This window comes from Holdemania massiliensis (assembly GCF_022440805.1).
Taxonomy (GTDB): Bacteria; Bacillota_I; Bacilli_A; order Erysipelotrichales; family Erysipelotrichaceae; genus Holdemania; species Holdemania massiliensis_A.
On sequence record NZ_JAKNTK010000001.1, the window covers coordinates 1,900,437 to 1,956,792 of the forward strand.

The following is a 56,356-nucleotide window of genomic DNA, read 5'->3' on the forward strand; positions in this document are numbered from 1 at the left end:
GCATGGATTATCAAGATAAATGTGAATTTAGTTCACATTTGATTTCTGAAATCTTCGCAGCGGTTGACACGCAGAATTCGCTGAGCTATAGTTAAGCTCAGAAAAGAGGGATAGTATGCCGCGATCTACCCGTTACAGCACGACGCACCAGCAGCTGAAAGACCAGGCGCTGGCGCTGTTTTTGGAAAAAGGCTACGAACAGACAGGAATTCAGGAAATAACGGAACGAGCTGGTGTGGCTGTCGGTTCCTTTTACCGTCATTTTTCGTGCAAGGAGGAAATCTTTGTCGAGATCTGGGATGAATACGCGGCCAATAATATTCGCCAGACTTTAGAAAAAGTTTCGCATATAGATAATCTGAAAGCTTTTCTGGATATCTTAATGAGCGAAAATGAGAAGTTTGCCCAGGATCCGATTACCACGGCGTTATACGCCACACAGACTTCACTGATCAGCTCAAATCGAGTGGAAAGCTTTCCGCAGATTGCCGCATGGTCGATGCGCTATCGGATTGAGATTCAGCGGCAGATTCAGCGCCATCTCCCTTCGCAAAGTGAGCAGGAAGCCGTAACTCAAGCCAATATTGTCCACTGTCTGCTCAACAGCTATGCCATGCGCTATGCGGATCGGCTGCAGCGGTTTACGTACCATGCCCGGCCATTTCGTCAGATTTTATATGCGATGCTGCAGCTGGACGAGGATTCAGAAATCTAGTTTTTAAACAGAATGGATCTAAGAATTGGGAAATTTGAATGAATTTTCCTTTTTTAATCCTTTTTTCGCGTTTTTCCTGCATTCGCTGGTTGAAAACGCAAGGGGAATGTGATAATCTAAACGTGCTTGTGAATCATCACAGCTAGAGGTGCGGAGATTAAGAGTACGCAGACTGAGGCCGAAAGCCATGGACGTCTGTCGGAAAGGATGATCCGCCGAAGTCGTTTTGTCGCAGAAACGGCTGGGGGCCTATCAAACAGGTAGGTCACTGTCTTTGTAAAGAATGCCATTTTACAAAGGAGCACTATCTTAAGGCATATAGGGATGAATGATGATTTCCATTGATCTTTACATGTTTTAGGATGTAAAGATTTTTTTTATTCAAGGAGGAAATTGTATGCGCAGAAAAACTGCCAAATCATTCAAAATGCCCCATACCTACGTTATTATCTTCGGCATGGTGCTGCTTACAGCGCTGTTGGCCAACATCGTTCCTGCAGGAGAATTTACCCGCGTGCTGGATGAAGCCAGCGGAAAAATGGTCGTCGCTGCCGATTCTTTTCATTATCTGCCAAAGACTGGCTGCAGCTTATTTGAAATTTTCACTTCGATTCAGTTAGGTTTTATTGATGGAGCTCAGATTATTTTCTTCATCGTCTTTGCCTACGCTTTTGTTTATATGATGCTGAAAAACGGAACCTTTGACGCCGTGGTCGGTGCGGTGCTGCGTAAGATCGGGACACGCGTGCATCTTCTGATTCCGATCTGCATGATCGCGTTTGGCGTTTTGGGTTCAACGATCGGTCTGTTTGAAGAAACCTACGGACTGCTTCCAATTTTCATTTCCATCGCGATTGCATTGGGCTTTGACGCCATCGTCGGCGGTTCGATTGTCTACATTGCGGTGGCCGTCGGGTTTGCGGCGGCGACGATCAATCCGTTTACGATCGGCATTGCGCAGGAAGTTTCCCAGGTTCCGCTGTTTTCCGGCTTAGGTTATCGGGTACTCTGCTTTCTTGTTTTCATGGGAATCTCAATTCTTTATGTCTGGCGGTATGCGGAAAAAGTCAGAAAGCATCCGGAAAAATCGATTTTAGCGGGCGAGCAGCTGAACTTCCGCGAAGTGGGTACAAAGGAAGAACTGATGAAGCGCGACTTCACAATGACGCAGAAAATATCCTGCGCGTGCTTTATCTTTACCGTCGTGATGTTGTTGATCGGTACAATCCAGCTGGGATGGTATATCAATGAGATTGCCGCGCTGTTTATTATCATGATGATCGTAATTGGTTTAATCTCCCGCTTTACGCCAAGTCAGATTGCGCAGTATTTTATTGAAGCGGCGAAGGACATGATGTTTGGTGCGCTGATCGTGGGCTTAAGCCGGGCAATACCGGTCATCATGGACAATGCGCATATCATCGACACAATTGTCTACTGGCTTTCAACGGGACTGGCGCAGTTTCAGGGCATTGCCAGCGCATTAGGCATGTTGTTTGTACAGAATATCATTAATTTCTTTATTCCCTCCGGCGGCGGACAGGCCGTGGTCACGATGCCGATTTTGGCGCCGGTATCCGAAATGGTTGGGTTAAGCCGTCAGATTGCCGTGCTGGCTTTCCAGTTCGGCGATGGCTTCTCGAATATTTTCTGGCCGACTTCGGTATTCATGATGTGCGGTATTATGGGACTGCCGGTCAACAAGTGGTATAAGTTTGTAACGCCGCTGTTCGGTTTATTATTTGCCGCAGAAATTGTTCTGCTGATCGGCGCTGTTCTGATCGGCTATTAACAACAGGAGGTGCACTCAATGGAAATGAATTTAGATGTTCTGCGCGAAGCGCTTTACGCTAAGGAAAACGAGATGGCTGCCCAGTTTGAAGCTGTGCGGGAAGCAATCTACGCCCATCCGGAATTGGGATGTGAAGAAGTCTGGTCGGCTGATTATCTGTGTGAGCTGATGCGCGGCTATGGCTTTGCGGTTACGCGGCCGTATGGCGGGCTGGATACTGCATTTCGGGCTGAACTGAACTGTGGGGAAGGGCCGAAGATCGCTTTTCTGGCAGAATATGACGCGCTGCCGGGCTATGGTCCTGACCATGATCAGAAGGCGCATGCCTGCGGGCATAACTGGATCGCGGCCTCGACGCTGGGCGCCGCGGTGCTGTTAGCGCAGTTGAAGGAGCAGTTCAGCGGGTCAATCGTGCTGATCGGAACCCCTGCCGAGGAAACGCTGGGCGGGAAATGTGATCTGGTAAAAGCCGGCTGCTTTGATGATATTGATGCGGCTTTCCAGATGCATTTGGGGGCTGAAAATAATATACATGTCGTCTCGCTGGCCATGGATTCGCTGCAGTTTGATTTTGTCGGCAAGGCCGCACATGCGGCAGCGTATCCGCATTTGGGCATCAATGCGCTGGATGCCGTGCAGCTGACTTTTGCGGGCATCAATGCCCTGCGTCAGCACATGCCCAACGATGCGCGGGTGCATGGGATTGTGACCAACGGCGGAGCGGCCGCCAACATCGTACCCGAAACGGCGTCCTGTCAGTTTTATATTCGGGCCAAGACCCGCGAAACGCTGGAAACTTTAACTGAGCGGATCATCAACTGTGCCAAGGGCGCGGCGCTGATGACAGGAGCGACCCTGAATTATCACAATTTTGAAAATTCTTATGATGATCTGGTTTACAGCGAACCACTGCGGAAGTTGTTAAAAGAAAATCTTGAAGCGTTAGGGGTAACGAACTTTGTTCCTGAATCTAACGAAGCTTCCGGCTCAACCGATATCGGCAACGTTTCCCATGTCTGTCCAACGGTTTACTGTGAAATCGAAACAGGTGCCTGTCCGCCGGTCTATGCTCACAATGAAGATTTTCTGGCTTATGTGCATGGCGTTAATGCAGATCATTCACTCCATACGGCGATCAAAGCGATGGCGTACAGTGCTCTGCAGGTGTATCGCCAGCCGCAGCTGCTGAAAGAAACGGCTTCACTGCGTTAGACCGCGCGAACCTTAAAAAAAAGACTGTCTTGATTTTGCATCAGGGCAGTTTTCTTATCTTGATGATGGGCAAGTCAAACTCTTTCGGCCATGGAGAATGAACTCTTTCCATACCTCCTTTTGATTCCTCATCCATCTTCAGCAACAATAAAAAGTAGCAGATTGGGCAGGCAGAAGCTTGTGTTTGCGCGGCCGCATGTTTATAATCTCTTTAGAGTCGTCAGACTTCAAGGAGGACGAGAAATATGCAGCGAATAGTAACAATCCAGGATATATCCTGCGTCGGGAAGTGCTCGCTGACGGTGGCGCTGCCGATCATTTCCGCGATGGGCGTGGAAACGGCGATCATTCCGACAGCGGTGCTGTCAACCCATACGATGTTTCAGAACTATACATTTCATGACCTAACAGATGAGATTCAGCCGATTGCTCAGCATTGGAAACAGGAAAAACTGGATTTTGCGGCGATTTATACCGGATATCTGGGATCGAAACGCCAAATCGAGCTGATTTCTGATTTTTTTGATCAGTTTAAAACGGAAGAGAATCTGATTTTTGTCGATCCGGTGATGGCGGACAATGGCAGGCTGTATCCGTTGTTTGATCTGGACTTTGCCCATCAGATGGCCCGACTGTGTGCCAAGGCGGATATCATTGTTCCAAATTTAACCGAGGCCTGTTTTCTGACCGGAACGGAATATCGGGAAGATTATGATGAAGCTTATATTGAGGCTTTGCTTAACAAGCTGGCGGCGTTGGGAACCCAACGGGCGGTGGTGTTAACGGGCGTCGCTTTCCAGCCGGGAAAAACCGGCGTTGTTGGACTGGACATTCAAATCGGGGAAAGAATTGCGTATGTTCATGACCGCATTCCGGTCAGCTACCATGGTACCGGTGATATTTTCTCCAGCACGACTGTCGGTGCCTTGGCCTTGGGAAAAAGTCTGCAGGAAGCGCTTGAAATTGCGGCGGATTACACCGTATCCTGTATACGCGAAACGATGGAGCATGATCAGCAGAAAAAGTATGGCGTTAATTTTGAATTGATGCTGCCGCAGTTAATCCATCGGCTGGGTCATTAAGTCCAATTCCTTGAACGTCTGTCCCGGAAGGCGGGGCTGAAAGGTCAGTAAACAGTAAAAAACCTTGAAAATCAGCGGTTGGATTGGTAAAATTACATTGACTGGAAATGGCCGCTGTGCTATTATTATCACGTTGTATGCCCCTCTGATGGCTGCAACCGCTCATAACAGGGCTTTAAGACAAAAGATTGTCCCCTGCGTTGGCGAGTCTCTTTCAGAAATACATGAATAAATGAACGGAGGTGCAAGTCATGTACGCAGTAATTGAAACAGGCGGAAAGCAGCTGCGCGTTGAAGTCGGTCAGTCTATTTTCGTAGAAAAGCTGGACGTTCAGCCGGGTGAAGAAGTTGTCTTCAACACCGTTGTGCTTTATGCCAACAGAACAACAAAAATCGGTACGCCGTATGTCAAAGGTGCTAAGGTAACCTGCAAAGTTGAGAAACAGGGTAAGGAAAAGAAGATCACGGTCTTCAAGTACAAAGCCAAGGACGGTTCTTCTCACCGCAAACAGGGTCACAGACAGCCGTATACAAAGCTGACCGTTGAAGCCATCGAAGCTTAAGACTTTATGATTCGGATCAAGATGACTGAACGTCAGGGAAAGGTGGAAACCTTGCTGGCGGAGGGTCATGCGGGCTATGCCGAAATGGGACAAGATCTTGTCTGTGCCGGTGTCAGCTGCATTACGATCGGAACCAATAATGCTCTGGATGAATTGGCTCCCGGTACGTTTCAAACGGAAACACGGGAGGGGTTTTTGAAAATCCGGATTTTAAATCCGGAGGATCCGAAGGCTCAGCTGATTCTCCGAACAGCCTGGATACAGCTGCAGACCATTGCAGAGAGTTATCCGGAATTTATAAAACTAAAAAAACAGGAGGTGTAAGCCATGAAGTTAGTATTGAACATTCAGTTGTTCGCTTCCAAAAAGGGTGTCGGTTCTACAAAGAACGGCCGTGATTCTCAATCGAAAAGACTGGGAGCTAAGAAAGCGGACGGACAGTTTGCGACAGCGGGTTCAATCTTATACCGTCAGCGCGGCACAAAGATTCATCCGGGTGTGAATGTCGGACGCGGCGGCGATGATACCTTATTCGCAAAAGTCGACGGAACTGTAAAATTTGAACGCGTAGGCAAGGATAAGAAGAGAGTTTCTGTTTATCCTGCAGCGTAAGTCAACAAAATCCCCGGTTGGGGATTTTTGTTTGAGGCATAACGATCAAGGTTATCATAAGAAGAAAGGAGGCGTTTTCCATGTTTATAGATCGTGTTAAGATGAAATTGAAAGCCGGCAATGGCGGCAATGGCTTAGTTGCTTTCCGGCGTGAGAAATATGTTCCGTTAGGAGGGCCAGCTGGCGGAGACGGCGGAGATGGCGGCGATATTATTTTTGAAGCTGACAGCAACAAATCAACATTGCTGGATCTGCGCTATTCCAAACAGCTCGTAGCCGGCAACGGCGGAGTGGGAAAACCCAAGAAGATGCATGGCGCGGATGGCGACGATGTGATCGTCAAGGTGCCGTTAGGAACGTTGGTCAAGGATCTGGCAACAGGCGGACTGATCGCCGATTTAACCAAACCCGGACAACAGGCAGTTATTGCCAAAGGCGGCAAAGGCGGCCGGGGCAACTGGCATTTTGCTTCCGCCCGCAATTCGGCGCCGGAGTATTGTGAGCAGGGAGAAAATGGCGAAGCCAAAGAAATTCAGGTCGAATTGAAATTGTTGGCCGATGTAGGACTGGTGGGTTTTCCTTCTGTAGGGAAATCAACTTTGTTGTCGGTCGTATCCAAAGCCCGCCCGGAAATTGCGGATTATCCGTTTACGACGATTACGCCGAATCTGGGAATGGTTCAGGTCCCTGACGGCCGTTCGTTTGTCATGGCCGATCTGCCGGGTCTGATCGAGGGCGCCAGCGAAGGCAAGGGACTGGGACATCAGTTTCTGCGGCATATAGAACGCTGCCGGGTCATCGTTCACGTCGTGGACATGGGCGCCAACGACGGCCGTGATCCGCTGGAGGATTACCGGATCATCAACAAGGAATTAGAACAATATGAGCTGCGGTTAATGGAACGGCCGCAGATTGTATTGGCGAATAAGATGGATCTGGAGGGTGCGGAAGACAATCTGAAACGATTTAAGGAAGCCTATCCTCAAGTGCCTGTCTATCCGGTCATTACTTTGATCGCAGAGGGTCTGGATGAAGTGCTTTACAAAGTCGCTGATTTGCTGGAAACAACACCGGAATTCCCAATGACGGGAGAAACGGAAACCGAAGAGGGCGTCTTGTATAAATTCGTACCGAAGGCTCCGGATTTCACCGTTACGAATCTGGGCAACCATCAGTGGCGTTTGGAAGGCCCGAAGGTCGAAAAGCTGTTCAAGATGACGGACTTTGAAGTGGAATCTCAGGTGTACCGCTTTGCCCAGTCGCTGCGCAAGCTGGGGGTCGATGAAGCCCTGCGGCAGAAAGGGGCAGAAGACGGCGATCTGGTATTTATTCAGGATTACCAATTTGCTTTTGTTGAATAATTAATCAGAGGTGCATTGCGCCTCTTTTCCTTTGATCAGAGAGGAGCTGAGTTCATGACGATTTTACGGCTGGCACAGAAAACAGATCTGCAGGCGTTATTAACTTTGTATACATATTTAGGCGACAATCCAATCCCTCAGGACCTGGATAAGCTGGAGCGTTGTTGGCAAACGCTTCTCAGCGATGAGCGAACCTCGATCATCCTCGCTCAAACGGCAGATCAGGTGGTTTCGACATGCACGCTGACCGTGATTTTGAATTTGACGCATGATCTGCGTCCTTATGGATTAATTGAAAACGTTGTCACCTTGCCGGCATATCGCAAACAGGGGCTGGCAGGGCAATGTTTGGCGGAAGCCATGCGGATAGCTCAGGTTCAGAATTGTTATAAAGTACTGTTGACGACTGGTTCAAAAAGGCCTGAAACGTTGAATTTTTATCGGAACGCTGGATTTAATGATTCGGATAAGACCGCTTTTGTTCGCTGGCTGTAAAACGTTCTGAGTTTTTGATTACGTCCGGTTTCCAATTCACGTAAAGAAGAAGGCTTTCCGGCATTCTTCCAGGACGTTTTTAATGGAAAAGCTTGGCGGCCGGAAACTTGATCGCCAGCTTGATCTTAGCTTTGAATTGCTGCTTGAGTGCGTAGGATCTAAAAAGGCAGAATAAGGACAACGGGGGAATTGCAATGCCGATGGATAAACGTATGGTGTGCGGCATGAAATTATGGTAAAATAAACGGCAGGTGATAACATGATAGCAATGATTAAGGGAACGGTGTTTGCCGTGGGTTTGGATTGGATCATCATCGAAAACCAGGGCATCGGATATAAAGTGTTCTTTTCCCGACCGGAAACGGTAAGATTAAACCAGGAAGTCCGCGTTTTTACATATCAGCACGTCCGTGAAGATGAATTCAGCCTGTTTGGATTTTTATCCATGGATGAACAGGATCTTTTCGTTAAGTTGATCTCAGTAAAGGGATTGGGGCCAAAAACGGCGATGAATATGCTGGCGGCGGCAACCTATCAGCAGATGGTGCAGATGATTGAACAGGGCGATGTCGCGGCGTTGAAGAAAATGCCGGGGATTGGGGCAAAAACAGCCTCACAGATCATCCTCGATCTCAAAGGCAAGCTTGTCCGCGAAGAGACAAATGAAGGGACTGCCAGCCAGGCGATCGAAGATGCTTTAGAAGCACTCAAAGCCCTGGGATACAAACAGAGCGAATTAAACGGCTTGTCTAAAATCATGCGCGAGCATCCGGACAAGACGACCGACGAATATGTAAAGCTGGGTCTGCAGCATCTGCTGCAGCGGAAAAGAGGAGGATAACGGATGGATGAGGAACGGCTGCTTTCCGCCTTGCCGGAAGCTGGGGAAGATGAATCATCACTGCGCCCGCAGCGGCTGGCAGACTATATCGGCCAGACCGGTTTAAAAGAGAATTTAAAAGTCTTTATCCAGGCCGCCCTGCAGCGCAATGAAACGTTGGATCATGTTCTGCTGTACGGGCCTCCGGGATTAGGCAAAACGACATTGGCCTATATTCTGGCTAATGAAATGGGCGGCAAGGTGCGTACGGCCAGTGGTCCAAGTATTGAACGCAGCGGCGATCTGGCTGCGATTTTATCGACGCTGGAACCGGGCGACGTCCTGTTTATTGATGAAATTCACCGATTGCCGAAAATGGTGGAAGAAGTCCTGTATCCCGCGATGGAAGATTTCTGTATTGATATCGTAGTCGGCAAGGATTCCGGCGTGCGTTCCATCCGTTTGGATTTGCCGCCATTCACCTTAGTCGGGGCTACGACACGAGCCGGAGATCTGACCGCTCCGCTGCGCGATCGGTTTGGAATCGTCAACAAGCTGGAATATTATGATGAAGATCAGCTTTCCCAGATTGTATCGCGGACTTCCCGTGTGCTCAATGTGGAAGCGGCGCCGGAAGCAGTGCGGGAGATTGCCAAGCGTTCGCGCGGGACACCGCGAATTGCCAACCGGCTGCTCAGACGGGTACGCGATTTTGCGCAGGTTCTCAATCATGGCGTGATCTCGCTGGAGGTTGCCCAAACCGCTCTGGATCGGCTGCGCGTCGATTCTTTGGGACTGGATGATGTGGATATTCGCTATCTGCGGGGCATTATCGAACGTTTCCGCGGCGGACCGGTCGGTCTGGAAGCGCTGGCTTCCAGCATTTCAGAAGAGCCGATGACGCTGGAAGACGTGTATGAGCCGTATTTGATTCAAATCGGGTTTATCAATCGGACTTCCCGGGGTCGGGTTGCCACGCCGAAAGCCTATGAACATTTAAAAATCGCTTATCATGATCAGCTGTTTGATCTGTAAGCGAACAAATTAGAATTAAGCGGCAAGCGAAAAAGAAAATGAACAGGGTGCTGATCTATTGAAATCAGCACCCATTTTCATTTTGTGGATGGAAGTCCGCTTTGCGCAGACATCCTTTGTTCCTTTATTTCTTCAGCTTGTTGGCTTATCCAGTCGGACTGACCTGCAGCTTGCTGACGCAGCGCAGACGATCTTCACCCCGGCAATAGCGCAGGGCATTTTCCTCGCTTAAAATTACCGGCATGCGGTCGTGAATGGATTCCAGTTCAGGCAAAGCAGGGCGGGTCATAATGACAAAATGTGGACCATCCGCTTCTTCATGATAGAAACCAGCCATGCACAGCAGAGTCTGGTCCGGCATCGTAAACAACATTTTCCTGCGGCTGGGCTTTTCCCATTCATAGTAGCCGCTGGCACAGATGACACAGCGGCGATGGCGCAGACTTTCGCCGAACATCCGCGAGCGCGGCGCTGTTTCAGAGCGGGCGTTGATCACCAGCCTTTTTTGCGTCGGATGGGAAAACCCCCAGCGCATCGGGGTCGGCGTCAGTTCATCTGCCTGTTCTGACAGAAAGCAGACCGGCGTCAGCTGAGAGGGAAAAACCTCGCCCAAGCTCAGTTCTGAAAGCTGTTCTTCGCCGAGCTGCATCTCAAGCAGCGCCAGCAGCGAACGAATCCGCGCATTGTTCTGATCAAAAAATAAATAACGTCCGCACATGATTTCATCCTCATTTCTCAATAAACCAGCGATTTTCGCAAAAGTACAGGTACCGCCGCTGCCCCTGGGAAAACAGACAGGTGTAGCGCAGGCCGGCGCCGCCGCTTTTCAGGGAAGCCGCAGGACAACGCTGAACGATCTTCTCTATCTTATATTTTAACCCATTTTCCCAAAGAATAAACAACGGGATAAAGCTGCCGTCCTCTTCCCAGTTCCCATTGACTCGTACATACTGCTTTTCCATGAAAATATCGCTCCTCTCTGTTTCTTATTTTACTTGAAAACTATTCAATTTCAAGACTTACATGAACAAATTTAAAGGATAAACCTGGAATACTTGAAAAAAGTTCCGATAAGCCGTTGAAAAAACAGGAAGATTCCGTTACAATGAATCCAAGGTGGTGATTCCGATGTATTTTAAGGAAAATCTGAGATATCTCAGAAAAAAGTATCATATTACACAGAATGACCTGGCAGAAAAATTCGGCTATAAATCATTTACAACCATTCAGAAATGGGAAGACGGCACTTCGATGCCGAAGATGAGCATCCTGCAGCAGCTGGCGGATTTCTTCAATCTGACGATTGAGCGGCTGATCAATCAGGATCTGACGCGCGATGAAATGTCCGGCGTGCGGGTGCCGGTTTTGGGCAGTGTCAAAGCGGGATATGATCACTTTGCGGAACAGATCGTTGAAGATTACGAATGGGTCAGTCCGGATGAAGCAAGAGGCGGCGAGTATTTTTATCTGGACGTCGTCGGGGATTCGATGAAGAATGCCCGGATTGAGGAAGGCGACCGCGTTTATATCCATCGGCAGAATTCTGTCGATAATGGTCAGATCGCGGTGGTGCTGCTGGAAAATGATGAAGTGACGCTGAAGCGGGTCTTTTATAAAGATGGGGATATGATTCTGCAGCCGGAAAATGACGCGTATGAACCGATTGTCGTACCGTTAAAGGACGTCATGGACCGCAGAGTACAGATTTTGGGCCGGCTGGTGCACAATAAAATCCGCTATTGAGGAATTAGAAAAGCCAAGAAGACAAACATGAAGATCGTTCGGTTCTGGATGAACTGGGCGGTCTTTTCAATTGAGCTTGTGTTGCAATGACAGCGGTTTCAAGGTAAACTTATACAAGAAACGAAGGTGGAAAGAATGGAAAAATATATTCTGGCGATCGACCAGGGAACGACCAGCACCCGGGCGATTTTATTTGATCATGCGTGTCAGATCCGTGCTCAGGCGCAGAAAGAATTCACGCAGTATTTTCCCAAACCCGGCTGGGTTGAACATGATGCGACAGAAATCTGGCTGAGTGTTCTGGCGGTGATGGCCGAGGTCGTCATGGCCAGCGGCATTGATCCGGCGCAGGTAGAAGGGATCGGCATTACCAATCAGCGTGAAACAACGGTCGTCTGGGATAAACAGACCGGTCTGCCGATTTATCATGCGATCGTATGGCAGTCGCGCCAGACGGATAAAATCTGTGATCAGCTGAAAGCGGAAGGCTTAGAAGAGTGGATCCGAGCGAAGACCGGGCTGGTAATCGATCCGTATTTTTCAGCGACAAAAGTGAAGTGGATTCTTGATCATGTGCCGGGGGCACGTCAGCGAGCGGAAAACGGTGAACTGCTGATGGGCACGATTGACACCTGGCTGGTTTGGAAATTAAGCGAGGGCCGTTGTCACAGTACGGATTATTCCAACGCTTCGCGAACGATGATGTACAATATTTTCGATCTGAAATGGGATGCGGAAATTCTGGCAAAATTAGATATTCCAGCCAAAATGCTGCCGCAGGTGCAGCCTTCCAGTCAAATCGTCGCGATGACAGCACCCGTGCATTTTTTCAACCGGGAAATCCCGGTGGCGGGTGTTGCTGGGGATCAGCAGGCAGCGCTGTTCGGACAGGGCTGTTTTGAGGAAGGCATGGCCAAAAATACATATGGAACTGGCTGCTTCTTGTTGATGAACACCGGTGAACAGCCGGTGGTTTCCCGCCATGGTTTAGTCACGACGCTGGCCTGGGGTGTGGATGGAAAGGTCAGCTATGCTTTGGAAGGCAGTATCTTTGTTGCCGGCAGCGCGATTCAGTGGCTGCGCGACGGCTTGAAAATGATCCGGACCGCCGCGGAAAGCGAAGTCCTGGCTACCTCGGTAGACAGCAGCGAGGGCGTCATTGTCGTTCCGGCCTTTGTCGGTTTGGGCGCACCGTATTGGGATGACAAAGCGCGCGGGGCGATCTTCGGGCTGACCCGCGGCACAACCCAGGCGCATTTGGCACGGGCAACACTGGAATCGCTGGCCTTTCAGACCCGGGATGTGATCGAAGCGATGCAGAAAGATTCCGGCATTCGCTTAAAGACGCTCAAAGTCGACGGCGGGGCCGTCCGCAACAATTATCTGATGCAGTTTCAAAGTGATCTGCTTCAGACCCCTGTGGAGCGCGGCAAGATCAACGAAACAACAGCGCTGGGTGCGGCATTGTTAGCCGGTTTGGCTGTGGGATTCTGGAAGAATCGGCAGGAAGCGCTGGCAGGACTGCAGCTGGATCACCGCTTTGAGCCGCAGACCAGCGCGTCGCAGGCAGATCAGGATTACCGCCGCTGGCAGCAGGCTGTGGCGTGCTGCTGTCACTACCATCCAGAAGGATAATCACTCAGAAAAAGGAGCGTATAAAATATTTATGGTGCTGAATCAGGAAGGCTTCAATCAATGGGCGGCGAATTATGATCAAAGTGTCGCACAGTCCCAACAGGAACAAAGCTATCCGTTTGCCGGCTATGATGAGGTTCTTGCGAGGATTGAAAAGCGGATTGCGGCGCATCCCGGAGCCTTGGTCTTGGACGCGGGTTTTGGTACCGGCGTTCTGACCGAACGTTTGGCTAGAGCCGGCGCTGTGCTCAGCGGATTTGATTTTGCTTCAGCCATGGTCGATTCAGTTAAGAAAAAACTGCCGCAGGCTCAGTTGTTTATTCATGATTTCAACGATGGCTGGCCGGCCATTCTGGCCGAAAATCAGTTTGATTTCATTGTGTCTACTTACGCGCTGCACCATTGCGGCATGGCGGATCAGATCGCCTGGATTCAGGCAATGACTGCGCATCTGAAACCGCAGGGACAGGTTCTGATTGGCGATATTGCCTTTGAGAATGAGGAAGCGTACAAGCTTTGCCGCAGGCAGGCGGCCTCGCAGTGGGATGCGGAGGAAACGTATCTGACGCGTGAGCAGCTTCAGTCTGTTTTCGGCGGACAGTTTACATGGGAGCGCTGTTCTTTCTGCGCTGCGTTGATGATCTTCAAAGCTCGTTAAGCGTTTAATTGAAATCGGAAATAGCTAAGAAAAAGGGGGTAAGGTTATGCAGGCATTCATCTTTGATATGGACGGGGTTATTATCGACAGTGAAAAGGTGTATGAACAGGCCGATCAGAAGTGGTTTGCGGAAAATGGCATCCAAACCGACCGCATTGCGCTGCGGCGGTGTTTGGGATGTACGGATGACGTCAACTGGGGCATGATCGCGAAGTGGAATCCGGATCGGGATATCCCTGAAATTTATCGGCAATATCGTGAATTCTGCAAGGAGATCCGGGTGAATTACCGTCAAATTTACCGGCAGTATGTACAGACGCTGATTGATCAATGTCATCAATATGGAATCCAAACAGCATTGGCTTCCAGTTCGCCGATGGACAACATTCTGACGGTTATCCGCGACTGCGGCCTAGAGAATCAGTTTGATTTGATCGTCAGCGGCTGTGATCTGCCGCAAAGCAAACCCGATCCGGCGATCTTTCTGCAATGTGCCAAGCAGCTGGGCATCGTTCCGGCAGCATGCGTGGTGATTGAAGATTCGTATAACGGCGTTACAGCCGGCAAACGTGCCGGCATGACGGTCATCGGTTTAGATGATCCGTATTTTGGTCAGGATCTGAGCGAAGCGGATGTCCGAGTTGAGGTTTTGGAACAAATCGAAATCACAGCGCAGGGTTTCAGCATCAAGGCCAGGGCTGCGTTATGAAATTATTGTTCGTGCGCCATGGTCATCCGGATTATTCTGAGCCCAAAGCGCTGGGATATCCGGGCTTCGGCAATGATCTGGCGCCTTTGGATGCATTAGGCCGGATACAGGCTGAACAGGCAGCACAGGATCCGCGGCTGAGACAGGGACAGCTGATCGTCGCTTCCCCATTTACCCGTGCCCTTCAAACGGCAGCGATTCTTTCCCGCCGATTGGATCTGGATCTGCGCGTAGAAGTGGGACTGCATGAATGGCTGCCGGATCTAACCTATACGTATACGCAGATTGAAACGGTCGAGCAGGCCAGAGCGGAATTTGACGCCATGAACGGCATTGCCGAGGCAGAAAGAAAAGGACAATGGGAAACGTGGGAACAGATGCGTTTCCGTGCGGAACGGGCACTGGCGCGCTATGTTGGTTATGAATGCCTGATCGTGGTCTGTCACGGACTTTTGATGCAGTGCTTTGTGGAGGAAAAAAAGATTCCCAACGGCGGGGTTTTTGAGGTACAATGGATGCCTGAACACACGCGTTGAGGGGAGGCGCAAAGCATGGAACGAATTTGTATTATCGGCTGTCCCGGCAGCGGCAAGAGTACGCTGGCATCCCGATTAGCCGCCGCCACAAACATCCCGACGATTCATTTGGATCAGCTGTTCTGGAAAGAGAACTGGGTTCAGCGTACCGACGAAGAATTCGATGAGCTGTTGGCAGAAGCTTTAAAACAGCCTCGCTGGATCATGGACGGCAACTTCGCCCGTACCCTGCCGCTGCGGTTGGGCTTTGCGGATACGCTGATCGTTTACGATCTGCCCAAATGGCGCAGTGTCGCCGGCTATTTTCAACGGCTGCGGCGCTATCGCGGAAGCACCCGTCCTGACATGACGGAGGGCTGTGCGGAAAAGCTCGATTGGGAATTTGTGGGCTACATCTTAAAATTTAAAAGACCGGATCTGACGGCTTTACAGCGGGAATTTCCGCAGCTGACGATACTTCGGCTGCGTTCGCACCGCCAGGCAGAAAGCTGGCTGACGCAGCTGGAAAAACGGATTGAATCGTGATTGCGGCAGCTGCGGCCAAGGATTTTGACAGTTTGTCAGAAGGAAAGAAAGAAGGGAAATACAATGCTTGAACTACGTTCCTTGACAACCGCAGACGGCGAAGCGGCCTATATGTTTCTGCAGGCGTTCGCGCCGGATGAAAACGGATTTGAAAATCCCTATCATGACTGCTCAAAAGAAACCTTTTTAACTCAGGAGCTGCCGTTGATTTTAGATCATGCGCAAGGGCGGAATCTGGAAGAAAATCATGTTCCGGATACCTGGTATTTTCTGTGGGACGACGATCAGATGGTCGGTCTGTTTCGGATTCGGCATTATCTAACGGAAGCGCTGGCCCAGGGGGCAGGCCATATCGGTTACGGCATTCATCCGGATCACCGCGGCAAGGGCTACGCGACGCGCGGTTTGGCGCTGGCCGTCGAAGAAGCGGCGAAACTGATTCCGGAGGATGAAGTCTACCTGTCCTGTCACAAGGATAATCCGGCTTCGCTCAGGGTGCAGCTTAAAAACCACGCGCGGATCGATCATGAGGATGAAGTGGAATATTATACGCGGATTCCGCTGCCAAAACACCTGCATCGTTAACCTAAAAGTCTGGCGGAATCAGAAGAAACACCCTTCTATTCGCCAGACCTTTTTTTACGGATTCTTTTTTGGATTTAACGTGGTTACGAATTTTGATTCAGCTTAAACCAGCGAATCAAAAAGGCGGCAAACCAGCTGACCAGAACCTCCTGCGCCATTACCGGCGCAAGCCAATGCAGCTGCTGAAGCAGGGAATTCTGGCGGTGCAGCATCTGATCGCAGAGGCTGCGGCATAACAGGATGCGGTCAGCTTTGCCGATCAGCGTCAATAACGACTGCCGGGTTGTCTGTTGAAGCAAGCTCTGATACAGGGAACGCTCAGTCTCCAAAGCCGGACTTCCGGCGCTGAAAAATTCCGCGGCTTCAATAAGAAAGGTTTGCGGATCGAGAAGTGTCTGAGCCTCTTTTTTCATGAGCTCAGCGGCAATTTCCATCAACCGGATAAATAATGTTTCAAATGAGTCGCCCGGAGCTTTGAGAATTTTATCCAGCAGGACGTTCTGCGGCCACAGCGTATCAATAAATGGATGATCGGAGTCATCCAGCTGACATTGAAATAAAGTCAGCTCGCGCACCAGGACTTCGGCCAAAGCTTGAAGCGAAGGGGTCAGGGGAGTAAAGACATACCGCTCACCGATCCGCTGGCCGAGAAATTTCTGCGCGTCAAGCACGCCCAGCTCACGGTTGCGTTTCAGGATCATCGGATCAAAGGATAAAAAGGATCCAAGATCGCGCGACGGGCTGAGAACCTTGACCTGCGGCAGTTTTTCCAGCGTTGGATGAATCGGACTTTGATAATGCAGATTGACAGCGATGACCCGTTCCGCTCCCATCCGTAACGCTAAGGCAATCGGCAGGTTGTCCTGATAGCCGCCGTCGATATATTGCTGCCCGGCGAATTCATAGACGGGAAAAGCGGGAAAGCAGGAAGCTGAAGCAATCAGATAATCCTTGATCTGACCTTGGGGAATTTCCTGCTTTGTCAGCTCGACTGCCTGCAGGGAAGGATAGCGCACCGTGACGAGACCGAAATCAATCGGGGACTGCCGCAGCTTCGGCTCATCGACTAACCGGGCGATCATGTCTTTTAACGGTGTGTTGTCGGCGCCTTTGGCATTGACGTATTTTTTCAGAAACGGAGCGATTTTCTGTTTGTTTTCCATGATCGCGCTGAGCTCCAGATCAATTCCGTCCTTCATCACATCATCAATCCGCAGATTTTCCCATAAGTCCAGGGCTGCTTCGTAGTCCTGTTGGACGATCAGCGCCCCGTTTAACGCGCCGATGGAGGTGCCGGTTACGATATCCGGCGTCATGCCGGCTGCCCGAAAGGTCTGCCACACCCCGATTTCATAGGCTCCCCGTGAACCGCCTCCGCATAATACCCATGCTGTTTTCATCGTTAATCTCCTTTTGATGTTCGATTGTTTTCTCCTGCTATGTATTATATAATAACGGCGCAGGTTTCGATACGCTGAATTGTTCTTTGGATCCATTGAACCCTGAGCTTAATTGAAGGAAAGGAGCGGATGGCGTTGAAATTAATCCATCACGCGGTCTATTTTATCAGCTGCATGGCGATTTATATCGCTTTATTCTGGGTCGAATGTCAAATTGTGCCGGTCGTGCTTCAGCTCTGTCTGCCATCGGGATGGCTGGGGGTGCAGTGGGCTGCGCTGGGCTTGTTTTTACTGTTTCCCAATCCGCAGCTGACCTGGATTTTGGGCAATTCGATTTCCCGACGTCTGACGCCGGGCGCTTGATTTGACATCAAGTTTCACTTTCTTCGTGCATACGCTGTACGGGAGGTGAAACTTTTTTATGTTCCATCGAAAAAACAGGCTGCTTTTGATCGAAGTGCTGACGCTGGTAGCCGCCGGGTTGATCATGATCGCCTCCAGCTCGGTGTACTGGGCGGAGTTTAAATATCACAATCCCTGGTATTTTGTGCAGCGTCAGGCGTTATTTGCGGTTTTAGGATTGTTTGCGATGAATCTGACCAGCCGGCTGAACATTCAGAAGCTGCGGGAAAAACAGAAACCGATTCTGATCGGCTGTTACATCGCTTTGGCGCTGGTGCTGATTCCGGGGCTGGGCGTGCAGCGCAACGGATCGCGCAGCTGGTTCGGCGTCGGCAGCTTTTTGATCCAGCCCTCTGAGTTTTTCAAGCTGGCGCTGATCTTGTCGGTGTCGGATTATCTTGCCAAGAAGGATCGGATCAAGAGTCTGCGCAAAGATTTGCTCGTCCCGTTGTTTCTGACGATGCTGGGGTTTGGCTTAATTTTGCTTCAGCCGGATTTCGGCAGTGGTCTGGTCATGGTCTGCAGTATCGTTGTAATTGTTTTGGCGGCTGATGCGCCGTTTAAATATTTCGTGCGGCTGGGTTTATTGGGCGCGGCGGGATTAACGGCCTTGATCCTGGCTGCCCCTTACCGTATGGCACGCATCGTCTCCTTTCTGGATCCTTGGAAGGATCCGTTAGGCAGCGGATTTCAGATTATTCAGTCGCTGTTTGCGATTGCCCCGGGCGGGTTGTTGGGGGCGGGCTTAAACCGGTCGATGCAGAAGCATTTCTATCTGCCGGAGCCGCAGACTGACTTTATCTTTGCGATCACGGCGGAGGAGCTGGGCTGGATCGGCGCGTCGTTAATCATCGTCATTTACCTGTTCATCATATTGGAAGGCGTGCGGATCGCCAAAGGGGCGCACGATCCTTTTCTGTGCTATGTTGCGGTCGGGATCATCAGTTTATTTGCGATTCAGGTGATGATCAACCTCGGCGTCGTCGTCGGATTGTTCCCTGTTACCGGCATCACGCTGCCATTGATGTCCTATGGAGGCAGTTCCTTAGTTATGATTATGGCGTCTCTGGGCATCTTAATGAGTATTGCGAAGGCATAAGCGACATGCGGGTGGGCGTGAAGGGGGATGTATGCTATAATAAGGCAGATAAAAAAGAAAACGGAAAAAGGAGTGAAACGCAAATGCGCGTATTAATTGCGACCGGCGGTACCGGCGGTCATATTTATCCGGCGCTGGCGCTGGCGGATGCGATGAAGGAAAAAGATCCGAAAACGGAGATTCTGTTTGTCGGTACGGCTAACCGGATGGAAGCCACGGAGATTCCCAAGGCGGGCTATCGCTTTGAAGCGATCAAGGCCAAGGGCTTAAATGGTTCAGCGCTGGCCAAGGTGCAGGCGATCGTCCAGCTGGTTCAGGCTTATTTCGCCTGCCGCAAAATTGTCCGGCAGTTTCGTCCGGACTATGCGATTGGTTTTGGCAACTATATCAGCGCCCCGGTCATTCTGGCAGCGCATTTCGCCCATGTGCCGACGATGCTGCATGAACAGAATTCCTATGCCGGCAAGGCCAATCGGTTTCTTGCGCAGTACGCTGATAAAATTGTCGGCTGCTATCCTGAGAATCTGCAGCAGTTTCCGGCTTCGAAAACCCGGATTCTCGGCAATCCGCGGGCCAGCGTTGCGGCGCAAGCTCAGCGGGATCCGCAGGTCGTGCGGCAGCTGGGCTTGGACCCGGCAAAACCGTTGGTCGTTGTGGTCATGGGTTCGCTGGGCTCGGAAAGCGTCAATGCCGTGATGGTTAAAGCCCTGAAGGCAATGGCCGGCAAGGCCTATCAGGTATTGTATGTCACCGGCCGGGCGGCTTACCAACAGGTTCAAAGCCAGGGCCTGGAATGCACCAACATCAAAGTTGTTGAGTATATCGACGGGGTGCGCGTGATGGTCAATGCCGATCTGGCCGTTGTGCGGGGCGGAGCGACCACAGCTGCCGAAATCACGGTTTTGGGTCTGCCGGCGATCATTATTCCCAGTCCCTATGTTCCCAATAACCACCAGGTGCTCAACGCCAAAGCGCTGCAGGAGGCAGGGGCAGCGCTGATGATTGAAGAAAAAGACTTGACAGAAGCGGAAATTACCGCAAAAATAGAGGGTGTTATTTTTGATCCGATTCGTTTGGAAGGGATGCGTGCCGCGGCGAAGCGGTTAGGCCATCCGGATGCAAACGAACAGATTTACAACTGGATTCAACAAGGATAAAAGGTGATTCTAACGATGAGAGACAGCTTGGAAAGACTGCGGTGCTATGGCGATGTGGCGGAAAATGTTTCGATGTCGACGCTGACAACGCTGCGCATCGGCGGCAATGCCCGCGCCATTGTCTATCCCAAGACAATGCTGGCGCTGACGCAGGTGCTTCGCCTGCTGGCCAAGCAGGGGATTCCGTTTAAAATTTTCGGCAAGGGGAGCAATTTGTTATGCTCCGACAACGACTATGAGGGCGTGATCATAAAACTTGACCGCTATCATGATGATTTTTATTTTGACGGACAGACGGTTGTCGCTGAGGCGGGCTGTTCTATTATTGCTTTGTCGTATGAAGCGATGAAGCATTCGCTGTCCGGGCTGGAATTTGCCAGCGGCATTCCCGGAACGGTCGGCGGCGCTGCGTTTATGAACGCGGGCGCTTATAAAAGCTGCATGGCAGAGGTTGTCAGCGAAGTGTTTGTGCTGCGTGAGGGACGCTGTGAATGGCTGAGTCCGGCAGAGTGCGGTTTCAGCTATCGGACTTCGATTTTTCAAAGTCATCCCGACTGGGTGATTCTGGCGGTGCGGTTTCATTTAACCACGCAGGATCAGGCCGAAATCCGGGATCTGATGGATCGGCGGCGGCAGCGAAGGATGGAATCTCAGCCGCTGGATAAACCGAGCGCGGGCAGCGTGTTCCGCAATCCCAAGGATCGTCAGGCCTGGCAGATGATTGATGAGCTGGGCTATCGCGGCCATCGCGTCGGTGGGGTTTCCGTCAGTGAGAAGCACGTCAATTTTATCGTCAACGATCAACAGGGGAAGGCGCGGGATTTTATTGAGCTGGTTGAAGAAATTCAGGATCAGGTACGCCGTAAGTATGGCGAGGAACTGATTCTGGAAGTGGAGAAGTTTAACTGGTGATGCGCAAGCCCGCTCCGGCCTCTCCGGATAACAAGACCTCGGTTGATCTGTTGATTGAACAACGCAAGCGTCAGGCTCAGCAGAAAAACTTTCGCCGCCAGAAACGCCGGCTGTTCAAAGCGGCCATCGGCTGCGCGCTGATCGTCATGGGCACAGCGTATTATTTCAGCGATGCCGCGTTGGTCAAAACCGTCAGCGTTCAGGGCAATGTCAGCTTAAGCCGCAGTGATGTGCTGGAGCTGGCGGGGATCACGGCCCATTCACGCTGGCTGACGGTATTTACGCCGCAGGTGAAAAATGCACTGCAGCAATATCCGCTCATCGTCTCAGCCTCAGTGCGGCATGAGCGCGGCAATCAGATTGTGATCGAAATTGAAGAACGGGAGCCGGTCGGCTACCGCTACATCGAAGAACCTGAAATTTTATTGAAGGACGGCAGCATCGTTAAGATGGATGAGCGGATGATGGGGCTGATTGCCCGGATTCCGCTCATCGTCGGATTTCAAAGCGCGGAGCAAAGCGCGGATCTGGCGATGGCTTTCCGCAATGTATCGGCGGGGATGATCTCCTTAATTTCCGAGATTCAGCAGTTTGAGGTTTCCTATGATCCAAATATGATCCGTTTGATCATGCATGACGGCAACCAGTTTTTTTCCAGCTACTATTCGATGGACGTGCTCAATGAGTACAACAGCATCGTTTCCAATCTCAACAAGGCTCAATCCTGCATCTATGTCGACGAGATGTCCAAGTCTGCCTATACCCAGCTGTGTCCGGGTGAAGCGGATCCCAACGCGCCGGCAGAGGGAGATTCAGATGAAAATTCTGACACAAACGGCGCAGAAAATGAGTAAAATTTGAAAAGTACAAATAGTTTGATATAATAAATAAAGCGAAGGAGGAATCGTTCATGTCCATAGAACGTGTAACCAGCTACGGCAATATCAACATCTCGCAGGAAGCGATCGCAACTTTAGCCGGAGGTGTCGTCAGCGAATGCTACGGTGTTGTCGGTATGGCTTCCCAGAAGTTAGTGAAGGATGGCTGGGCCGAATTATTAAAAAAAGAAAATTATTCCCGCGGGGTTGTCGTCAGAAAGACAGAAAAGGGAATGGAACTGGATCTATATATCGTCATCGGCTTCGGGGTTAAGGTTTCCGAAGTTGTCAGTGAAGTACAGAAGAAAGTGAAGTATGTCCTTGAGAAAACTCTGGAGCAGGATTTTGCAGCCGTCAATGTCTATGTGCAGGGTGTCCGGGTTATTGGTTAATCGGAGGGTATCATGAATAGAATTAACGGAACGGATTTTAAAGAAATGCTGCTCAGCGGAGCGGCTCATTTGAGCAACCGCCATGACGCGATCGACGCTCTGAACGTTTTCCCAGTCCCCGATGGTGATACGGGAACGAACATGTCGATGACGTTTACCTCCGGGGTCAAAGAAGCGATGCAGGCCTGCACCGATGATCTCAGTGTATTGGCGAAGACCTTGTCGAAGGGTCTGTTGATGGGAGCGCGGGGAAACTCCGGCGTCATTCTGTCGCAGATTTTCAGAGGCTTTTATCAGTCCATCGAAGGCAAGAGCGAACTGGCTCCCGCCGATCTGGCCGCGGCGTTTGTCAATGGCAGCAAGGTTGCCTATAAGGCGGTTATGCGGCCGGTTGAAGGAACGATTCTGACGGTTGTCCGGGAAGCCAGCGCAGCCGGGGATCAATACATGAAGGACCACCCGGAGGCAACGATCGAAGATGTATTTAACTGCATTCTTGACGAATCGCGAATTTCGCTGGCCAATACGCCGGAATTGCTTCCGGTCTTAAAGGAAGTCGGCGTCGTGGACAGCGGCGGAACAGGTTTAGTCGTTATTTTGGAAGGTTTCAAAGCAGCGATGGATGGCCGGCCGTTTGTCATGGAAGAAAAGGAAAGCACCACCGCCAAAGCTGCGATGGAGCTGGAAAACGAAGAGTTCGGTTACTGCACTGAATTTATTCTGCGCTTAAGCGAACAGGGGCAGGTTACATTTACCGAAGAGAAGATGAAGAAGGCATTGGCCCGCTTAGGCGAGTCCATCGTCGTCGTTCAGGATGAAGATTTAGTCAAGGTGCATGTGCATACACTGACCCCAGGCGATGCCCTGAACTACGCTCAGCGCTACGGCGAATTCGTCAAGCTGAAAATTGAAAACATGCAGGAACAGCACAATACGATCATGAATGAGACGCTGCCGGTCAAAGCCGAAGAGCCGATTCAGGAAAAGGATTATGCGCTGATCGCTGTGGCGGCTGGGGACGGCTTGAAAAAGCTGTTTGAAGAATACCGCGTAGACGTTGTGATTTCCGGCGGACAGACGATGAATCCGTCCACTGAGGATTTTGTGGCGGCTATCAAGCGGGTCAAGGCCAAGCATATCTTCATTCTGCCGAATAACTCGAACATTATCTTAGCAGCGCAGCAGGCTGCGGCGGTGATGGAAGATCAGGATATTCGTGTGCTGCAGACCAAATCCATTCCGCAGGGACTGTCGGCGTGCATTATGTTCAATCCGGAAGTTTCCGCTGATGAGAATGAAGCGGAAATGACAGCGGCGTTGGAGCATGTCAAAACCGGACAGATCACCTATGCGATCAAGGATACAACCTTTGACGGCATGGAAATTGTGGCGGGTGATTACATGGGCATTGCGGAGAAGTCAATCGTGATTTCAACCCCGAACAAGATGGATGCTTGTCTGCGGTTATTGGATAACCTGATTGATGGGGATTCAGAGATTGTTACCGTGCTTGCCGGCGAAGATGCCAGCGAGGAAGAAACGGCGCAGATTGCCCGTTATATCGAAGATCAGTTCGGTGTGGAAACGGATATTCAAGCTGGCGGTCAGCCGGTCTACGCCTTTATTTTCGGTGTTGAATAAGCATTCAAGCTGAAGCATGAAACACAGGCAGCCATTGGGCTGCCTTTTGTCTAGCTGAAGCGTTTTTTCGAAACGGAAAGCGAAAGGGCAGACGGTAGGAAAAAGTATCGCAAAATCCAAATCTCAATGATACAATAAAAGCACCGTAAAAAGACATAAAGGAGAATTTCAATGATACTGTCAGATAAAACATTAATCAAAATGCTGAATGACCATTCACTCGTAGTGACGGACTTAGAACCAGAACAAATCCAGCCCGCAAGTATTGATATTCGAATCGGAAACACGTTTTGCATCGTTGAGGATTCGCCTTCTGGAATCATTAACTTAGAAGATGAAATCCAATACAAGCAAATCACGGCTGAAAAATATACGCTGCTTCCTGGCCAATTTGTCTTGACCACCACGATGGAGTATTTTGAATTGCCGGATGATCTTACCGCCTTTGTGGAAGGCCGCAGTTCATTAGGCCGCATGGGACTGTTTATCCAGAATGCCGGATGGGTGGATCCGGGCTTTAAAGGCGAAATTACGCTGGAATTATTTAATGCGAATCGCTGTGCAATTGAGTTATGTGCCGGCCGCCAGATCGGACAGTTGGTCTTTGCCCAGCTCGATGAGAAAGCTCTGAATCCCTACCGCGGAAAATATCAGGGCCAAAGAGGGGCCACAGGATCCAAAGTGTTTTTAGATTCAAAGAAGTGAAGGACTTCCTCAATGATTAAATACAGATGTTCATCGCTTTTCGGCAGAATAACCAAAGGGAGGGTGTTATGAAATTTACACGAAGTCAGTTTTCCAAAACCTTTGGCATCAGTATGGAATCACTGCGGTATCTGGAAAAGAACGGCAGCATCCAGATCGCCCGCAACCAAGAAAATCAATATATGGAATACACGGAGGAACAGATCCCGATCATTTTGTCGATCAAGAAATTTCAGCAGGCCAAAATTCCGCTGGAAGAAATTCTCCCGCTGACGGGTCAGCAGGTTCCTGATCATATCGCTTTTTTGGATCGCTGCATTGGCGAGCTGAAGCAGCAGAAGGAACAGATTGAGGCTTCTTTAGGCTATCTGCAGTTTATTCAATCGGTGTATCAGGAAGAGATTCAGAAAGTAAATCAGCTGCAGTTAAAATGGGAAGGGGAATGCTTTTATCTGCGTTTTGATCCCAAGGGCCGGAATAACGCGTTAATCCGTGAGGCGATGCAGTATCTTCCGCATGTTGATCTGATGACGATTCTGGATCTGGAACAGCTTGATGAGGAACAGCCCAAAGTTCAGCTGGGATTAAATCTGCCGCTGTATATCGACAGCTGCAAGCCTCTGATTCAGGCTGTGGAACATTCCAATCAGCTGCATAAGACTGCAGATGGAACGTATCTTTATAAAGTGATATTCAAAACGAATATCCTAAAGATCCGCCGCTCGGACATTCAGGATATGCTCGATTATGCCGCGCAGCATCATTTCACCCTGCAGCAGGAAATTTTTGGCTTCGTGATGGGACCGGAAATCCGCAATCAGGAAAAAGGATATTATATCCGGCTGTACTGTCTGATTCAGAAGGACGCTGAATAAGTTATCCCTGAGAACAACCTAAAAAGAACGAAAGTTTGGGTCTGCCCCAAACTTTTTGCGTTAAGGGAAGGAAAAGAATGAAAAATTCATAAAAGAATGGGATAAAATTCACAAAATCACCCTCTTGACTCTGGGGCTGCCCCAAAAGCTAAGATAAGGCTATCAGAAAAGAGGGAAAATGATGAAACAGAAACAAATTTCACGTCGGGCCTTTTTGAAAGGGACGGCAGCCGGAGCCTTAGGCATCGCCGCGGCAGGGTTGTTGAGCGGCTGTGCGAATGAAAACGAACAAACCGCCGTACCGACGCCTGGATTGGATGATCAACCGCAGAGCACCTCAAGCGACTGGCTGGGCAGCGCCCCGGTGATCGATGAAAAACAGATTGTCGCGACCTACGATTGCGACGTCGTTGTCATTGGAGCGGGAACGGCAGGCTTATTTGCCGCCTGTGCCGCCGCTGAGGAAGGCGCCGATACAATCCTGGTTGAAAAATTCGGGGAAGAATATGGTGGTTCTGGAATTCGCGACACGCTGGCAGCGGTGAACTCCCGGCAGCAGATCGAAAACAACGACAATCCGGATCCGTTTGATGTGATGACGGAAATGGTTCGGCAGTCCAATGGTTATGGCGATCAGCGGCTGTATAAGGTCTGGGCAGAACATTCCGGGGAAACGATTGACTGGTATGGCGATCTGCTGGAAGCCAACGGTCTGCGGCTGCGCCATGAGGTTGACAATCATACCGAGCCTGTCCGCTATCCGATTTATGATGTCGGTCATTCCCTGCAGATGAGCGATACGCAGGGGGCCGAAGGCGTCACGGCTAAAATATTAAAAGATTACGGTGTCGGTCTGGGACTGTCGATCCATTACAATACTGCACTGACATCCCTGGTGAAAGAAGGCGAACAGGTCGTCGGCATGATCGCCGCTGTGGAAGGCGGATATGCCCGCTACAATACGAAAAAAGGCGTCATTGTCTGTACCGGGGGCTACAGCCTGAACAAAGAGATGCTCAATGCCCTGCAGCCGGAAACCGTGAAAATGACCAATATCAATTATTCTTATCCAGGCAGCACCGGCGATGGCATCAAAGCCTGTCTGTGGGCAGGGGCGGCAATGGATGAAACCCATGCTGCGATGCTGTTTGACCGCGGCGCAATCAAACCGGATCAGGTTGGATGCGATGAACAGGGCGTGCTGTTCTGGATGGGATCGCAGCCGTTTTTGAAGGTGGATCTCAACGGCAACCGCTTCGCCAATGAAAGCGGTTGTTACGATCATATTCTGCATGACGCGTTTAATCTGCCGCAGATGACGTATGCGATGGTGTGGGACGCTAATTACATTCAGGATATGGAACGCTTTGATACCCATGGCTGCAGCCGGATGTTCCCGCATGCCAACGGAGCAGAATCCGTTTGGCCGCTGGAATTCAACGAAGCTGTGTTTATGAGTCAGTATCGCGAACAGGGTATTGTTGTGTCCGCGGAAACGATTGAGGAACTGGCTGACAAGCTGGGCATTCCGCAGGAAAACTTAAAAGCTACAGTACAACGGTATAATGAGCTGGCGGATAAGCAAAAGGATGAGGACTTCGGTAAGGAACCGTTCCGTCTCTCCCATCTGCGTCAGGCGCCGTTTGAAGGCGTTCGGATGAGCGGCGGCTATTTCATCTGTACGCTGGACGGGATTAAAATTGACGTCAATATGAACGCGGTGACACCGCAGGGAAAACCGATCGAAGGTTTGTATGTTGCCGGGGACTGCTCAGGCGGCTACTTTGACGGCAGTTATCCGAATCTGTTGGCAGGCTGTGCCGCAGGCCGCTCAGTCACCTTTGGCCGTTTGGCGGGAAAACTGGCGGCGCACCGCGAAGGGTAAGCGATCATCCTCTTAAATAAGGTCAGGAATCTGTTTCCGCGTTAAAACAGCGTGTGGAACGATTCCTTTTTTTGTTTGATATGGCGAACGGCTGCAAGTGATTCAAAAAAAAACAGAAGATAAGCAGCAGAAACGCGAGCATTCCGTCAATATGAACTTATTGGAAGCAGAATTGGCTTTTTACCTTTCATAGGAAACAAGCTTTTTCAAGTTCGCTTGGCGCTGACTTGAAAAATAAGGTATAATAAAAATATTCCTGTTTGAAGGGAGGAAGAACGGATGGCGCTGACGCTGAAACAATTAAAAATGACTCCGAAGCGAACGGAGCTGTTAGAAAAAATGGGTCTGACGGACAGCGATGCAATTTTAATGTGCGTCCCACTGCGTTATCAGTGCCGTGAGGTCATTCCTTACGAACAATGGCAGGTAAAAAGCGAAGTGATTCTGGAAGGGCAGATCGTCCGTCCGGCGCGGTCAATGCGGATCCGCGGCGGCAAAACCATGACGAAATTCCAGCTGGAAAATGACGACGATTGTTTTGAAATTACAATCTTTAACCGCCCTTGGGCAAGCAATTTGTCCGTCGGCCAGCGGATCACGGTGATCGGCTATTATCAAGGCGCGGGCAAGATCACCGCGACAACGTATAACAGTCAGCCGCTTCAGGAACAGTTGGGCGTCACGCCGGTTTATCCGCTGAAAGAGGGCATGACCCAGAAAATGATGCAGGAAATCATCAAGAAAACATTCATTACCGCCCAATCCCATATTGAAGAATTAGTCCCGCCCTCGCTGCAGAAGCAATATCGCCTGCTGCCCAAGAAAACCGCGCTGCGCTGTCTGCATTTTCCCCGCTCCATGGAGGAAGTCTATCAGGCGACGCGGACGCTGAAATATGAGGAATTTCTGAAATTCCATCTCGTGCTGGAGATGATTCATCGCCAGCAGACGGAAACGGTAACGAAGAAGGCGAAGCAGTTTGATGCGGAACAGGTCTACGCGCTGGCCAATCATCTCTCCTTTGCGATGACGCCGGATCAGTTTAAGGCTGTGCGGGATATCTTGGCCGATATGGGCAGTGACAAAATCATGTACCGCTTGATTCAGGGCGATGTGGGATGCGGCAAAACGTTGGTGGCTTCCCTGGCTCTGTATGCCTGTGTGCTCAGCGGTCATCAGGGGGCAATCATGGCACCGACCGAAATTCTCGCTCGTCAGCATGCCGTTTCCTTGAAAAAGCTGTTTGCCGGACTGCCGATCAAAATTGACGTACTCTGTTCATCGCTGCCGGCGGCGAAAAAGAAAGAAGTGCTGCAGGCGATGAAGGACGGGACGCTGCATTTGGTTGCCGGAACGCATGCATTATTTCAGAAGGAAGTCGAGTTTGCCAAGCTGGGATTGGTCGTTGCGGATGAACAGCACCGCTTCGGCGTGCAGCAGCGCAAGGCGTTAAAAGAAAAAGGCGAAAAGGTCGATTTCCTGTTGATGAGCGCGACGCCTATTCCGCGGACGCTGGCCGCGACTCTGTATGGGGACATGGACATTTCAACGATCATGACAATGCCGCCGGGACGCAAGCCGATCCAGACGCAGCTGATCGAGAAAAATACGCTCAGCCCGATCATGCCGCAGCTGTTGGAGCAGTTAGCACAGGGCGGTCAGATCTACATCGTGTGCAGCGCGATCGAAGAAAATGAAAATTTCGATGGCCGCAATGTTCTCGATATCTTTGAAAGCCTAAGCAAGGCATTTGCCGGCAAGGCTAAGCTCGGATTGATGCACGGACGGATGAGCAGTGAAGAAAAGGAACAGGCGATGCATGACTTTGAGGCCAACAAGACACAAATTCTCGTTTCAACCACGGTCATCGAGGTCGGCGTCAACGTTGTCAACGCCTGCTGCATGGTGATTTACGATGCCCATCGGTTCGGACTTTCCCAACTCCACCAGCTGCGCGGCCGAGTCGGACGGGGCAATCGGCAGGGCTATTGCTTTCTTTTGACTTCCAGCAAAGATCCGGAAAGTCTGGCACGCTTGAAGATCATGGAACAGACGACGGATGGATTTGAGATTGCGATGAAGGATCTTGAGCAGCGCGGTCCGGGTGAACTTCTGGGAACTCGTCAAAGCGGTGTCCCAGGACTAATTTTAGGCGATTTAGTGGCGGATACGAAAATCATTCAAACCGCCCGGCAGGACGCGGCCAACATCTTAAACAACCCGGAGAATCCAGAGTATCAGCCGTTGTTAACTAAAATCCGGAAAGAAAATGAATCCGCTATTTCTTATATGGATTAATCACGATATAATAAAACAAGAGAATCAGAAAGGAAGAAAAAAATGAAAATATGCGAATGGCTTGAAGCACGAGGAATTCATTGCAAAGACAGCCGTCTGATCGAGCAGGCTTTTGTGCATTCCTCGTATGTCAATGAACATAAGCAGCTGAAACACGATAACGAACGTCTGGAATTTATGGGCGACGCGGTGCTGCAGCTGTGGGTATCGGATAAATTATTCCGGCTTGATCCGCCGTTGGATGAAGGCCGCATGACGACGTTTCGGGCGCAGTTGGTCTGTGAGGAAGCTTTAGCGATCTATGCCCGGCAGCTGCAGCTCAATTCGTTTTTAAAGCTGGGCGTAGGAGAAGAAAAAACCGGCGGCCGCGAGCGGGATTCGATCATCGCTGATATGTTTGAAGCGATGCTGGGCGCCTTGTATGAAGACGGCGGAATGGCGCCGATTGACAACATTCTGACGGAAGTGATCATGCCGCATTTGAGTCATCCGGAAGAACCGATTATCGTCGATTATAAAACCAAGCTGCAGGAATATGTTCAGTCGGATTCCCGCAAAACGGTAACCTATGAAGTCATCAATACTACTGGACCGTCCAACAAGCCGGAGTTTGAAGTCCAGGTCAAGCTGGAAGGGATTATCCTGGGCACGGGCAAGGGCAACTCCAAAAAGAAGGCGGAGCAGAAAGCCGCTCAGAACGCTTTTGAAAAGATGGTGCTGTAGCAATGAAACAAGGATATTTCGGGACACTGCAGGATGGCCGCACGGCTCAATGGCTGGAGATTGAAAATGAACAACTCAGAGTGCGCGTCAGCGACTATGGCGCGACTCTGGTTTCACTGTGGCTGAAAGACGCGCAGATTGACGCTGTTCTGGGATTTGATGAGGTCAGCGGCTATCAGCAGTCGGTCAAATACATGGGCGCGATGATCGGCCGGGTGGCTAACCGCATTAAGGACGGTCAGTTTACGCTGAACGGTCAGGTTTATTCATTGTACCGCAACGATAAGGGCAATACGCTGCATGGCGGTCAGGAAGGCTTTGACGCAAAGCTGTGGACAGTCATCGAACAGCGCGCGGATACACTGACGCTGAGTTTGTGTTCGCCTGCGGGGGAGGAAGGCTTTCCTGGAGAATTGACCGTGACGGTGACCTATTCGTTAGCCGGCTGTCGGCTGTCGATCACAACGCGGGCCGAAAGTACGGCAGCTACGCCGGTCTCACTGACCAATCACGCCTATTTCACCCTCAGCGGTTCAACACCATCGCTAAAAAACCATTGGATTCAGGTTGATGCCGATGAAATCGGACTGCTTGATCCTAACGGCTGTACGCGTCCGGAAACGATGGAGGTCGAAGGCACGGTCTTTGATCTGCGTGAACCCCAATGCATTACCGAGGTGCTGAAGCAGCATCACAGTCAGCTGGAAATTGCCGGGGGTCTCGATCATAACTATGTACTCAACGGCATCGGGTTCCGGCCTGTCGCCAGTTTGCGCCAAGGCGGGCTGACGATGCGGGTGCTGACGGATATGCCGGATATGCATGTCTACACGGCGAACTTCTTAAACAGTGACTGCGGCCGCGGCGGGGCACAGTATACGCCGCATTGCGCGGTTTGCTTTGAAACTCAGTATTATCCCAACAGCGTCAATGACCCATCCAAGATTTCCTGCATTCTGCATCCAGGTGAAACGATGGAGCATTGCACAGCGTTTGAATTTGATCAGGAGGAACAGGCATGAACAAGACAGAACTTAAAGCTTTGCTGAATCAGAACCGTTCGCGGCTCGGCAGTCTGTATGGCCAGACTCAGATCGAGCAGCAGATTGACCGGTACTCCCAGCTTATTGATGCCTATGAGGCAGCGTTCAACGATCAGGACTGCGCGCTGTTTTCTGCCCCGGGACGCACGGAGGTCGGCGGCAATCATACCGATCACCAGCACGGCCGGGTTTTGGCCGCCAGCGTCAATATGGATGCCGCTGCCGCCGCAGGCAGACGGGAAGGGGAAGTTGTTTTTCATTCGGAAGGCTTTGCGATCAAACCGGTCTCGCTCGATGATCTTTTTGTCCATCCGGAAGAAAAGAATACATCGGAAGCCCTGATCCGCGGTGTGTTGGCTGGATTTGTCCAGCGCGGCTATAAAATCGGCGGTTTCCAGGCGGTGTCCAACAGCACCGTGCTGAAAGGCTCAGGCATTTCTTCATCTGCGGCCTTTGAAGTGCTGATCGGAACGATTTTGTCACATTTATATAATGACGGTCAGGTTTCCGCCCAGGAGATTGCCAAGATCGGTCAGTATGCGGAGAACGTTTATTTCGGCAAGCCAAGCGGTCTGCTCGATCAGATGGCGTGTTCGGTCGGCAATTTTGTGACGATTGATTTCAAGGATCCGCAGAACGTTCTTGTCGAGCAGGTTGATTTTGATTTTAACCACAGTCAGATCGCGCTGTGTCTGGTCGATACGCGGCAGGATCATGCAGATCTGTCCGATGAATACGGCCTAATGCCGGCGGAAATGCGGCAGGTCGCGGCGTATTTTGGCTGCGAGGTGCTGCGGCAGGTGGATCCGGCCGATTTTTACCAGCATATTCAGGCGGTTCGTGCACAGCTTCAAAATGATCGGGCCCTACTCAGGGCAATTCATTTCTTTGAGGAAGACGCGCGGGTTCCGTTGCAGGTACAGGCTTTGAAGGATCATGATCTCAGCCGATTCTTTGAACTGGTTATCGAATCCGGTCATTCCAGCTTCATGTATCTGCAGAATGTAACCAGTCCGAGCGATATCCGTCATCAATCCCTGGCGCTGGCGCTGGCCTTATCGGAAAAGGTGCTGAAAGGCCGCGGGGCTTGGCGGGTTCATGGCGGCGGCTTGGCAGGAACGATTCAGGCGTTTGTGCCGCTGGATCTTTTGGATGTCTATCAGCAGGTGATGGACGATTGCTTCGGTGCCGGCAGCTGTCATGTTTTATCCATCCGTCCGGAAGGCGGAGTCCGATTGCTTTAGAAAGAACCATTTGGTTCTTTTTCTTTTGTCAAGATAAATGAATTCAAGTCAGACAATTTCGTTAAAATGATAATTGTGAATAATGAAATTAATTGAACTTGTTGAATTCAGGGATACTTCGCTATATACTTAAATTATGAAAGGGATTGCAGAAAGGATGAGAGAATATGGTTGATATTTTAGAAGCTCGTGTCCTGAACCCACAGATCACGCTGCTGAAATTAAAAGCAGAACGGATCGCTAAGAAGGTTCAGCCAGGACAGTTTGTGATTCTTCATCAGGACGAAAAAGCAGAAAGGATCCCGTTAACGATTGCCGATTCCGATCCAGAAGCGGGCACGATCACGGTCATCCTGCAGGCTGCCGGGGAATCAACGAAGCGTTTATGTGCGCTAAAGACGGGAGATCAGATCCGTGATGTGGTTGGTCCGTTAGGTCAGGCGACAGATTTTGAAGGGGCGCAGAATATCTGCGTCATCGGCGGCGGTGTCGGCTGCGCGATTGCTTACCCCAGTGCGAAAGCTTGTCATCTCAAGGGTGCGCATGTGGATCTGATCGCTGGCTTTAAGAATGAATCGCTGGTGATTCTGAAAGAGGAAATGGCCGCGATTGCCGATGAATTCACGCTGATCAGCGACGACGGCAGCACTGGAAAGCAAGGTTTTGTTACCGACGCGTTAAAGGAAAAATTAGATCAGGGAAAGAAATATGATCTGGTGATTGCGATTGGCCCGATCATCATGATGAAGATGGTCTGCAAGGTGACCGAAGCCGCCGGCATTAAAACATTAGTCAGTCTGAATCCGATTATGATTGACGGAACCGGAATGTGCGGAGGATGTCGGGTCACGGTGGGCGGCAAAGTAAAATTTGCCTGTGTTGACGGCCCGGATTTTGATGGCCATCAGGTTGATTTCGACGAGCTGATGCAGCGCAATCGAACCTATATGGAAGATCATCGCTGTCACCTTGAGGAGGTGAAATAAGATGCCGAATATGCAGAATGAAAAAACACCAATGCCGCTGCAGGAGGGCTTGGTGCGGATTACAAATTTTGATGAAGTTGCGCTAGGTTATACCGAGGAACAGATGATGAACGAAGCAGAGCGTTGTCTGCATTGCGTCAATCATCCATGTACCACGGGCTGCCCGGTTTCGGTCATGATTCCCGATTTTATCAAAGCGTTAAAGACAGGAAATATTGATGAAGCTTACGGTGTGATTACCAAGACCAACAGCTTCCCGTCGATCTGCGGCCGTGTCTGTCCGCAGGAAAACCAATGTGAAAAGAACTGCGTTCGGGCTATCCGCGGAGAAGCGGTGGCGATTGGCCGGCTGGAACGATATGTCGCAGATCATCATACCCCAAGCGTACCGGAAAAGCCGCAGGCCAATGGAATAAAAGTGGCGGTTGTCGGTTCCGGTCCGGCGGGTTTGGCATGCGCTGCGGATCTGGCCAAGGAAGGCTTTGCGGTTACGATTTATGAAGCGCTGCATGAAGCCGGCGGCGTTCTGCGTTATGGGATTCCGGAATTCCGTCTGCCGAAGCGGATCGTTGACGAACAGCTCGACCAGCTGAAGCAGTTGGGCGTGACGATTGAAACCAATGTGATCGTCGGCAAGACCTTGACGATGCAGGAGTTAGAAGAGGATGGTTTCCAGGCCGTCTTCATCGGCAGCGGTGCCGGTCTGCCAAAGTTTATGGGCATTCCAGGTGAAACCGCAGCCGGGGTATTCAGTGCCAATGAAGTGCTGACGCGCGTCAATTTGATGAAGGCCTATCGCGAGGATCATCTGACGCCGTATTATCAAAGCAATCATACGATTGTGGTCGGCGGCGGCAATGTTGCGATGGATGCGGCCCGCTGTGCCCGTCGTTTAGGCAAAAAGGTAACCGTGGTTTACCGCCGGTCACTGGCGGAGATGCCGGCCCGGAAAGAAGAAGTCGAACATGCGATGGATGAAGACATCACCTTCATGACACTGCATAATCCAGTTGAAATTTACAAGGATGAAAAAGGCTTTGTGAAAGGTGTGAAACTGGAAAAGATGGAACTGGGCGAGCCGGATGAACGCGGACGCCGTTCACCGGTACCGACGGGGGAAATGATTGATTTAGTCTGCGATTGCGTTATCATGGCGTTAGGAACCTCCAGCAATCCGCTGCTGGTTCGCAGTGAACCGCGCTTGCAGACAAATCCGCGGGGCTGTCTGATCGTGGATGAACAACAGGAAACGACGATGAAAAACGTCTATGCCGGCGGCGACGCGGTCAGCGGCGCGGCAACAGTTATCCTGGCGCTGGGCGCGGGCAAGCGGGCAGCCGCTTCGATCATCAAAGCGCTGACCCCGAACAAAGCTTAAATTGAATTATTTGCTGCGTTGGATTATCCAAACGCAGCTTTTCTTGTTGCAGGATAAAGGAAAGTTGGTAAAGAATTCATGCAGAACATCAAAACGGTTCTATTTGATTTTGATTACACACTTGGAGATTCGAGTTCAGGAATAGTCATCAGCGTCAATTATGCCTTAAATAAGTTGGCTTACCCTCCTGCAGAACCGCAAGTGGTTTGTTCCACTATCGGTTTATCTCTGCCAGAGACTTTTCTGCGCTTAACAGGCTGTCATGACCCCTTGAAAACCGCAGCATTTGCCCAATTTTTTAAAGAAAAGGCAGATGAGGTGATGGTCGCGCATACAAGTCTTTATCCAGGGGTACAGAATTTACTTGTTTCATTACGATCACGACAGATTTGTATCGGGATTGTCTCAACAAAATATCATTATCGAATCAATCAAATTTTAAGTCATAATCAGATTTCCAAGCTCTTTGATGGAATCGTAGGTGCTGAGGATGTTGTCAACCCCAAGCCAGATCCGCAAGGGGTGCTGATGATGATGGAACAGTTCGCAAGTACACCGTCAAAAACACTGTATGTTGGCGATAGCCTAGTGGATGCGCTAACGGCCCAGAATGCTCAGACTTTGTTTGCAGCGGTATTATCAGGCCCGGCTTCCGCCGAAGCATTTCAAGTTTTTCATCCCCTCGCTGTAATGTCGAATTTATCTGAAATTTTAACATTGCTGGATTAAAGAAAAGTGCAAAAATCCAGAACTTGAGCGCGGAATCGAAGCTTTGAGATGATCAAAGAAAAAGGCTTCTGACATTCTTTGATCAGAACGCAGCAGCCAATTTTGAATAGAATAAGAGTTCAGCTTCATTCACTTTGCGGTTTGAAATGCAGTGTAACCCGCAGCACTTCACTTTCCGTTCCCAAGCGAAACGGCAGACCCCATGTACCGGTTCCGCTGGTGACGAAAGCCTGCGGTGAAGTATCACAATGACCAACAACACAGGGATAGGCTATTCTGACAGCCAGGGAAAACGGGACAACCTGCCCAGCATGCGTATGGCCTGACAATTGCAGCAGCACAGCCGGGTTTTTCTCTTTCAGCTTCGGCTGATGATCTAAAACAATCCAGTCCGCTGTTGAATTACCGATCAGTTCGTCCAGAGAACGGCGGGGCTGAGATCGATCCTGCCGCAGCAGCAGCTTGAGATGCTCGCCGAGGCTTATGCTCTGATCGCGCAGCAGCTGAATGCGGCTGGCTTGGAGCTGTTGGAAATAAGCTTCATGAAAACGCTGATGGTATTCATGATTTCCGGCAATCATATAAATTGTCTCAAGCTGGGACTGGTTGATTTTGTCAATGAACTGCTGCAGCTGGGAGGGTGTTGTGTATTCATCAAATAAATCCCCTAATATCAGCACAGGCTGATCCGGGGTTTCCTCTAAGATCTGGATCAGTGAATCAATCTGCTTTCCTTGAATCGCGGTGCCTAAATGCAGATCAGAGATCACTGTGAAATGCAGATCATCATGGTTAAACTGTGAGGTCAATGTCAGCTGTGTTTCATGGACGACAAGGGTATGGGCCTGCTGCCAGCCGATCAGTCCCACGCCCGCGCTTAAAAGGGCACTGCAGAGCAGCCAAATAAATATCCAGGTATTTTTTCCGCTGCACCAGCGCTGGACTAATACCAGAATCAATGTGGAGATCACAAGCATAATCAGGCTGGCCAGCGCCAGTATTTGAACCAACTCCGTTGAGCCTAAGGGTAGCGGCATAAATCGGGCGATAAGGACAAAAACGGCCAAACAATCGAAAATCTGAATCTGTCTGCGGATCTTTTCTGAAACTCGGCAGCGCTGCAGCACCCGCTGCTGCAGTACCAAGCACGCCAGAATTCCGATTAAAACCAAGATTAAAATGAATTTGAGCAGCATGTTATCACTTCCTATGAATTAGGATACCAAAGAAAATGAAAAATCTTCGGCGGAAAAATGAAAGAATTTTAAAAAGTTTGTGGATTGCAGGAAAAGGAATGAAATAGAAAGAAATTTCTCTTTTGAAAATTGTTTCATGATGAAATTGAAAAAAGATCATCAAGAAGTCAAGGAAACCCGGGAAAAGACTTTAAAAGCCAGGCATTTTTTTCTATAATGAAGATCAGAATTGGAGTTGAAATCATGAAAATACTCGATTTGCGCAGCGATACGGTGACCCAGCCGACACCGCAGATGCGCGAAGCGATCGCCAATGCGGTCGTCGGCGACGATGTGTATGGCGATGATCCGACGATCAACGAGTTGGAACATCAGGCAGCACAGCGGTTGGGCAAAGAAGCGGCACTGTTTGTTTCCAGCGGGACGATGGGCAATCTGCTCGGCGTTCAATCTCAGACCCAGCGTGGGGATGAAGTGATCCTAGGGGCGCGCAGCCATATTATTACGCATGAAGTCGGTCATCTCGCTCAGATCTGTCAATGCATGGGACGGACGATTGACAATGCCGATGATCGGATTTATCCAGAAGACATTCGCAAGGCGCTACGCCCGGATGACATTCACGAACCGCCGACCACGTTGGTATGTCTGGAAAATGCGTTGTCCAACGGCACAGTTGTGCCGCTTGCGCTTATGCAGCAGGATTATGCTGAGGCAAAAGCGGCCGGATTGAACGTCCATCTTGATGGCGCACGGCTGTTTAATGCCGCGGTGGCCTTAGGCGTTGACGTGAAAGCACTGGCGGACTGTGCAGATTCAGTCACATTCTGTCTGTCGAAAGGCTTATGCGCGCCGGTCGGTTCAATGCTGTGCGGAAGTCGGGATATGATCGCCCGTGCACGGCGCAACCGCAAACGGATCGGCGGCGGCTTGCGGCAGGCCGGTTTTCTGGCGGCGGCGGGATTGATTGCCATGAATGAGATGAGCCTGCGTTTGGATGAGGATCACGCCAATGCCAAAGCCTTAGCGCAGCAGCTTGACGCACTGGAAGGCGTGGAGGTTGCTCAGGATCAGCTGGATATCAACATGATCTTTTTCAGGCTAACGAATTTGGCGGATTCATCGCGGTTTGTCAAAGCGCTGAAAGAGCAGGGAATTTTGATTAACGATGCGGATCACGGTGTTTATCGGCTGGTGACGCATTGGGGCATTGAAGCCGCGGATTTGCCGCGGATTGCGGCAACGATTGAACGTTGCAGAAAGGAAATGTAATGGATTATAAAACACGCAGAACCCGGGTCATGGAAGCGATGCCGCAGGGTTCGCTGGCTTTGTTTTTTTCCGGAAAAGCTCCGGTGCGCTCTTTGGATGAAGCGTATCCGTTTTCAGTGAACCGGAATTTCTACTATCTGACGGGTCTGGATCGTGAAGCGATGACCTTGGCGCTGATTAAAAACGGGGATCACGTGCAGTCCGTGCTGTTTATCGAACCGTTTGATCCGCTGCAGGCCCGCTGGGTCGGCGGCCGGATGAAGCCGGAGGAAGCTCAGCAGCAGGCGGATGTCGATGCGGTTTATCCTAAAGATGAGATGCTGGATTTCATTCATCGTCAGATGAAGCTGAACCGCGGCAATCGGCGGATGAGCGTCGGTCTGGATCTGGCCAAGGAAAGCTGGGAAGAGCCGGATGATGCCGCTCATCAGTTTGCCGGTCATATCCGGAAGCATTATCCAAGCGTGGATCTGGTCAATCTGCATGCGGCTTTAGCGCAGTTAAGAATGATCAAGGATGAGGATGAACTGAATTTGATGCGTCAGGCACAGGAAGCGACAATCACTGCAGTGAAGGTGATGATGCGGCATTGCGCCCCGGGCATCAATGAAACAGAACTGGAAGGTGTTTTCGATTTTGCATTAATGAAGCAGGGCGTGCGCGAACATGCGTTTCCGACGATTTGTGCTTCCGGCGCGAATGCAACGATCCTGCATTACAGCTGCAACAACGAGCTGATCGAAGACGGAGATCTGGTTCTGTGCGATCTGGGCGGGGCAATTGGTCATTATTGTGCTGATATCACGCGAACCTATCCTGCAAACGGCCGCTTCACGCAGCGTCAGAAACAGATTTACGATATTGTGCTGGAAGGTCAGCGGCGGGTGATCGCTGCGATTCGGCCAGGCCGCACGCTGCGGCAGCTCAATCAGGTGCTGGTCGATTTTTACAGTGAACAGCTGGCAGCGATCGGCTTATTGGAGCAGGGCATGACTGTGCGCGATTATTACTTCCACAGCGTATCGCATCATCTGGGACTCGATACTCACGATGTCAATATTGCGAATCTGCCGTTAGCGGCCGGCATGGTGATTACGGTTGAGCCGGGGCTGTATCTGGAAGCAGAAGGTATCGGCATCCGCATTGAGGACGACATTCTGGTAAGCGAAACCGGGGCTGTGAATCTCAGCGAAAAGCTGCCGCACACAACCGAAGAAATTGAAACGTTCATGAATAAGGGGGAATAAACAATGGACAAGATTCAACGAGATGAATTTTACAACTACCGCTTTTTATCCAATCTGACCGTATCGCCGGAAAAAACGGCGGCGGCTCTGACAGTCTGGCAGGCTGATCCGAAAAACAACGGTTACACCAGCAACATCTGGATCCGTAAGGAGCAGGGTTTTGTGCAGCTGACGGCGATGGATAAGGAAAGCAGCTTTATCTTTGAAGATGAAAACACAATCCTGTTTGCGGCCAGCCGTGACAGTCAGGATGCAAAGAAAGCGGAGGCCGGAGAACCTTACACAGCCTATTATCGCATTCCATTAAACGGCGGGGAAGCGGTCAAAGCCTTTTCCGTTCCGTTAAAAGCGAGCGGAATCTGGAAGCTGGATGCGGATCTTTATCTGGTTAAAGCGCGTACGGATGCAGCCATCGGTGATTTTGCGGCGATGAGCGACGAACAGCGTGAACAGGTTATGAAGACTAAGAAAGAGAATGTTGATTATGAAGTCTTTGATGAGATTCCGTTTTGGGCCAATGGCGGCGGCTTTACCAATAAATTAAGAAATACGCTGTATGTTGTCGACGTTCAGGCCAATACCTGCACGCCGATCACCGCGCCGTTGTTTATGACCGGCGATGTCGATGTGAAGGCGGGTCAGGTTCTGTATACCGGTGAGGAATATACGAGCCGGCCGCAGCGCAAGGCCTCCGTCTATCTGTATGACGTGAAGACCAAAACAACAAAATGCGTTTACGATAAGAAAGAATATTCAATCCATGAAGCGCGTTTCTTCAAGGATCAGATTGTTCTGGCAGCGGCGACGACAACACGCCATGGCAACAACGAAAACCCGTATTTGTATAAGCTCAATCCGGCGACCGGCGAAGTCACGCTGTGGGCAGAATATGAGTACAGCATGGGATCCTCTGTCGGTTCTGACTGCCGTTATGGCGGCGGCAACGGCTTTGCGGCAGATGATCAGGCTCTGTATTTTTTAACAACACGCGAAGACAGCTCGCATTGCTACAAGATGGGGGAATGCGGCTGCATTAAGCCAGTGATTGAGCTGACGGGTTCGATCGATCATTTTGCTTTGGCAGACGGCAAGATTCTGTTTGCGGGCATGATCGGTCAGAAGCTGCAGGAGATTTATGAATATGATCTTGAAACTCAGACAACAACGCAGATTTCAGATTTCAATGAAGCGGCGTTAAAAGATAAGTATGTGGCTGTGCCGCAGCGCGTCAGCGTGGTTTCCGAGGGCACGACGATCAACGGCTGGGTGCTGCTGCCGAAGGATTATGATCCAGCTCAGAAATATCCGGCAATTCTGGACATTCACGGCGGCCCGAAAACGGTTTACGGCGAAGTGTTCTATCATGAAATGCAGGTCTGGGCCAATGAAGGCTATTTCGTCTTCTTCTGCAATCCGATCGGTTCGGATGGCCGGGATAATGAATTCGCAGATCTACGCGGCAAATACGGAACCTGCGATTATCAGAACATCATGGACTTCACCGATGAGGTACTCAAGCGCTATCCGGCGATCGATGAGCAGCGTGTCGGAGTTACCGGCGGCAGCTATGGTGGATTTATGACGAACTGGATCATCGGCCATACTTCCCGCTTTGCAGCGGCTGCTTCCCAGCGCAGCATCGCCAACTGGATTTCCTTCTACGGCGTTTCCGATATCGGCATGACCTTTGGTCCGGATCAGCAGGCTGGCAACATCTATGATGATAATGAGAAGCTGTGGGAGCATTCACCGCTCAAATACGCCCGTGCCTGCACGACGCCGACCTTGTTTATTCATTCGGATGAAGATTATCGCTGTCCGATGGCGGAAGGTCTGCAGATGTATACAGCCTTGGTGGATCTGGGCATTGAATCCAAACTAGTCTATTTCAAGGGTGAGAATCATGAACTGAGCCGTTCCGGCAAACCGCTGCATCGGATGAGAAGACTCAATGAAATCACCGACTGGATGCAGTCCCATTTAAAATAAACTTTTATTTCAATAAAACGGCATGCCTCTCCACGGATGCCGTTTTTTCTGATATTTGATCGGATAGCAATATCAAAAATAGGATCTGTTAATAGGCGCAAAATAACGTATAATTAAGTTAAACAATAAACCAAAGGAAAAATAGATGGAAGTAGTTTTGGCTTTTCATTCTTAAAGCCGAGTTATTTCTTATCTTTTTAAGGAGGTCAGGATGGACAATCAGACAAAAGATCGGCTGCGCTCTGCGATTGTTGGTTTGGCGATCGGGGATGCCTTAGGCGTACCGGCAGAATTTCAGCCGCGGCATACTTTCCATATCAGTTCCGTGACCGGCTATGGAACGCATCATCAGCCGCCAGGTACGTGGTCAGATGATACAAGCATGACGTTGGCGACCTGTGATGCAATTCGGATGTGCGAAGGCCGTGTCGATCCGGAAAGAATTCAAGAAGCCTTTGAAAATTGGCTCTTTCATGGAAAATATGCAATTGGCGGAATTGTGTTTGACTGCGGCTTTACAACTGGGCAAGCGTTGTCCCGCGGCCAGGGCTTCGATGATTTTAAGTCCAACGGCAATGGCTCACTGATGCGGATCCTGCCGCTGGCTTTTACGAATGCGGATGCGGCGATGATCGAAAAAGTCTCTGCGATAACGCATGGTCATGCGATATCCGTGCGTGCCTGTCAGATTTACATTCAATGTGCCCGCCGCCTGCTTGCCGGTGAAAGTCTGGAAGCAGTGATTTTGTCCTTATCCGAGAACGAACCGTTCGAGCGCTTAGGACACTTGTTTCAAATGAAAGAGGCAGACATTCGATCCAGCGGATATGTTGTAGATACGCTGGAGGCGGTTTTATGGTCTTTGGCCCAGAGCCATAGCTTTGCCGAAACAGTGCTGACGGCAGTGAATCTGGGGGAGGATACCGATACTATCGGAGCCATTGCGGGAGGATTGGCTGGCATTCTTTATGGAATGGAAGGCATTCCGGCACAATGGCTGGATCTGCTGCGGGGCAAAGAGCTGATTGAATCCTGTTTGTTTTAAGCCGCATAGAGCAAAAATCGCATAAGAAAAGAGGAGAAGGATAAATATGGAAGTGACAATTCGTGAACTAAGAAAAGATGAATATCCGCAGTTAACAGATTTTCTCTATGAAGCGATTTTTGTTCCGCCGGGAACGCCAAAACCTGAGCGGGCAGTGATCCATGAACCTGAGCTGCAGGTCTATGTTGAAAATTTTGGATCAGGAAAAGCCGACTTTGCTTTGGCCGCGGAAGTAGAAGGGCGCTTGGCTGGCTGCGCCTGGACGCGGATCATGAACGATTACGGACATCTTGACGAACAAACGCCTTCGCTGGCGATCGCTGTCTTTGAGCAATATCGGGGCAGGGGAATCGGGACGAAACTGCTTAAGACCCTGTTGATTCAGCTACAGGAATCGGGTTATTCCCAAGTTTCCTTATCGGTTCAGAAGGCGAATTTTGCCGCTCAGCTCTATCAGAAACTGGGATTTCAGATTATTAAGGAAAACGCGGAGGAGTGGATCATGGCTGCTCCTCTAAACCCGAAGAAAAAAGAAACGCTTTGACGGGTTTGTTCGCTAAATCCATTCGCTGCGTTTCTTTTACTTTTGGTTATGTTACAAGCTATTCCTGGGGGTTTTCTTCCGGCTGATCCTGCGGTTCTTCGGGTGCATCATTCGGATCTTGCTCAGTGGAATTCCCGTCGTTGCCCGGCTCGGAATCCTCAACCGGAACCTCACTTGGCACAGGTTCGGCATGAACAAGACGATAAACAACAATTTCGGCCGGAGAGAACAGACGCACATCCATGCGCGTAGTGCCGGTACCATTGGTAATATCTAAGAGAATATCATCGACCTGATGCTTGCCGCGATAGTAAATCTCCGCATAATTAGCCCGATAAAAGGTTCCTAACAAGGGGATATAGACCTGACCGCCGTGGCTGTGTCCTGCCAGCATCAGATCGGTCTGATCCTGCGGCAGCTGCAAAACCGTATCCGGGGTATGGCATAAGGCAATCGTAAAGCTGTCCGGAGAAATGTTCTGATAGGCCGCTTCCGGATTCGGGTTGCCCAGCATTTCACTTTCCAAGCCGACTAAAGAGATCGACTGCGTTCCGCGGTTGCGGATTTTGACGGATTGGTTATTCAGCACCTCAAAGCCCGCTTCAAACAACAAATGACTGACCATGTCCGCGCTGCTCTGGGATTCCAGATCATGGTTGCCTAAGACTGCGAACTTGCCCAACGGCGCTTTGAGCTGGGTTAAAGCCCCTTTCAGTGTATCCATCGTCTGATCATCAGGCCAGTGGTTGGCAGGATGATCAAACAGATCGCCGCCGAATAAAATCACATCGGCCCCCACGCTGTCAATTTTGGAAATCAAAGCTTCCAGCCGGGCTTCGTCAACGAAGGCGTTATAATGAACGTCGGAGAAAAATAAAATTTGCAGTCCGCTGAGGGCTTCCGGAATCTTTTCGGAACTTATCGTTTCCGTTCGGATGCGGATCTGTTTGGGGGCGATCTCTGTGGCGTCCAGATAAAGTACGCCTGCTCCGGCAAGCAGAAGCAGCACGATTAAGATTATTTTCAGGATTTTCTTCATGAGAACTCCTTTCGTCACTCTATTTTATCATAAGCTTACGGTAAAAAGAATCGCGAAATCTGGGGAATTTACGGAATGGCTGTGAATGATACTAAAGCGTGGGGGAACACTAAATCCGAGGTGGATTATGAAGAAAAAATCAACTGCCGCCCGTTTTAACGGGCTGTTTCTGTTTTCTTATGCAGCCGGAGCGATCGGGACGACGCAGACCATTCCCTATCTGGTATCGATGGGTTTTGAAGGTGTGCAGAAGGGAATCATTCTGTCCGGCATGGCAATCTCAACGCTGGTGACACAGTTCCTGTTCGGCTATCTCTCCGATAAATTTAAAGGCTGCCGCTGGTTTTTCTTAATCAGCTTCGGCATCTTCTTTGTCGGAGATGTCGTGCTGTTTGGGTTTCGCTGGCCGCAGTTCTGGTATTTACTGGCGATGATTTCGCTGACCGGCGGCATTGCCCGAACCTGGCAGGGGCTGGAAGATACCTGGGTGCTGCAGATTGATGAAACCAAGCCGGTATATAGCCGCATCCATGCCTGGGGAGCCTTTGGCTGGGCGATCGGCAGTTGGGCCGCTGCGATCTTGTTAAATTGGCTGGATTTTCCGGTGATTGCCGTTTTGGTCTTTTTCAGCAGTGGGGCAGCGCTCTATTTTGCCTGGAATCAGGAGGATGCCAAGCGGGCCAGCGGCAAGGTTGTCAAGCTTGCGGATTTAAAAGAACTCGTTAAAAATAAGGCCTATATCCTGCTGGTGTTGATACTGTTGGTGTTGTTTGGTATGGGCACGGCTGATATGTATATCGTTGTCGACAAGGTGATGGCGATCGGCGGAACCAGCTTTCACGTCGGGGCAAAATGGGGACTGCAGTCGCTAATGGAGATTCCGATCCTGTTAGTCGGGGATAAACTGATGAAGAAATATGATCCGGCCAATCTGATGCTGGGCGCTTCCGTACTGTTCGGCGTTCGCTTTATCGTGTACAGTCTGATCCAGAATCCCTGGTGGATGATCGCGGCGGCCGTCTTTCAGATGGTTACCTTTCCAATCATCATTATCAGTTCCAAGCTGATGATTGATGAGATCATTTCGGAAAAGCTGAAATCCAGCGGTCAGATGGCGGCGATGAGCGTCTATATGGGCATCTCCCTGTTAGTCATGCCGGTGTTCTGCAGCAGTTTGTCAGAAGCAATCGGCTGTGATCCGGCTCTGTTGGTAGTCGCCGCCTTTGCCTTGGTGGCGATTGTCTTGATTTTGATGTTTAAAAAAGTTCGCGGACCGCTTAAAAAAGGAATGCAGAAATAAGCTTTCAGCCGGGGCTCATCCGGCTTTTCTTTTGCTTGAAAGCCGAGGGACTTTATGATACGCTGTCCAAGGTAAAGTAAAGGAGCGAAAGAGGATGACAAAAAAATGCTACCTGTTGGATTTGGACGGCACGATGTATCGCGGTACAGCGATCATTGAAGGGGCGAAAGTCTTTGTTGATCATTGTTTAAAGGAACATCTTCCTTTCTTATTTTTGACGAACAATTCCGGCCGGACACCGCGCCAGGCTGCCGATCACATGTTAAAAATGGGCTATCGGGGAATTGAACCGAAGCATTTCTATACCTCGGCGATGGCGGCGAGCGATACGATGATCCGCCGCTTTCCGGAAAAGAAACGGGCCTATATGGTCGGTGCTGAGGGTCTGCGCGAAGCCCTGCTGAACAATGGTTATCAATTAGTTCAGGATCACGCGGATCTGGTCTTTATTGGATTGGATAAGGAAGGAACCTGGGAAAAATATTCACTGGCGCTGCGTCAGGTGCTGGCGGGGGCAATTCTGGTCGGCACTAACAATGACCGGATTCTGCTGAGTGAAGAGGGAGCCAACTGCGGCAATGGTTCGACTGTCGCCTTGATGGAATATGCCAGCTCCCGGGAAGCGGTCAAAATCGGCAAGCCCCATGAAGCCATCATCACCGGCGCTCTGGCCTATCTGGGCTTGCAGAAAGAGGACGTCATCATCGTTGGCGATAACATGGAAACGGATATCTTATGCGGCGTTCAGGCTGGAATTGAAACGATCTTAGTGACGACCGGCGTTCATGATCGGCAGGCCGCGGCGGCATATTCCTTCGCTCCGGATCATATAATTGAAGACCTGAGGGAACTCATGGACTAAGGAGGAGGATGCCTATCGGCGTTCTGGAATGGATCAAAAACGGCGGACTTGTACTGTATGCCTGTTTCAAGGCGTTTCTGCCGCTGCCTTCACTGGAGGTTGTGCTGATTCCGCTGATTCTGAAAAACCCGGATGGCTGGCTGCTGTATGCGCTGGAAGGCGCGGTGGGGACAGCTGTGGGCGGATGGATCGGCTATCAGATCGCACGCCAGGCTCAGCAGGCTGTGCTCAGAAAGTTTGCCAGCGAGAAGCAGATTGCAGCCGGGAAAGAATTGATGGACCGCTATGGCGTGCTGGCTGTGTTTATCGGCGGGGTAACCCCGATCCCAGATTTTCTGTTGGCGTATCTGGCGGGCATGACGCAGATGGCGCTGATTCCGTTTCTGCTCAGCGATGGAACCGCGCGGTTACTGCGCAGTGTTCTGATCGGCTGGTGTATACGCTCACTGGGGTATGTGGTGGATATTGAACGCTGGGGCACGGTGATTTCCTTGGTGATGATCGCCTGGCTGCTGCTGCGCTGGGCGCGCAGCGATGAGTAAAGCCAAGAAAAAAGGCCTCCGTTCCAAAAGGCCTTTTTCCTTGTTTATAAGGGGATAGAATGTTCTGTACGATAATTTTTAAAGGGGATATTATGTTAGTTCGTAGGAGAAGAGGTTATCGTACAGGCAAGAGGTCTTCTCTTTCTCTTGCTGGTATAAATATACCAAAGAAGTATAGGCGAAATATGTCGAAATTGTGTTAAAATGTGTGATTTTTTTTAATCTTTGATTATAATGAAACAGAAGAATAGAAATGAGGATAAAGAAATGAAGAAACCGATGATTGCTCTGACTGCCCGAAGCGGCGATTTTGACGGACAGACGCGAATCTTTGACAATCAGACTTACTTTGATGCGATTGCGCAGGCCGGCGGGATTCCCGTCCTGGTCACCTATGGTGATGATGAAGATTATAAGATGATTGCAGAGCGCTTTGACGGTTTGATGGTGACAGGTGGGGAGGATCTGGATCCGGCGCTGTTTCATCAGCCGGCTCATCCTTCACTGGAGCTGACAGATCCGCGCCTGGATACGCTGGATCTCAGGCTGATTCAGCTGTTTGCCGCCAAGGGAAAACCGATCTTAGGCATCTGCCGGGGGATTCAGAGCATCAATGTCGCATTTGGAGGCACGCTGATTCAGGATCTCAATACCCAGTATCCAGCGATGCGCGCAGCCGGCCATCAGCAGCACAAGGCGGTGCCGAAGCCGGCCATGGATGCGACGTTTCATGACAACACGTTTGTCGAGGGGACGAAGCTGTACGCTATGTTTGGTTCACGCCATGCGGTCAACAGCTATCATCATCAGAATATTGATCAGGTTGCGGATGGATTTGTCGTTTCTTCCTGGAGCGAGGATGGCCTGGCCGAAGCGATTGAAAAAGATCAGATTCTGGCCGTGCAGTGGCATCCTGAACGGTTGATAACAGATCCGTGTCATAGAGCAATCTTTGAATCTTTTATTCAGGAATGTCGGAAATAAAATTTATACAAAATCCGTAAAGTGTCTATAAAAACCGTTTAGTTAAGCCTTTTTTCAGAATTTGTATTGACAACGAAGCGTAAATTCAGTAAGATTCTATCAGGTCGAAGGACCTGGATTGATTCATCTGTTATTGTTTTTCCCCCACCCATTCAAACAATAATAGATCCCCCCCAAGAGATCGAATCAATTCTGATAAGGACATCTTCGGATGTTCTTTTTTTGATTTGAAGAAGGAGGAGAAGGCATGCGGTGTCTTGGCGTTTTTGAAGATACAGTCGATCCAGAACAGCCGATTTTAACTCTGCGCAAAACAGCGCGGGTGTTTGTCATCAATCCGCAAGGGAAAGTTGGGATGATTCATGTCAAGGGAGAAGATGAGTTTGGCCAGCGTGATCATCTGGAAAGCTGCGGCGGCGGAATTGAAAGGGGAGAGAGTCCAGCTCAGGCAATGCTTCGGGAAGCCCGCGAAGAACTGGGCGTCATGCTGCGGGATTGGGTTGAATTGGGCTGGATCGAAGATGAATATCATCGGCTGCAGCGGCGCAATCACAGCACGTTTTTCGCAGCCCATTGTGAAGCGGGCTTCCTGCCGAGAAATCTGACGGCGATGGAACAGGCGATGATGGCGGATCCGGTTTGGCTAAGTCCGCAGGAAATTCATCAACGGCTGGATCCTAAGAAAAATCAGGGCATTGCGCTGCTGATCGCGCAACGTGATTTCTGCGCTTGGCAGGAATTGCTGCGGCGTAAAATCATAGTATTCAATTAAAAAGAATCCTCGCGGTCAGGATTCTTTTTTCAATGGAAATGATGTATTTTCCATCCGGCGCAGATGATACAGAATCGGCGCCTGCGGCCGTCCGTCGGTATAGGTGCGGACGCTCCAGGAGGAGTCCAACTGTTCGATCCAGCTGACAATCGCCTGCCACTCTTCCATGCCGCCTGCATGACCACGATAGCAGGCCAGAGACAACAAACCATCGAGTTTCAATAAAGACCGCGCGGCATCCAGGGCGGGCAAGGTAGTCTTGGGGGTTGTAATCATCGGACTGCAGGAATGAGGCAGATATCCGAAGTTGAAAACAATAATCTCAGCCGGATGGTCTGTCCAGCGCGTCAGCTCGGCATGATTGGCCTGCACCACGGTGACATTGGGGAAAGCTGCGGCTTTTTTGCGGGTTTTGGTTACCGCTTCCGCCTGAATATCTAACGCCAGCACCTCGGTTGCCAGCGCCGCCAGAAAAACGGTGTCGTTGCCGCCGCCGCAGGTGGCATCGATGGCAAATTCAACATGGTCAAAGGCTTCCCGAATCCAACGGTGATTGACAGTATTGATGTTATCGGCCATTGGACACCAGCTTTCCCTGCCATGTATTGAGGTTTGCCATCCGCTTGTCAATTTCATTGAGGACGATTGTCTTTTTCTTTGTCCATTCCGGAGCGATCAGCGCTTCACCAGCGCCGTCGCCGGTCAGCCGCTGGATGATGATTTCCGGACGCAGCCGTTCCAGCTGATCCACGACGATCGCGACGTATTCATCGCGTGTCAAAAGTGGGAAGGGTTGCTGCATGTATGTGTCAGCCAGCTGCGTATCCTGCATCAGATGAAGCATGTGAAGCTTGACGGCATGGATCGGCAGCTGATTGATCTGACATGCGGTCTCCAACATCATCGCAGCGTCTTCACCCGGCAGTCCGTTGATCAGATGAACGCAGATTTTAAGCGGCGTGCGGGCTAAGCGGGTAACGGTTTCAACGACTTGGGCATAGTCATGACCACGGTGGATCTGCCGGGCAGTGCGGTCATGAACACTCTGAACGCCAAGCTCCAGCCAGATTTCCTTCTTTGCACAGCACTGGGCGAGCCAGTCAATTTTCTCCTGTTCAAGACAGTCAGCGCGGGTGGCAATCGCAATGGCTGCGACTTCCGGCCGGTCTAAGAACGGGATAAGACAGTCCTGAATTTTGCTGAGGGGGCCATAGGTGTTGGTATAGGCTTGAAAATAAGGGATAAAGTCGGCGTCCGGCCATTTATGACGCATCATTGCCTGACCTTTAGCATATTGGCTCAGCAGCGGTTCAGCCCGATCTCCGGCAAACTCTCCGCTGCCAGAGCGGGTGCAGAACGTACAGCCGCCTGTACCGCAGGTACCGTCGCGGTTAGGACAGGTGAAGCCGCCGTCTAACGGAACTTTGGCCACCTTTTTTCCGAATTGATGGCGCAGATAATAGTTCCAGGTATGATAACGCTTGTTGTCATCGGAATAGATAAAGGGATTATTGGTCTTCATAACACTCCTTCAGCGGTACGGTTTTCAGTTCGCTGATCAGCTGAACGAGGAGCTGGCTGATGGCTTCCAGCATCGCTTCACCCCATTGGGCAGTTGCGGTTTGCGGATGATCCGGTCCCGTCCAGCCGTTATCGCAAAGGACAGAAATAGGTTGGGGCATCGTCAGGGTAACACCGTGAAACTGAACAGTTTTAAAGCCAGTCGTTTGAATGTTTTCGCTGACAGGTTTTAAAATGGAATCCCGGTACCGTTCGGGATGCACGGTTTCCGGACAAATCGCCAACATCGCCGCTGTTTCTTCCCCGCCGCCATGGCCTCCGCCCCAGGCCGGATCGATCTCTTTGGCCATCTGCCACCAGTTGGCGATGACGCCCAGATCACCCTGGGTATTCAGCCGCAGTGCGACTTGTTCCAAAGCCGGCAAATTGCCGCCATGACCGTTCAGAAAAAGAAACCGGCGGGCACCGTGAGTGCGCAGGCTGTTGACGATTTCCTGGACAACGCAGCGCAATGTTTCACTGCTGAGACTGACCGTGCCGGGATAGCCTTTCAGATAATCACAGCAGCCAAACGGCAGGGCCGGCAGCACCAGAATTTCGCTCTGCTTTTCAATCCGCTGAGCCAGGGCCTGCGGCACCAGCGTATCTACGCCCAGCGGATTGTGGACGCCATGACATTCCAGACTTCCGGTGATGATCATGACGCAGTCGTTGGTTTTAAAATAAGCCTGAACCTCAGGCCAGCTTGTTTCCATACAATACATGAGCTGATCTCTCCTTCTCTTTCGATTAAGTGTAAGCGATCTGATCATTTTTTTCAACTTGATTGAGGATTGCGGCTTCTTTGTGGGAAGCAGAAGCGGTATAATAAAGAAAAGAATGGGGGAGAAACCTGAATGAATCGAAATGAAGTCTTAAACGCTGCGGTTGAGGAACAAGCCCAGCTTATCTGCAAAACGGCCGAAGTGATCTGGAAACATCCGGAAACCGGGTTCAAAGAATGGAAAACAAGCGCTTATTTGGAACAGATTTTTACCGACCTGGGTTATGAGCTGGTCAAACCGGAAGGCATTCCGGGCTTTTATGCCGATCTGGAAACCGGCCGGCCGGGACCGAAGCTGTGCATCATGGGCGAGCTGGATTCTTTAATCTGTGCGGAACATCCGGATTGTGATCCGCAGACGAAGGCGGTTCATGCCTGCGGCCATCATGCCCAGGCAGCGGGTCTTGTGGGAGCCGCGGCGGCGCTGAAAGAGCCGGGGGTTCTGGATGGATTGTGCGGTTCGATTCGATTAATGGCCGTACCGGCTGAGGAGCTGATTGAAGTCGGATATCGGGAAAAACTGCGGGCTGAAGGGAAGATCGAATTTTTCGGCGGCAAGGTTGAATTTATGAACCGCGGTTATTTTGAAGATGTCGATCTGTGTGTACTGATTCATACCTTTGACGATCCGTGCTTGAAGCATGTCTATCAGCTGGCGCATGGCAACAATGGCTGCATCGTTAAAAACATTACGGTGCATGGGCTGGCTTCGCATGCGGGCGGATCTCCGGATAAGGGCATTAACGCGCTGTATGCGGCAATGCAGGCCTTGCAGGCGGTCAATGCAATGCGTGAGACCTTCCGTGACGACGAGCATATCCGTTTCCATCCGATCATTACCGAAGGTGGACAAGCTGTCAATGCGATTCCGGATGAAGTCAAGATTGAAAGCTATGTCCGCGGTGCTTCGCTGGAAGCGATTGATCAGGCCAATCGTCGGATCAACCGTGCGATTGCGGCATCGGTGGCGGCGATGGGAGCGACGGTGACGCTGCAGGATCGGCCTGGCTATTGCCCGATGCATGATGACGAGCTGATGAACGAAGCAGCGCTGGCTGCCATGAAGCGGATTGTCAGCGAAGATGAAATTTTGATTCAGACGCAATGGGGGACCGGCTGTACGGATATGGGCGATCTGTCCGCGGTGCTGCCGACGATCCAGCCAGGTTCCAGTGGATCCATTGGGGCTTATCACGGCAAGGATTTTCAGATCGTTGATCCGGAAAAAGCCTACATCATGCCGGCCAAGGCACTGGTCTTTATCGCTGATGAGCTGCTTCAGAATGAGGCTGCAAAAGCCAAGGAAATCATGGCCCAGTTTAAGCCGCTCTATGCTTCCCAGCAAGCCTATCTGGCAGATGCCCGGCGGCGTTTTCTGGATAAGGAAGCTGTTCAACTGAATGCGGATGGAACAATCACGCTGGATTTTCAGAACCTGGAATAGCTGTTTATAAAACAGTTCACATCAAACTGAAACCGGGGAGCTGACAACCAGGATACAAATCAAAACAGACGTATCGTCTAAACGGCGGTATGTCTGTTTTGTTATGCAGCAGAGGCAGTGTGAATATAAAACCTTATTTATCTTCCTTATGCTTTTATAAAGTAGCATCACTATTTCTCATTTTCGGAATGGTTTATCAGCCTTTTACTTTCCCAAACTCGGCTTTTGAAATAGAACAAACCAACGATAGCGGGTAAAAGCGGGGAAACAGCTTGTCCGATATAGACACCTGAAAATCCGATATTCACGATGAAAGCCAACAGCCAGCTTACAGGAAGCCGGACGATGACCGCATCTAAAAGGGCATTTATCATAGCAACATTGGCGGAGCCAATACCAATGGCAAAGGAGTCAAATGTATACATAACTGCATAAATCAAGCTGTTTATTCCGCAACATATTCTTAAATACAGTATGCCGTCTTCAATCACTTCCTGGTTTACTGGGTTAAACAGCATAATGACTTGTCTGGCAAATATTTGAACAAATAGGATTACGATCAGTGTAATCATAATATTGAAGTACATTCCTATTTCTGTTGTCTTTTTGACGCGTTCTATATGATTTGCGCCCATATTCTGCCCAACCATAGCTGTAACGGCCTGCCCGATTGCCGAACAGGGCATACCCGCAAATGTGTTGACTTTCAATCCAACGCCAGATGCGGCAGCCACCGCCACACCAAAATGATTGAGCATACCGGTGATCATAAGATAAGAAATATTGACAACTACCATCTGAATAGCCGTAGGCAATCCTACTTTTAAAATAACGATTAGCATTTCTCGTTTAATCGCAAAGTGTCGTACCTTAAAATCAAAGATAAAGTTGTTTCTTTTTAAATGAATGATTGAAATTAAAAGGGAAGCTCCTTGTGAGAAAATGGTAGCATAAGCCGCGCCTTTTGTCCCCATGCCCAAAGATCCAACCAAGATGACGTCCAGCACAATGTTTACAAGTGTCGCTATTGCGATAAAATAAAGTGGACTTTTGGAATCCCCAAAGCCTTTCATAATGGAACAAACAGCATTATAGCCAAAGACAAATACAGTGCCATAGCAAATAATTTGCATATATTCGCAAGCGTCCTTCATCGAAACGGCGGGTACATTTAGCAGCCTAAAAAGAGGCTGATATACGAGTAATCCTAAAATGGTAACGATCAGCGAAGCGATGAGGGATATTGTAAATAGTGTTCCGACTGTTTCACTTTGTCCTTGTTCGTCATTCGCTCCTTTAAATTGGGCAACTAATACAGTGCCGCCCATGGTAACGCCAATACAAATTGAATTGATGATAAAACTTATCATAGATGCATTACTGATGGCGGCAAGCCCTGTTTCTCCTACAATTCTGCCAATAACCAACATATCGACAATACTGTAAAAGGATTGTAATAGATTAGCAAGGAGCATAGGAAGGGCAAATAGGATTAACGTTTTCGATACATTTCCTGTTGTTAAATCCTGTTTTTCTTTCATTAGACAATTTCCTTTCTTAACGCAAAAAAGCAAAGGGTAAACACGAGAATGTGCGCCCTTTGCTTATTAAAGCATAGCAGCTATAAACAAAAGGCCGCAGATAAAACATTGTCTGCGACGCGATGAGTATAAAAAAATTATCTATGGATAAGAACAAGTCAAAAACTACTTCTCAGTCTTGGAATAAGTCTTTTCATAAAATGTTTTTATATTAGGCTCCGCACAATGTTTTGTAATATACAGTTGTTCGGAGCTATCTTCAATACAAAATTTCCCGTATAACTTCATTGTGCTCACCCTTTCCTTTAACTTTTGCATTTTAATTATAAACACACTCACTCAATGATGTCAATTTATTATCTTAAACCATACAAACATATGAGTAATAGTATTTCCGATGATAAAACATTTGTTCGTAAAATTACATCACTCTTGGATATTCGCGATGTTTATCCTAAAATATTAATCGCGAGAACACGACACGAAACTTATCAATGTCAACTACCCACCACCTAAAGGTAGTGGGCTTGCAACTGCCCAGTCGTAGTAACGGCTTACGCCTCCGACCTTTAAACCCCAATAGATATTGATATCTAAAGTGGCGTTACATCCTAGGGTGGTTGACGGCACCCTTTACAACAAAGATTTACTCTGCTGTAACTCTATTAGGTACTTGACTATCTATAAGATAGTTTATTCCCATACGATATAGATTCATAGCTCCAATACGGTCATCATTGGATTGATAACTACAGTTCTTGCAAGTAAACAAATGTATTTTCTTGTTACGATTCGACTTTTCAATATGTCCACATACCGGACAACACTGACTTGTATAACGAGGGTCTACTTTTAACACAAGAGATTGAGTCTGTTTCGCTTTATAAGCAAGTTTTTGCTCTAAATCATAGAAAGACCAAGACACGGATACATAACGGTCTTTTGTGCGAACTCGTTCTGTCGCAGAACGCACATCCCTTAAATCTTCTAAAACAAAGAGTGTATGCTTTGGGTTAGATTCCACGAGTGCCTTTGATACTTGATGGTTAATATCTTGCATCCAACGGTTTTCTCGTGACCCGATAGCCTTCAATCTTCGTCTAGAAGATGGAGTCTGACGCATCTGTAGTTCTTTACGAAGTTTAGAATAATGAGCACGCATTTGCTTTATAGCTTTACCGCTAACAAAACCCGATTTATGTTGACTATCGTAAGTAGCAACAACAAAGTTAATACCTCTGTCGATGCCGACAATATTGCAAATTTCGTCATTAGAACATTCTTCTACTTCGTAAGTAACGGGTATGTGTAAAAAATATTTACCATGCTTATTTACAAGTTTGGCTGTGCCAAATTTATAGATACTATGGTCAAAATATTGAGACATACCCTCAGTGAAATAGGGCAGCTTTACACGACCACTTAATGTATTAACTGAAAAGCAGTCCTTCGTAAGAGAATAATCTCGATTCCAAACAAGGTCATATTGTGGCTTTTTAAAATTAGGTTTCATCCACTCATTCTGATTTTCAAGAATGGTTTTATATCTCGCAATAACCGTCTTTAAAACAGACTGAGCCATTTGAGATTTTAAGCCAAACCGATCTCGCAGGTCAGAATACAGTACCTTATTAAGGGCAAACTGCTTTAAGTTGTGTGTTTGGAATACATAGTTTGAAACATAATTACAAGCATCTGTATATGTAGACATAGTAGAAGTAAGCAGTACTTTATCATCATCACTTGGAGCTATCTTTATTTTAGCTGTAACTGTAATTTGTGCCATCCGTGTCCTCCTTTCATTAATATTCTATTGAGTTAATTATAGAGCATTTATCCGTGAAAATCAACATTTTGAGGTGGATTATGGATAAGAGTATAATTGTCATAATAGACGTAAATATAGTCTCAAAGTACGTATTGTGCTCGTGACAAAATATCGTAAATAATTACTTCAAGGTCATATTGCGGACGATACAAAACAAAGAACTATGCAAGGCATATACTAGGGAAATAATAGCTATAGAAATGGAAAAAGAACATGTACATTTTTTACTCGGTGATGACGCAACAGATAGAGTATGTGATATTGTAAAAATTATTAAACAGGAAACAACTCATTATCTTTGGACTAAATATTATAATTTTCTATCTAAACACGATTTGGAAGAAACGCATATTTTGGTCTGACGGCTATTTTGCTTGTAGCATTGGAGAAGTATCATCAGCTACGATACAAAAATATATCGAGAGCCAAGGTTAATAGTTAACCATTTACAAGGCTCCTCCTATCGTCTAAAGACTGTAGGTTTTCGCCTACTAAAAACGAAAGAATTTAATTTATGAAGGTGTACAAATCATTGATATTTGTCGTTGGTTAAGTGAATAGCCTATTATCACTTTTTGAAAA

The 56,356-nt window shown here is 49.6% G+C and carries 56 protein-coding genes, 1 pseudogene, 1 riboswitch and 1 other annotated feature; of the genes and pseudogenes, 47 read left to right on the forward strand and 10 right to left on the reverse strand.

The genetic code is table 11. The features are described 5' to 3' along the window. The first annotated feature begins 115 nt into the window (after window positions 1-115). From MCG46_RS08640 to ruvB, 11 genes are all read left to right on the forward strand, one after another. On the forward strand, window positions 116-715 hold the full coding sequence (locus MCG46_RS08640) for a TetR/AcrR family transcriptional regulator (protein ID WP_240279401.1): 600 nt from the start codon (window positions 116-118) through the stop codon (window positions 713-715). Window positions 716-850: 135 nt separating this feature from the next. Then, a riboswitch (Lysine riboswitch) is annotated at window positions 851-1,030 on the forward strand. Between the two features lie 82 nt (window positions 1,031-1,112). After that, window positions 1,113-2,507 carry a YfcC family protein gene (locus tag MCG46_RS08645; protein ID WP_240279402.1) on the forward strand — a complete coding sequence of 465 codons (1,395 nt, stop codon included), beginning with the start codon at window positions 1,113-1,115 and terminating at the stop codon, window positions 2,505-2,507. Window positions 2,508-2,525: 18 nt separating this feature from the next. Continuing rightward, entirely contained in the window at window positions 2,526-3,719 is a 1,194-nt protein-coding gene (locus tag MCG46_RS08650; RefSeq protein ID WP_240279403.1) for a M20 family metallopeptidase, read from the forward strand. 245 nt (window positions 3,720-3,964) lie between these two features. After that, window positions 3,965-4,801 (forward strand): pyridoxamine kinase, encoded by an 837-nt coding sequence (locus tag MCG46_RS08655; protein WP_240279404.1) that lies wholly within the window; start codon window positions 3,965-3,967, stop codon window positions 4,799-4,801. Between the two features lie 146 nt (window positions 4,802-4,947). Then, window positions 4,948-5,022 (forward strand) — a sequence feature (ribosomal protein L21 leader region). 30 nt (window positions 5,023-5,052) lie between these two features. Continuing rightward, window positions 5,053-5,364, forward strand: coding sequence for a 50S ribosomal protein L21 (rplU, locus tag MCG46_RS08660; protein ID WP_020223363.1), 312 nt, complete (start codon window positions 5,053-5,055; stop codon window positions 5,362-5,364). A 6-nt stretch (window positions 5,365-5,370) separates the two neighbouring features. After that, a complete protein-coding gene (locus MCG46_RS08665; RefSeq protein WP_240279405.1) occupies window positions 5,371-5,688 on the forward strand; it encodes a ribosomal-processing cysteine protease Prp in 318 nt (105 codons plus the stop codon). A 3-nt stretch (window positions 5,689-5,691) separates the two neighbouring features. Further along, window positions 5,692-5,976, forward strand: coding sequence for a 50S ribosomal protein L27 (gene rpmA, locus MCG46_RS08670; protein ID WP_020223365.1), 285 nt, complete (start codon window positions 5,692-5,694; stop codon window positions 5,974-5,976). A gap of 80 nt (window positions 5,977-6,056) precedes the next feature. Then, complete coding sequence (gene obgE / locus MCG46_RS08675) at window positions 6,057-7,337, forward strand: GTPase ObgE (RefSeq protein WP_020223366.1); 1,281 nt, start codon at window positions 6,057-6,059, stop codon at window positions 7,335-7,337. Window positions 7,338-7,391: 54 nt separating this feature from the next. Next, window positions 7,392-7,832 (forward strand): GNAT family N-acetyltransferase, encoded by a 441-nt coding sequence (locus tag MCG46_RS08680; RefSeq protein WP_240279406.1) that lies wholly within the window; start codon window positions 7,392-7,394, stop codon window positions 7,830-7,832. 259 nt (window positions 7,833-8,091) lie between these two features. Continuing rightward, window positions 8,092-8,673: a Holliday junction branch migration protein RuvA gene (gene ruvA, locus MCG46_RS08685; RefSeq protein ID WP_240279408.1), complete on the forward strand. Its 582-nt coding sequence runs from the start codon at window positions 8,092-8,094 to the stop codon at window positions 8,671-8,673. Between the two features lie 3 nt (window positions 8,674-8,676). Continuing rightward, a complete protein-coding gene (gene ruvB / locus MCG46_RS08690; RefSeq protein WP_020223370.1) occupies window positions 8,677-9,687 on the forward strand; it encodes a Holliday junction branch migration DNA helicase RuvB in 1,011 nt (336 codons plus the stop codon). Window positions 9,688-9,832: 145 nt separating this feature from the next. Here ruvB and MCG46_RS08695 read toward each other — a convergent pair whose 3' ends face one another. Next, window positions 9,833-10,405 (reverse strand): SOS response-associated peptidase, encoded by a 573-nt coding sequence (locus tag MCG46_RS08695; RefSeq protein WP_240279411.1) that lies wholly within the window; start codon window positions 10,403-10,405, stop codon window positions 9,833-9,835. A gap of 10 nt (window positions 10,406-10,415) precedes the next feature. Continuing rightward, window positions 10,416-10,649, reverse strand: a complete 234-nt coding sequence (locus MCG46_RS08700) for a hypothetical protein (protein WP_020223372.1) — start codon at window positions 10,647-10,649, stop codon at window positions 10,416-10,418. 166 nt (window positions 10,650-10,815) lie between these two features. Here MCG46_RS08700 and MCG46_RS08705 point away from each other — a divergent pair, with 166 nt between their 5' ends. The 7 genes from MCG46_RS08705 to MCG46_RS08735 all read left to right on the forward strand — a co-directional run bounded on the left by MCG46_RS08705 (window position 10,816) and on the right by MCG46_RS08735 (window position 16,078). Then, a complete protein-coding gene (locus tag MCG46_RS08705) occupies window positions 10,816-11,430 on the forward strand; it encodes a LexA family protein (RefSeq protein WP_020223373.1) in 615 nt (204 codons plus the stop codon). Between the two features lie 135 nt (window positions 11,431-11,565). Next, window positions 11,566-13,065, forward strand: coding sequence for a glycerol kinase GlpK (gene glpK, locus MCG46_RS08710; protein WP_240279416.1), 1,500 nt, complete (start codon window positions 11,566-11,568; stop codon window positions 13,063-13,065). 31 nt (window positions 13,066-13,096) lie between these two features. Further along, window positions 13,097-13,723: a class I SAM-dependent methyltransferase gene (locus MCG46_RS08715; protein WP_240279417.1), complete on the forward strand. Its 627-nt coding sequence runs from the start codon at window positions 13,097-13,099 to the stop codon at window positions 13,721-13,723. A gap of 46 nt (window positions 13,724-13,769) precedes the next feature. Continuing rightward, window positions 13,770-14,432 carry an HAD family hydrolase gene (locus MCG46_RS08720; protein ID WP_240279418.1) on the forward strand — a complete coding sequence of 221 codons (663 nt, stop codon included), beginning with the start codon at window positions 13,770-13,772 and terminating at the stop codon, window positions 14,430-14,432. Next, window positions 14,429-14,968 carry a histidine phosphatase family protein gene (locus tag MCG46_RS08725; protein ID WP_240279420.1) on the forward strand — a complete coding sequence of 180 codons (540 nt, stop codon included), beginning with the start codon at window positions 14,429-14,431 and terminating at the stop codon, window positions 14,966-14,968. Before MCG46_RS08720 ends, MCG46_RS08725 begins: the two co-directional genes overlap by 4 nt. A gap of 15 nt (window positions 14,969-14,983) precedes the next feature. Next, a complete protein-coding gene (locus tag MCG46_RS08730; RefSeq protein WP_240279422.1) occupies window positions 14,984-15,493 on the forward strand; it encodes an AAA family ATPase in 510 nt (169 codons plus the stop codon). 63 nt (window positions 15,494-15,556) lie between these two features. Then, window positions 15,557-16,078 carry a GNAT family N-acetyltransferase gene (locus tag MCG46_RS08735; protein ID WP_240279424.1) on the forward strand — a complete coding sequence of 174 codons (522 nt, stop codon included), beginning with the start codon at window positions 15,557-15,559 and terminating at the stop codon, window positions 16,076-16,078. 83 nt (window positions 16,079-16,161) lie between these two features. Here MCG46_RS08735 and MCG46_RS08740 read toward each other — a convergent pair whose 3' ends face one another. After that, window positions 16,162-17,478: a patatin-like phospholipase family protein gene (locus MCG46_RS08740; protein WP_240279433.1), complete on the reverse strand. Its 1,317-nt coding sequence runs from the start codon at window positions 17,476-17,478 to the stop codon at window positions 16,162-16,164. 129 nt (window positions 17,479-17,607) lie between these two features. Here MCG46_RS08740 and MCG46_RS08745 point away from each other — a divergent pair, with 129 nt between their 5' ends. From MCG46_RS08745 to MCG46_RS08825, 17 genes are all read left to right on the forward strand, one after another. Continuing rightward, complete coding sequence (locus tag MCG46_RS08745; protein WP_240279435.1) at window positions 17,608-17,841, forward strand: hypothetical protein; 234 nt, start codon at window positions 17,608-17,610, stop codon at window positions 17,839-17,841. A 58-nt stretch (window positions 17,842-17,899) separates the two neighbouring features. Continuing rightward, window positions 17,900-18,979, forward strand: a complete 1,080-nt coding sequence (gene ftsW / locus MCG46_RS08750; protein WP_154237950.1) for a putative lipid II flippase FtsW — start codon at window positions 17,900-17,902, stop codon at window positions 18,977-18,979. A gap of 83 nt (window positions 18,980-19,062) precedes the next feature. Further along, window positions 19,063-20,136, forward strand: coding sequence for an undecaprenyldiphospho-muramoylpentapeptide beta-N-acetylglucosaminyltransferase (gene murG / locus MCG46_RS08755; protein ID WP_240279437.1), 1,074 nt, complete (start codon window positions 19,063-19,065; stop codon window positions 20,134-20,136). Window positions 20,137-20,151: 15 nt separating this feature from the next. Beyond that, window positions 20,152-21,048, forward strand: coding sequence for a UDP-N-acetylmuramate dehydrogenase (murB, locus tag MCG46_RS08760; RefSeq protein ID WP_154237948.1), 897 nt, complete (start codon window positions 20,152-20,154; stop codon window positions 21,046-21,048). Further along, window positions 21,048-21,902 carry a cell division protein FtsQ/DivIB gene (locus MCG46_RS08765; RefSeq protein WP_240279439.1) on the forward strand — a complete coding sequence of 285 codons (855 nt, stop codon included), beginning with the start codon at window positions 21,048-21,050 and terminating at the stop codon, window positions 21,900-21,902. Before murB ends, MCG46_RS08765 begins: the two co-directional genes overlap by 1 nt. A gap of 56 nt (window positions 21,903-21,958) precedes the next feature. Further along, entirely contained in the window at window positions 21,959-22,318 is a 360-nt protein-coding gene (locus MCG46_RS08770) for an Asp23/Gls24 family envelope stress response protein (RefSeq protein WP_020223386.1), read from the forward strand. A 12-nt stretch (window positions 22,319-22,330) separates the two neighbouring features. Next, window positions 22,331-23,959, forward strand: coding sequence for a DAK2 domain-containing protein (locus tag MCG46_RS08775; RefSeq protein WP_240279441.1), 1,629 nt, complete (start codon window positions 22,331-22,333; stop codon window positions 23,957-23,959). Between the two features lie 171 nt (window positions 23,960-24,130). Next, entirely contained in the window at window positions 24,131-24,664 is a 534-nt protein-coding gene (dcd, locus tag MCG46_RS08780) for a dCTP deaminase (RefSeq protein WP_240279444.1), read from the forward strand. Between the two features lie 68 nt (window positions 24,665-24,732). Beyond that, window positions 24,733-25,539, forward strand: coding sequence for a MerR family transcriptional regulator (locus MCG46_RS08785; RefSeq protein ID WP_240279447.1), 807 nt, complete (start codon window positions 24,733-24,735; stop codon window positions 25,537-25,539). 181 nt (window positions 25,540-25,720) lie between these two features. Beyond that, window positions 25,721-27,424, forward strand: coding sequence for an FAD-dependent oxidoreductase (locus MCG46_RS08790; protein WP_240279449.1), 1,704 nt, complete (start codon window positions 25,721-25,723; stop codon window positions 27,422-27,424). A gap of 279 nt (window positions 27,425-27,703) precedes the next feature. Further along, complete coding sequence (gene recG / locus MCG46_RS08795; protein ID WP_240279450.1) at window positions 27,704-29,722, forward strand: ATP-dependent DNA helicase RecG; 2,019 nt, start codon at window positions 27,704-27,706, stop codon at window positions 29,720-29,722. 42 nt (window positions 29,723-29,764) lie between these two features. Next, window positions 29,765-30,445 (forward strand): ribonuclease III, encoded by a 681-nt coding sequence (gene rnc / locus MCG46_RS08800; protein ID WP_020223392.1) that lies wholly within the window; start codon window positions 29,765-29,767, stop codon window positions 30,443-30,445. A 2-nt stretch (window positions 30,446-30,447) separates the two neighbouring features. Further along, the gene (locus MCG46_RS08805; RefSeq protein WP_240279452.1) at window positions 30,448-31,467 is read left to right on the forward strand and encodes an aldose epimerase family protein; all 1,020 of its coding nucleotides are present in this window, start codon (window positions 30,448-30,450) and stop codon (window positions 31,465-31,467) included. Beyond that, on the forward strand, window positions 31,464-32,732 hold the full coding sequence (locus MCG46_RS08810) for a galactokinase (protein WP_240279454.1): 1,269 nt from the start codon (window positions 31,464-31,466) through the stop codon (window positions 32,730-32,732). The genes MCG46_RS08805 and MCG46_RS08810 overlap by 4 nt, the downstream gene beginning before the upstream one ends. Window positions 32,733-32,899: 167 nt before the next feature. Beyond that, window positions 32,900-33,718, forward strand: coding sequence for a sulfide/dihydroorotate dehydrogenase-like FAD/NAD-binding protein (locus MCG46_RS08815; RefSeq protein WP_240279456.1), 819 nt, complete (start codon window positions 32,900-32,902; stop codon window positions 33,716-33,718). A 1-nt stretch (window position 33,719) separates the two neighbouring features. Beyond that, window positions 33,720-35,096: an NADPH-dependent glutamate synthase gene (gene gltA / locus MCG46_RS08820; RefSeq protein ID WP_240279459.1), complete on the forward strand. Its 1,377-nt coding sequence runs from the start codon at window positions 33,720-33,722 to the stop codon at window positions 35,094-35,096. Between the two features lie 78 nt (window positions 35,097-35,174). Further along, window positions 35,175-35,825: an HAD family hydrolase gene (locus MCG46_RS08825; RefSeq protein ID WP_240279462.1), complete on the forward strand. Its 651-nt coding sequence runs from the start codon at window positions 35,175-35,177 to the stop codon at window positions 35,823-35,825. A 125-nt stretch (window positions 35,826-35,950) separates the two neighbouring features. On the opposite strand, the gene MCG46_RS08830 is transcribed toward MCG46_RS08825, so the two are convergent. Beyond that, entirely contained in the window at window positions 35,951-37,021 is a 1,071-nt protein-coding gene (locus MCG46_RS08830; protein WP_240279464.1) for a metallophosphoesterase, read from the reverse strand. 243 nt (window positions 37,022-37,264) lie between these two features. Here MCG46_RS08830 and ltaE point away from each other — a divergent pair, with 243 nt between their 5' ends. The 5 genes from ltaE (at window position 37,265) to MCG46_RS08855 (ending at window position 43,118) form a co-directional block, all read left to right on the forward strand. Beyond that, entirely contained in the window at window positions 37,265-38,293 is a 1,029-nt protein-coding gene (gene ltaE / locus MCG46_RS08835) for a low-specificity L-threonine aldolase (RefSeq protein WP_240279466.1), read from the forward strand. Continuing rightward, the gene (locus MCG46_RS08840; RefSeq protein ID WP_240279468.1) at window positions 38,293-39,540 is read left to right on the forward strand and encodes an aminopeptidase P N-terminal domain-containing protein; all 1,248 of its coding nucleotides are present in this window, start codon (window positions 38,293-38,295) and stop codon (window positions 39,538-39,540) included. The genes ltaE and MCG46_RS08840 overlap by 1 nt, the downstream gene beginning before the upstream one ends. A gap of 3 nt (window positions 39,541-39,543) precedes the next feature. Beyond that, on the forward strand, window positions 39,544-41,529 hold the full coding sequence (locus MCG46_RS08845) for an alpha/beta hydrolase family protein (protein ID WP_240279470.1): 1,986 nt from the start codon (window positions 39,544-39,546) through the stop codon (window positions 41,527-41,529). 211 nt (window positions 41,530-41,740) lie between these two features. Beyond that, window positions 41,741-42,574, forward strand: a complete 834-nt coding sequence (locus MCG46_RS08850; protein WP_240279472.1) for an ADP-ribosylglycohydrolase family protein — start codon at window positions 41,741-41,743, stop codon at window positions 42,572-42,574. Between the two features lie 46 nt (window positions 42,575-42,620). Further along, window positions 42,621-43,118 carry a GNAT family N-acetyltransferase gene (locus MCG46_RS08855; RefSeq protein ID WP_240279474.1) on the forward strand — a complete coding sequence of 166 codons (498 nt, stop codon included), beginning with the start codon at window positions 42,621-42,623 and terminating at the stop codon, window positions 43,116-43,118. Between the two features lie 58 nt (window positions 43,119-43,176). On the opposite strand, the gene MCG46_RS08860 is transcribed toward MCG46_RS08855, so the two are convergent. Next, a complete protein-coding gene (locus MCG46_RS08860) occupies window positions 43,177-44,157 on the reverse strand; it encodes a metallophosphoesterase (protein WP_240279476.1) in 981 nt (326 codons plus the stop codon). A 127-nt stretch (window positions 44,158-44,284) separates the two neighbouring features. Between MCG46_RS08860 and MCG46_RS08865 the strand changes: the two genes are divergently transcribed. The 5 genes from MCG46_RS08865 to MCG46_RS08885 all read left to right on the forward strand — a co-directional run bounded on the left by MCG46_RS08865 (window position 44,285) and on the right by MCG46_RS08885 (window position 48,617). Beyond that, complete coding sequence (locus MCG46_RS08865) at window positions 44,285-45,457, forward strand: MFS transporter (RefSeq protein WP_240279478.1); 1,173 nt, start codon at window positions 44,285-44,287, stop codon at window positions 45,455-45,457. Window positions 45,458-45,551: 94 nt separating this feature from the next. After that, entirely contained in the window at window positions 45,552-46,319 is a 768-nt protein-coding gene (locus tag MCG46_RS08870; protein WP_240279480.1) for an HAD-IIA family hydrolase, read from the forward strand. Between the two features lie 8 nt (window positions 46,320-46,327). Next, a complete protein-coding gene (locus tag MCG46_RS08875) occupies window positions 46,328-46,861 on the forward strand; it encodes a YqaA family protein (RefSeq protein ID WP_020223409.1) in 534 nt (177 codons plus the stop codon). A gap of 267 nt (window positions 46,862-47,128) precedes the next feature. Then, a complete protein-coding gene (locus tag MCG46_RS08880) occupies window positions 47,129-47,845 on the forward strand; it encodes a gamma-glutamyl-gamma-aminobutyrate hydrolase family protein (RefSeq protein WP_240279482.1) in 717 nt (238 codons plus the stop codon). Between the two features lie 247 nt (window positions 47,846-48,092). Then, complete coding sequence (locus MCG46_RS08885; RefSeq protein ID WP_240279484.1) at window positions 48,093-48,617, forward strand: NUDIX domain-containing protein; 525 nt, start codon at window positions 48,093-48,095, stop codon at window positions 48,615-48,617. A 15-nt stretch (window positions 48,618-48,632) separates the two neighbouring features. Here MCG46_RS08885 and MCG46_RS08890 read toward each other — a convergent pair whose 3' ends face one another. From MCG46_RS08890 to MCG46_RS08900, 3 genes are read right to left on the reverse strand one after another with little or no spacing between them, the layout of a single operon-like run. Continuing rightward, window positions 48,633-49,196 carry a class I SAM-dependent methyltransferase gene (locus MCG46_RS08890; protein ID WP_240279486.1) on the reverse strand — a complete coding sequence of 188 codons (564 nt, stop codon included), beginning with the start codon at window positions 49,194-49,196 and terminating at the stop codon, window positions 48,633-48,635. Then, complete coding sequence (locus MCG46_RS08895) at window positions 49,186-50,139, reverse strand: TIGR01212 family radical SAM protein (RefSeq protein ID WP_240279488.1); 954 nt, start codon at window positions 50,137-50,139, stop codon at window positions 49,186-49,188. Before MCG46_RS08895 ends, MCG46_RS08890 begins: the two co-directional genes overlap by 11 nt. Further along, complete coding sequence (locus tag MCG46_RS08900; RefSeq protein WP_240279491.1) at window positions 50,126-50,902, reverse strand: creatininase family protein; 777 nt, start codon at window positions 50,900-50,902, stop codon at window positions 50,126-50,128. Before MCG46_RS08900 ends, MCG46_RS08895 begins: the two co-directional genes overlap by 14 nt. 132 nt (window positions 50,903-51,034) lie before the next feature. Here MCG46_RS08900 and MCG46_RS08905 point away from each other — a divergent pair, with 132 nt between their 5' ends. Next, window positions 51,035-52,405 (forward strand): amidohydrolase, encoded by a 1,371-nt coding sequence (locus MCG46_RS08905; RefSeq protein WP_240279493.1) that lies wholly within the window; start codon window positions 51,035-51,037, stop codon window positions 52,403-52,405. Window positions 52,406-52,575: 170 nt separating this feature from the next. On the opposite strand, the gene MCG46_RS08910 is transcribed toward MCG46_RS08905, so the two are convergent. Together MCG46_RS08910 and MCG46_RS08915 are read right to left on the reverse strand one after the other, a co-directional pair. Beyond that, window positions 52,576-53,946, reverse strand: coding sequence for an MATE family efflux transporter (locus tag MCG46_RS08910; protein WP_240279495.1), 1,371 nt, complete (start codon window positions 53,944-53,946; stop codon window positions 52,576-52,578). 646 nt (window positions 53,947-54,592) lie between these two features. Beyond that, window positions 54,593-55,732 carry a transposase gene (locus tag MCG46_RS08915; protein WP_240279497.1) on the reverse strand — a complete coding sequence of 380 codons (1,140 nt, stop codon included), beginning with the start codon at window positions 55,730-55,732 and terminating at the stop codon, window positions 54,593-54,595. A 133-nt stretch (window positions 55,733-55,865) separates the two neighbouring features. Here MCG46_RS08915 and tnpA point away from each other — a divergent pair. Beyond that, window positions 55,866-56,209, forward strand: a pseudogene (gene tnpA, locus MCG46_RS19630) (IS200/IS605 family transposase). The last annotated feature ends 147 nt before the right edge of the window (window positions 56,210-56,356 follow it).

Excerpts from the sequence above, each read along its gene's own strand:
- MCG46_RS08650 (WP_240279403.1), top strand. The coding sequence starts at position 2,526 with ATGGAAATGAATTTAGATGTTCTGCGCGAAGCGCTTTACGCTAAGGAA.
- MCG46_RS08880 (WP_240279482.1), top strand. The coding sequence starts at position 47,129 with ATGAAGAAACCGATGATTGCTCTGACTGCCCGAAGCGGCGATTTTGAC.
- MCG46_RS08705 (WP_020223373.1), top strand. The coding sequence starts at position 10,816 with ATGTATTTTAAGGAAAATCTGAGATATCTCAGAAAAAAGTATCATATT.
- MCG46_RS08865 (WP_240279478.1), top strand. The coding sequence starts at position 44,285 with ATGAAGAAAAAATCAACTGCCGCCCGTTTTAACGGGCTGTTTCTGTTT.
- glpK (WP_240279416.1), top strand. The coding sequence starts at position 11,566 with ATGGAAAAATATATTCTGGCGATCGACCAGGGAACGACCAGCACCCGG.
- MCG46_RS08645 (WP_240279402.1), top strand. The coding sequence starts at position 1,113 with ATGCGCAGAAAAACTGCCAAATCATTCAAAATGCCCCATACCTACGTT.
- MCG46_RS08915 (WP_240279497.1), bottom strand. The coding sequence starts at position 55,732 with ATGGCACAAATTACAGTTACAGCTAAAATAAAGATAGCTCCAAGTGAT.
- MCG46_RS08830 (WP_240279464.1), bottom strand. The coding sequence starts at position 37,021 with ATGCTGCTCAAATTCATTTTAATCTTGGTTTTAATCGGAATTCTGGCG.
- MCG46_RS08775 (WP_240279441.1), top strand. The coding sequence starts at position 22,331 with ATGAATAGAATTAACGGAACGGATTTTAAAGAAATGCTGCTCAGCGGA.
- MCG46_RS08655 (WP_240279404.1), top strand. The coding sequence starts at position 3,965 with ATGCAGCGAATAGTAACAATCCAGGATATATCCTGCGTCGGGAAGTGC.
- obgE (WP_020223366.1), top strand. The coding sequence starts at position 6,057 with ATGTTTATAGATCGTGTTAAGATGAAATTGAAAGCCGGCAATGGCGGC.
- MCG46_RS08900 (WP_240279491.1), bottom strand. The coding sequence starts at position 50,902 with ATGTATTGTATGGAAACAAGCTGGCCTGAGGTTCAGGCTTATTTTAAA.
- ltaE (WP_240279466.1), top strand. The coding sequence starts at position 37,265 with ATGAAAATACTCGATTTGCGCAGCGATACGGTGACCCAGCCGACACCG.
- MCG46_RS08855 (WP_240279474.1), top strand. The coding sequence starts at position 42,621 with ATGGAAGTGACAATTCGTGAACTAAGAAAAGATGAATATCCGCAGTTA.
- MCG46_RS08840 (WP_240279468.1), top strand. The coding sequence starts at position 38,293 with ATGGATTATAAAACACGCAGAACCCGGGTCATGGAAGCGATGCCGCAG.
- rpmA (WP_020223365.1), top strand. The coding sequence starts at position 5,692 with ATGAAGTTAGTATTGAACATTCAGTTGTTCGCTTCCAAAAAGGGTGTC.
- recG (WP_240279450.1), top strand. The coding sequence starts at position 27,704 with ATGGCGCTGACGCTGAAACAATTAAAAATGACTCCGAAGCGAACGGAG.
- MCG46_RS08875 (WP_020223409.1), top strand. The coding sequence starts at position 46,328 with ATGCCTATCGGCGTTCTGGAATGGATCAAAAACGGCGGACTTGTACTG.
- rplU (WP_020223363.1), top strand. The coding sequence starts at position 5,053 with ATGTACGCAGTAATTGAAACAGGCGGAAAGCAGCTGCGCGTTGAAGTC.
- MCG46_RS08905 (WP_240279493.1), top strand. The coding sequence starts at position 51,035 with ATGAATCGAAATGAAGTCTTAAACGCTGCGGTTGAGGAACAAGCCCAG.
- MCG46_RS08740 (WP_240279433.1), bottom strand. The coding sequence starts at position 17,478 with ATGAAAACAGCATGGGTATTATGCGGAGGCGGTTCACGGGGAGCCTAT.
- MCG46_RS08810 (WP_240279454.1), top strand. The coding sequence starts at position 31,464 with ATGAACAAGACAGAACTTAAAGCTTTGCTGAATCAGAACCGTTCGCGG.
- ftsW (WP_154237950.1), top strand. The coding sequence starts at position 17,900 with ATGTTCCATCGAAAAAACAGGCTGCTTTTGATCGAAGTGCTGACGCTG.
- rnc (WP_020223392.1), top strand. The coding sequence starts at position 29,765 with ATGAAAATATGCGAATGGCTTGAAGCACGAGGAATTCATTGCAAAGAC.
- murB (WP_154237948.1), top strand. The coding sequence starts at position 20,152 with ATGAGAGACAGCTTGGAAAGACTGCGGTGCTATGGCGATGTGGCGGAA.
- MCG46_RS08770 (WP_020223386.1), top strand. The coding sequence starts at position 21,959 with ATGTCCATAGAACGTGTAACCAGCTACGGCAATATCAACATCTCGCAG.
- MCG46_RS08785 (WP_240279447.1), top strand. The coding sequence starts at position 24,733 with ATGAAATTTACACGAAGTCAGTTTTCCAAAACCTTTGGCATCAGTATG.
- MCG46_RS08725 (WP_240279420.1), top strand. The coding sequence starts at position 14,429 with ATGAAATTATTGTTCGTGCGCCATGGTCATCCGGATTATTCTGAGCCC.
- dcd (WP_240279444.1), top strand. The coding sequence starts at position 24,131 with ATGATACTGTCAGATAAAACATTAATCAAAATGCTGAATGACCATTCA.
- MCG46_RS08745 (WP_240279435.1), top strand. The coding sequence starts at position 17,608 with ATGGCGTTGAAATTAATCCATCACGCGGTCTATTTTATCAGCTGCATG.
- MCG46_RS08720 (WP_240279418.1), top strand. The coding sequence starts at position 13,770 with ATGCAGGCATTCATCTTTGATATGGACGGGGTTATTATCGACAGTGAA.
- MCG46_RS08890 (WP_240279486.1), bottom strand. The coding sequence starts at position 49,196 with ATGGCCGATAACATCAATACTGTCAATCACCGTTGGATTCGGGAAGCC.
- gltA (WP_240279459.1), top strand. The coding sequence starts at position 33,720 with ATGCCGAATATGCAGAATGAAAAAACACCAATGCCGCTGCAGGAGGGC.
- ruvA (WP_240279408.1), top strand. The coding sequence starts at position 8,092 with ATGATAGCAATGATTAAGGGAACGGTGTTTGCCGTGGGTTTGGATTGG.
- MCG46_RS08825 (WP_240279462.1), top strand. The coding sequence starts at position 35,175 with ATGCAGAACATCAAAACGGTTCTATTTGATTTTGATTACACACTTGGA.
- MCG46_RS08790 (WP_240279449.1), top strand. The coding sequence starts at position 25,721 with ATGAAACAGAAACAAATTTCACGTCGGGCCTTTTTGAAAGGGACGGCA.
- ruvB (WP_020223370.1), top strand. The coding sequence starts at position 8,677 with ATGGATGAGGAACGGCTGCTTTCCGCCTTGCCGGAAGCTGGGGAAGAT.
- MCG46_RS08680 (WP_240279406.1), top strand. The coding sequence starts at position 7,392 with ATGACGATTTTACGGCTGGCACAGAAAACAGATCTGCAGGCGTTATTA.
- MCG46_RS08895 (WP_240279488.1), bottom strand. The coding sequence starts at position 50,139 with ATGAAGACCAATAATCCCTTTATCTATTCCGATGACAACAAGCGTTAT.
- MCG46_RS08735 (WP_240279424.1), top strand. The coding sequence starts at position 15,557 with ATGCTTGAACTACGTTCCTTGACAACCGCAGACGGCGAAGCGGCCTAT.
- MCG46_RS08700 (WP_020223372.1), bottom strand. The coding sequence starts at position 10,649 with ATGGAAAAGCAGTATGTACGAGTCAATGGGAACTGGGAAGAGGACGGC.
- MCG46_RS08765 (WP_240279439.1), top strand. The coding sequence starts at position 21,048 with ATGCGCAAGCCCGCTCCGGCCTCTCCGGATAACAAGACCTCGGTTGAT.
- MCG46_RS08730 (WP_240279422.1), top strand. The coding sequence starts at position 14,984 with ATGGAACGAATTTGTATTATCGGCTGTCCCGGCAGCGGCAAGAGTACG.
- MCG46_RS08665 (WP_240279405.1), top strand. The coding sequence starts at position 5,371 with ATGATTCGGATCAAGATGACTGAACGTCAGGGAAAGGTGGAAACCTTG.
- MCG46_RS08850 (WP_240279472.1), top strand. The coding sequence starts at position 41,741 with ATGGACAATCAGACAAAAGATCGGCTGCGCTCTGCGATTGTTGGTTTG.
- MCG46_RS08815 (WP_240279456.1), top strand. The coding sequence starts at position 32,900 with ATGGTTGATATTTTAGAAGCTCGTGTCCTGAACCCACAGATCACGCTG.
- MCG46_RS08805 (WP_240279452.1), top strand. The coding sequence starts at position 30,448 with ATGAAACAAGGATATTTCGGGACACTGCAGGATGGCCGCACGGCTCAA.
- MCG46_RS08640 (WP_240279401.1), top strand. The coding sequence starts at position 116 with ATGCCGCGATCTACCCGTTACAGCACGACGCACCAGCAGCTGAAAGAC.
- MCG46_RS08845 (WP_240279470.1), top strand. The coding sequence starts at position 39,544 with ATGGACAAGATTCAACGAGATGAATTTTACAACTACCGCTTTTTATCC.
- murG (WP_240279437.1), top strand. The coding sequence starts at position 19,063 with ATGCGCGTATTAATTGCGACCGGCGGTACCGGCGGTCATATTTATCCG.
- MCG46_RS08870 (WP_240279480.1), top strand. The coding sequence starts at position 45,552 with ATGACAAAAAAATGCTACCTGTTGGATTTGGACGGCACGATGTATCGC.
- MCG46_RS08695 (WP_240279411.1), bottom strand. The coding sequence starts at position 10,405 with ATGTGCGGACGTTATTTATTTTTTGATCAGAACAATGCGCGGATTCGT.
- MCG46_RS08715 (WP_240279417.1), top strand. The coding sequence starts at position 13,097 with ATGGTGCTGAATCAGGAAGGCTTCAATCAATGGGCGGCGAATTATGAT.
- MCG46_RS08885 (WP_240279484.1), top strand. The coding sequence starts at position 48,093 with ATGCGGTGTCTTGGCGTTTTTGAAGATACAGTCGATCCAGAACAGCCG.
- MCG46_RS08860 (WP_240279476.1), bottom strand. The coding sequence starts at position 44,157 with ATGAAGAAAATCCTGAAAATAATCTTAATCGTGCTGCTTCTGCTTGCC.
- MCG46_RS08910 (WP_240279495.1), bottom strand. The coding sequence starts at position 53,946 with ATGAAAGAAAAACAGGATTTAACAACAGGAAATGTATCGAAAACGTTA.